Annotated in this window: 59 protein-coding genes and 1 riboswitch (1 of these 60 running past the window's edge); of the genes, 49 read left to right on the forward strand and 10 right to left on the reverse strand. The window is 51.4% G+C overall.

All coding sequences use genetic code 11. From position 1 onward, the window contains the following. Nucleotides 1–141: 141 nt before the first annotated feature. Entirely contained in the window at nt 142–1143 is a 1002-nt protein-coding gene (locus tag NFR55_RS00995; RefSeq protein ID WP_251545279.1) for a sodium:calcium antiporter, read from the reverse strand. 108 nt (nt 1144–1251) lie between these two features. Here NFR55_RS00995 and NFR55_RS01000 point away from each other — a divergent pair, with 108 nt between their 5' ends. The 11 genes from NFR55_RS01000 to NFR55_RS01050 are packed head-to-tail and all read left to right on the forward strand — an operon-like array spanning nt 1252 to nt 11395. Next, complete coding sequence (locus NFR55_RS01000; RefSeq protein ID WP_251545281.1) at nt 1252–2112, forward strand: DegV family protein; 861 nt, start codon at nt 1252–1254, stop codon at nt 2110–2112. After that, nucleotides 2096–3316, forward strand: coding sequence for an FAD:protein FMN transferase (locus NFR55_RS01005; RefSeq protein WP_251545290.1), 1221 nt, complete (start codon nt 2096–2098; stop codon nt 3314–3316). The genes NFR55_RS01000 and NFR55_RS01005 overlap by 17 nt, the downstream gene beginning before the upstream one ends. After that, nucleotides 3313–3702, forward strand: a complete 390-nt coding sequence (locus NFR55_RS01010) for a NusG domain II-containing protein (protein ID WP_251545292.1) — start codon at nt 3313–3315, stop codon at nt 3700–3702. The genes NFR55_RS01005 and NFR55_RS01010 overlap by 4 nt, the downstream gene beginning before the upstream one ends. Nucleotides 3703–3746: 44 nt before the next feature. Continuing rightward, the gene (locus NFR55_RS01015; protein ID WP_251545294.1) at nt 3747–4226 is read left to right on the forward strand and encodes a Gx transporter family protein; all 480 of its coding nucleotides are present in this window, start codon (nt 3747–3749) and stop codon (nt 4224–4226) included. Between the two features lie 2 nt (nt 4227–4228). Continuing rightward, complete coding sequence (locus NFR55_RS01020) at nt 4229–5428, forward strand: aminotransferase-like domain-containing protein (protein WP_251545296.1); 1200 nt, start codon at nt 4229–4231, stop codon at nt 5426–5428. 5 nt (nt 5429–5433) lie between these two features. Next, nucleotides 5434–6651 (forward strand): tyrosine--tRNA ligase, encoded by a 1218-nt coding sequence (tyrS, locus tag NFR55_RS01025; RefSeq protein WP_251545298.1) that lies wholly within the window; start codon nt 5434–5436, stop codon nt 6649–6651. Continuing rightward, nucleotides 6648–7259, forward strand: a complete 612-nt coding sequence (locus NFR55_RS01030) for an IMPACT family protein (protein WP_251545300.1) — start codon at nt 6648–6650, stop codon at nt 7257–7259. Before tyrS ends, NFR55_RS01030 begins: the two co-directional genes overlap by 4 nt. Nucleotides 7260–7275: 16 nt before the next feature. Further along, nucleotides 7276–8337: a branched-chain amino acid aminotransferase gene (locus NFR55_RS01035; RefSeq protein ID WP_476748522.1), complete on the forward strand. Its 1062-nt coding sequence runs from the start codon at nt 7276–7278 to the stop codon at nt 8335–8337. A gap of 8 nt (nt 8338–8345) precedes the next feature. Further along, nucleotides 8346–9047, forward strand: coding sequence for a ComF family protein (locus NFR55_RS01040; RefSeq protein ID WP_251545302.1), 702 nt, complete (start codon nt 8346–8348; stop codon nt 9045–9047). A gap of 15 nt (nt 9048–9062) precedes the next feature. Further along, entirely contained in the window at nt 9063–10325 is a 1263-nt protein-coding gene (locus NFR55_RS01045; RefSeq protein ID WP_251545304.1) for an O-acetylhomoserine aminocarboxypropyltransferase/cysteine synthase family protein, read from the forward strand. Further along, entirely contained in the window at nt 10325–11395 is a 1071-nt protein-coding gene (locus tag NFR55_RS01050) for a PucR family transcriptional regulator (RefSeq protein ID WP_251545306.1), read from the forward strand. The genes NFR55_RS01045 and NFR55_RS01050 overlap by 1 nt, the downstream gene beginning before the upstream one ends. Here NFR55_RS01050 and NFR55_RS01055 read toward each other — a convergent pair. Next, nucleotides 11388–11624, reverse strand: a complete 237-nt coding sequence (locus tag NFR55_RS01055; protein WP_251545308.1) for a hypothetical protein — start codon at nt 11622–11624, stop codon at nt 11388–11390. The genes NFR55_RS01050 and NFR55_RS01055 overlap by 8 nt on opposite strands. 74 nt (nt 11625–11698) lie before the next feature. On the opposite strand from NFR55_RS01055, the gene NFR55_RS01060 reads away from it, so the two are divergent. Beyond that, entirely contained in the window at nt 11699–11950 is a 252-nt protein-coding gene (locus NFR55_RS01060) for a hypothetical protein (protein WP_251545310.1), read from the forward strand. A gap of 13 nt (nt 11951–11963) precedes the next feature. Here NFR55_RS01060 and NFR55_RS01065 read toward each other — a convergent pair whose 3' ends face one another. Further along, nucleotides 11964–13115, reverse strand: coding sequence for an aminotransferase class V-fold PLP-dependent enzyme (locus tag NFR55_RS01065; RefSeq protein ID WP_251545312.1), 1152 nt, complete (start codon nt 13113–13115; stop codon nt 11964–11966). Nucleotides 13116–13255: 140 nt separating this feature from the next. Here NFR55_RS01065 and NFR55_RS01070 point away from each other — a divergent pair, with 140 nt between their 5' ends. Next, nucleotides 13256–13498 carry a putative Se/S carrier protein gene (locus NFR55_RS01070; RefSeq protein WP_251545314.1) on the forward strand — a complete coding sequence of 81 codons (243 nt, stop codon included), beginning with the start codon at nt 13256–13258 and terminating at the stop codon, nt 13496–13498. Between the two features lie 36 nt (nt 13499–13534). Here NFR55_RS01070 and NFR55_RS01075 read toward each other — a convergent pair whose 3' ends face one another. Genes NFR55_RS01075 through NFR55_RS01095 form a run of 5 tightly spaced genes read right to left on the reverse strand, consistent with a single transcriptional unit; the run spans nt 13535 to nt 18158 of the window. Next, the gene (locus NFR55_RS01075; protein ID WP_251545321.1) at nt 13535–14491 is read right to left on the reverse strand and encodes a sugar phosphate isomerase/epimerase family protein; all 957 of its coding nucleotides are present in this window, start codon (nt 14489–14491) and stop codon (nt 13535–13537) included. A 17-nt stretch (nt 14492–14508) separates the two neighbouring features. Beyond that, entirely contained in the window at nt 14509–15591 is a 1083-nt protein-coding gene (locus NFR55_RS01080; protein WP_251545323.1) for a Gfo/Idh/MocA family protein, read from the reverse strand. A gap of 42 nt (nt 15592–15633) precedes the next feature. Next, nucleotides 15634–16344: a ThuA domain-containing protein gene (locus tag NFR55_RS01085; RefSeq protein ID WP_251545325.1), complete on the reverse strand. Its 711-nt coding sequence runs from the start codon at nt 16342–16344 to the stop codon at nt 15634–15636. 24 nt (nt 16345–16368) lie between these two features. Then, on the reverse strand, nt 16369–17436 hold the full coding sequence (locus NFR55_RS01090) for a Gfo/Idh/MocA family protein (protein ID WP_251545328.1): 1068 nt from the start codon (nt 17434–17436) through the stop codon (nt 16369–16371). Beyond that, complete coding sequence (locus NFR55_RS01095) at nt 17433–18158, reverse strand: sugar phosphate isomerase/epimerase family protein (protein ID WP_251545330.1); 726 nt, start codon at nt 18156–18158, stop codon at nt 17433–17435. Before NFR55_RS01095 ends, NFR55_RS01090 begins: the two co-directional genes overlap by 4 nt. Nucleotides 18159–18305: 147 nt before the next feature. Here NFR55_RS01095 and NFR55_RS01100 point away from each other — a divergent pair, with 147 nt between their 5' ends. From NFR55_RS01100 to ymfI, 15 genes are all read left to right on the forward strand, one after another. Beyond that, on the forward strand, nt 18306–19127 hold the full coding sequence (locus tag NFR55_RS01100; protein ID WP_251545332.1) for an AraC family transcriptional regulator: 822 nt from the start codon (nt 18306–18308) through the stop codon (nt 19125–19127). A 15-nt stretch (nt 19128–19142) separates the two neighbouring features. Further along, nucleotides 19143–19799, forward strand: a complete 657-nt coding sequence (gene nth / locus NFR55_RS01105; protein ID WP_251545334.1) for an endonuclease III — start codon at nt 19143–19145, stop codon at nt 19797–19799. Nucleotides 19800–19827: 28 nt separating this feature from the next. Beyond that, nucleotides 19828–20655, forward strand: a complete 828-nt coding sequence (locus tag NFR55_RS01110) for a sulfide/dihydroorotate dehydrogenase-like FAD/NAD-binding protein (protein WP_251545336.1) — start codon at nt 19828–19830, stop codon at nt 20653–20655. Nucleotide 20656: 1 nt separating this feature from the next. Then, complete coding sequence (gene gltA / locus NFR55_RS01115; RefSeq protein WP_251545338.1) at nt 20657–22036, forward strand: NADPH-dependent glutamate synthase; 1380 nt, start codon at nt 20657–20659, stop codon at nt 22034–22036. Further along, complete coding sequence (obgE, locus tag NFR55_RS01120; RefSeq protein WP_251545340.1) at nt 22036–23295, forward strand: GTPase ObgE; 1260 nt, start codon at nt 22036–22038, stop codon at nt 23293–23295. The genes gltA and obgE overlap by 1 nt, the downstream gene beginning before the upstream one ends. Before the next feature lie 15 nt (nt 23296–23310). Then, a complete protein-coding gene (nadD, locus tag NFR55_RS01125) occupies nt 23311–24930 on the forward strand; it encodes a nicotinate (nicotinamide) nucleotide adenylyltransferase (RefSeq protein WP_251545342.1) in 1620 nt (539 codons plus the stop codon). 43 nt (nt 24931–24973) lie between these two features. Then, nucleotides 24974–25095: riboswitch (FMN riboswitch) on the forward strand. Between the two features lie 52 nt (nt 25096–25147). Next, nucleotides 25148–25771: an ECF transporter S component gene (locus NFR55_RS01130; protein ID WP_251545351.1), complete on the forward strand. Its 624-nt coding sequence runs from the start codon at nt 25148–25150 to the stop codon at nt 25769–25771. Nucleotides 25772–26064: 293 nt separating this feature from the next. Next, nucleotides 26065–27612: a coiled-coil domain-containing protein gene (locus NFR55_RS01135; RefSeq protein ID WP_251545353.1), complete on the forward strand. Its 1548-nt coding sequence runs from the start codon at nt 26065–26067 to the stop codon at nt 27610–27612. A gap of 9 nt (nt 27613–27621) precedes the next feature. Continuing rightward, the gene (gene tsaE, locus NFR55_RS01140) at nt 27622–28041 is read left to right on the forward strand and encodes a tRNA (adenosine(37)-N6)-threonylcarbamoyltransferase complex ATPase subunit type 1 TsaE (RefSeq protein WP_251545360.1); all 420 of its coding nucleotides are present in this window, start codon (nt 27622–27624) and stop codon (nt 28039–28041) included. Beyond that, entirely contained in the window at nt 28031–28321 is a 291-nt protein-coding gene (locus tag NFR55_RS01145; RefSeq protein WP_338052307.1) for a YhbY family RNA-binding protein, read from the forward strand. Before tsaE ends, NFR55_RS01145 begins: the two co-directional genes overlap by 11 nt. Then, nucleotides 28318–28998, forward strand: coding sequence for a tRNA (adenosine(37)-N6)-threonylcarbamoyltransferase complex dimerization subunit type 1 TsaB (gene tsaB / locus NFR55_RS01150; protein WP_251545365.1), 681 nt, complete (start codon nt 28318–28320; stop codon nt 28996–28998). The genes NFR55_RS01145 and tsaB overlap by 4 nt, the downstream gene beginning before the upstream one ends. Then, nucleotides 28964–29395, forward strand: coding sequence for a ribosomal protein S18-alanine N-acetyltransferase (gene rimI / locus NFR55_RS01155; RefSeq protein WP_251545366.1), 432 nt, complete (start codon nt 28964–28966; stop codon nt 29393–29395). The genes tsaB and rimI overlap by 35 nt, the downstream gene beginning before the upstream one ends. Before the next feature lie 28 nt (nt 29396–29423). After that, on the forward strand, nt 29424–30134 hold the full coding sequence (locus tag NFR55_RS01160; protein WP_251545368.1) for an alpha/beta fold hydrolase: 711 nt from the start codon (nt 29424–29426) through the stop codon (nt 30132–30134). 13 nt (nt 30135–30147) lie between these two features. Continuing rightward, nucleotides 30148–31737, forward strand: coding sequence for a Mur ligase family protein (locus NFR55_RS01165; protein WP_251545371.1), 1590 nt, complete (start codon nt 30148–30150; stop codon nt 31735–31737). A 31-nt stretch (nt 31738–31768) separates the two neighbouring features. After that, the gene (ymfI, locus tag NFR55_RS01170; protein ID WP_251545373.1) at nt 31769–32527 is read left to right on the forward strand and encodes an elongation factor P 5-aminopentanone reductase; all 759 of its coding nucleotides are present in this window, start codon (nt 31769–31771) and stop codon (nt 32525–32527) included. Between the two features lie 113 nt (nt 32528–32640). Here ymfI and NFR55_RS01175 read toward each other — a convergent pair whose 3' ends face one another. Continuing rightward, the gene (locus tag NFR55_RS01175) at nt 32641–36072 is read right to left on the reverse strand and encodes a prolipoprotein diacylglyceryl transferase (protein WP_251545374.1); all 3432 of its coding nucleotides are present in this window, start codon (nt 36070–36072) and stop codon (nt 32641–32643) included. Nucleotides 36073–36281: 209 nt separating this feature from the next. Between NFR55_RS01175 and NFR55_RS01180 the strand changes: the two genes are divergently transcribed. The 11 genes from NFR55_RS01180 (at nt 36282) to NFR55_RS01230 (ending at nt 45225) form a co-directional block, all read left to right on the forward strand. Next, nucleotides 36282–36653, forward strand: a complete 372-nt coding sequence (locus NFR55_RS01180; RefSeq protein ID WP_251545376.1) for a TSUP family transporter — start codon at nt 36282–36284, stop codon at nt 36651–36653. Next, complete coding sequence (locus tag NFR55_RS01185) at nt 36654–37082, forward strand: sulfite exporter TauE/SafE family protein (protein ID WP_251545378.1); 429 nt, start codon at nt 36654–36656, stop codon at nt 37080–37082. Between the two features lie 48 nt (nt 37083–37130). Continuing rightward, the gene (gene rsxC, locus NFR55_RS01190; protein ID WP_251545380.1) at nt 37131–38429 is read left to right on the forward strand and encodes an electron transport complex subunit RsxC; all 1299 of its coding nucleotides are present in this window, start codon (nt 37131–37133) and stop codon (nt 38427–38429) included. Further along, nucleotides 38426–39538 (forward strand): RnfABCDGE type electron transport complex subunit D, encoded by a 1113-nt coding sequence (locus NFR55_RS01195; protein ID WP_251545381.1) that lies wholly within the window; start codon nt 38426–38428, stop codon nt 39536–39538. Before rsxC ends, NFR55_RS01195 begins: the two co-directional genes overlap by 4 nt. Next, nucleotides 39535–40185 (forward strand): RnfABCDGE type electron transport complex subunit G, encoded by a 651-nt coding sequence (locus tag NFR55_RS01200; RefSeq protein ID WP_251545383.1) that lies wholly within the window; start codon nt 39535–39537, stop codon nt 40183–40185. Before NFR55_RS01195 ends, NFR55_RS01200 begins: the two co-directional genes overlap by 4 nt. 3 nt (nt 40186–40188) lie before the next feature. Next, nucleotides 40189–40791, forward strand: coding sequence for an electron transport complex subunit RsxE (rsxE, locus tag NFR55_RS01205; protein WP_251545385.1), 603 nt, complete (start codon nt 40189–40191; stop codon nt 40789–40791). Then, nucleotides 40788–41369, forward strand: coding sequence for an electron transport complex protein RnfA (locus NFR55_RS01210; RefSeq protein WP_251545387.1), 582 nt, complete (start codon nt 40788–40790; stop codon nt 41367–41369). The genes rsxE and NFR55_RS01210 overlap by 4 nt, the downstream gene beginning before the upstream one ends. A gap of 17 nt (nt 41370–41386) precedes the next feature. Continuing rightward, complete coding sequence (locus NFR55_RS01215; RefSeq protein WP_251545389.1) at nt 41387–42226, forward strand: RnfABCDGE type electron transport complex subunit B; 840 nt, start codon at nt 41387–41389, stop codon at nt 42224–42226. A 43-nt stretch (nt 42227–42269) separates the two neighbouring features. Then, nucleotides 42270–43595 carry an MATE family efflux transporter gene (locus NFR55_RS01220; RefSeq protein WP_251545391.1) on the forward strand — a complete coding sequence of 442 codons (1326 nt, stop codon included), beginning with the start codon at nt 42270–42272 and terminating at the stop codon, nt 43593–43595. A 216-nt stretch (nt 43596–43811) separates the two neighbouring features. Next, a complete protein-coding gene (locus tag NFR55_RS01225; RefSeq protein ID WP_251545393.1) occupies nt 43812–44579 on the forward strand; it encodes a polysaccharide deacetylase family protein in 768 nt (255 codons plus the stop codon). A 7-nt stretch (nt 44580–44586) separates the two neighbouring features. Beyond that, complete coding sequence (locus tag NFR55_RS01230) at nt 44587–45225, forward strand: single-stranded DNA-binding protein (RefSeq protein ID WP_251545395.1); 639 nt, start codon at nt 44587–44589, stop codon at nt 45223–45225. Here NFR55_RS01230 and NFR55_RS01235 read toward each other — a convergent pair. Further along, on the reverse strand, nt 45222–47795 hold the full coding sequence (locus NFR55_RS01235; protein ID WP_251545397.1) for an NHL repeat-containing protein: 2574 nt from the start codon (nt 47793–47795) through the stop codon (nt 45222–45224). The genes NFR55_RS01230 and NFR55_RS01235 overlap by 4 nt on opposite strands. A gap of 262 nt (nt 47796–48057) precedes the next feature. Between NFR55_RS01235 and NFR55_RS01240 the strand changes: the two genes are divergently transcribed. From NFR55_RS01240 to NFR55_RS01285, 10 genes are all read left to right on the forward strand, one after another. Continuing rightward, a complete protein-coding gene (locus tag NFR55_RS01240; RefSeq protein WP_251545399.1) occupies nt 48058–49572 on the forward strand; it encodes a Ppx/GppA phosphatase family protein in 1515 nt (504 codons plus the stop codon). A 7-nt stretch (nt 49573–49579) separates the two neighbouring features. Next, on the forward strand, nt 49580–50125 hold the full coding sequence (locus NFR55_RS01245) for a Maf family protein (protein ID WP_251545401.1): 546 nt from the start codon (nt 49580–49582) through the stop codon (nt 50123–50125). Beyond that, nucleotides 50126–51139 (forward strand): rod shape-determining protein, encoded by a 1014-nt coding sequence (locus tag NFR55_RS01250; RefSeq protein WP_251545403.1) that lies wholly within the window; start codon nt 50126–50128, stop codon nt 51137–51139. Between the two features lie 178 nt (nt 51140–51317). After that, nucleotides 51318–52706: a phosphoglucosamine mutase gene (gene glmM, locus NFR55_RS01255; RefSeq protein WP_251545405.1), complete on the forward strand. Its 1389-nt coding sequence runs from the start codon at nt 51318–51320 to the stop codon at nt 52704–52706. A gap of 102 nt (nt 52707–52808) precedes the next feature. Beyond that, the gene (minD, locus tag NFR55_RS01260; protein ID WP_251545407.1) at nt 52809–53600 is read left to right on the forward strand and encodes a septum site-determining protein MinD; all 792 of its coding nucleotides are present in this window, start codon (nt 52809–52811) and stop codon (nt 53598–53600) included. 17 nt (nt 53601–53617) lie between these two features. Continuing rightward, nucleotides 53618–53845, forward strand: coding sequence for a hypothetical protein (locus NFR55_RS01265; protein ID WP_251545409.1), 228 nt, complete (start codon nt 53618–53620; stop codon nt 53843–53845). A gap of 46 nt (nt 53846–53891) precedes the next feature. Next, the gene (locus NFR55_RS01270) at nt 53892–54152 is read left to right on the forward strand and encodes a hypothetical protein (RefSeq protein ID WP_251545411.1); all 261 of its coding nucleotides are present in this window, start codon (nt 53892–53894) and stop codon (nt 54150–54152) included. 10 nt (nt 54153–54162) lie between these two features. Then, nucleotides 54163–55017, forward strand: a complete 855-nt coding sequence (locus NFR55_RS01275; RefSeq protein ID WP_251545413.1) for a M50 family metallopeptidase — start codon at nt 54163–54165, stop codon at nt 55015–55017. 60 nt (nt 55018–55077) lie between these two features. After that, entirely contained in the window at nt 55078–56577 is a 1500-nt protein-coding gene (locus NFR55_RS01280; RefSeq protein ID WP_251545415.1) for a DUF4132 domain-containing protein, read from the forward strand. Beyond that, nucleotides 56574–57671, forward strand: partial view of a TIGR03960 family B12-binding radical SAM protein gene (locus NFR55_RS01285; RefSeq protein ID WP_251545417.1) — the 5' portion only. The gene runs 684 nt beyond the window's last position; 1098 of the gene's 1782 nt are visible here — the first part of the coding sequence; the start codon lies at nt 56574–56576; its stop codon lies beyond the right edge, outside the window. Before NFR55_RS01280 ends, NFR55_RS01285 begins: the two co-directional genes overlap by 4 nt.

Raw genomic sequence — 57671 nt, forward strand, 5'->3', positions numbered from 1 at the left:
TATCTTTTACCTCTTTAAATTTATCAATAGCAACCCGAATTTCGGTGTTCATAATTTCTCGCCTCACTTGTAAATTATTGTTTATCGCTCTATTATTATACAACAACCCAATAAAAAGGCAAAGTAAAATAGCGGCAATTTTTACAGGGCGGTGGAGAGTATCAAAAAGAGAAGATAGGCGGATACCATAATCGTGCCGCAAGATACGGAGGAAACGTGACCGAGCATCTTTTTTGCGGGTGCTCGATTCTTTATTAAAAGCATTATTGCGGCAAAGACCGAAGCCGCCGCGCCGAGTACGAGCAGCAGCATGGATTGAAAGCCCGCGGAGCCGCCGGTAAAATGCGGGTATATCGAGGTGTTGCCGGGGCGGAAGCTGAGCAGGTCGGCAAGAAAGAGTATGAAAAAGTTGAATATGTTGCTGCCGAGAATGTTGCCTACCGAGGCGTTGAAATTTCCTCTTTTGCACAGCGATACGGTGGACACGAGTTCGGGCAACGAGGTTGTGAGCCCTAAAAGCAACGCGCCCGCAAAAGTCTTGCCGAGGTCGAGCTTGTCCGCGATGTCGTCGGTAACGTAGGTGATGCAAATGCTTACCCCTATTAGGAGAAGCGCGGCTATTATAAAGCGCACCGTTAGCTGTTTTACCGAAAGCGAGATTTCCGCTTGCTCGCCCGACTCCTCGGTTTTGGGCGTTATAAGCAGGCAGATAACATATATCGCGAAGATAAAGGGCGAAACGATATTCACAAAACCTATGTGCGGCACGTTTTTAACGAATACGGCTACGGCAATAAGCGCGTATACCGAAATACAGCACAGCAAAGTTACAACGTGATGTTTGCCGACTTTGGCTTTATGAAAGCCGCGAAACATTATTGCGCAACATGCGCCGAGCGCCGCAAGGTTAAATAGATTACTGCCGAGTATATTGCCGGTTACGAGATTGTTTTCGCCTATAAACAGCACGGCGGAAAGCGAGGTGAACAGCTCGGGCAAAGAGGTTACCGCGGCGAGCAAAACGCCTCCGATAAACGCGCCGGACACTTTGGTTGATTTGTCGAGCAAATCGACGTATTCGGATAGCTTTACGGACAAAAACACGATAGCCGCCGCAAGCACAAAAAAGGCAATGTATGACATAACAATGATATTATACCACTTTTTTGTAAATATGCAAACGAAATAGCTTGATTATTGCTTCGGTTTATACTATAATTATTTGAAAGGACACTGAAAGGAGCGAGCGTTATGAGCAAGTTTTTTTGCGATACCAATTGCGAACTTTGGTATACGAGGTTTGACGATTTCGACGCCCAATGTATCAAAATGCCGTATACCGTAAACGGCGAAGAAAAATTTTACGATTTGGGGCGCGAAACCGACAATCGCAAGTTTTTCGACGCCATGCGTGCGGGCGCGAGCGTTAAAACGCAGGCACTCAACGAAAACGACTACTTGGAATATTTCGAACCCGTGCTTGCCGCGGGCGAAGATATTTTGTACGTACATTTTTCGAGCGCCATGTCGGGCACTTTTCAGAGCATGGAAAAGGCGATGGATACGCTCAAAGAAAAGTATCCCGAGCGCAAGATAACCGTAGTAGATACCAAAAACATAAGCATGGGCGCGGGAATGACGGTATATTATGCCGCCAAAATGCATGAGTCGGGAGCTTCGGACGAAGAGGTTGTGCAATTCGTGGAAAAATTCCGCGAGAAAGTGCGGGTGTATTTCACGGTAGACGATTTGGTTTACTTAAAGCGGGGCGGGAGATTGAGTGCGTTTAAGGCAATGATGGGCACAATACTCAAATTAAAGCCCATAATTTCCACCTCCGAAGAGGGGAAGCTCGTAAACATACTCAACGCCAAGGGGCGCAAAAAAGCGTTGCACACCCTTGTTGACTATCTTGAAAGCGACAGGGTGGACTTGAATTATCCTATATCCATAATGAACGCGGACACCGATGAGGACACCGCCGTTATAGTGGAGATGATAAAGGAAAAGTATCCGAACGCCGAAATTTGGGAACAGCTCGTCGGTCCCGTGGTGGGTTGTCATTGCGGACCCGACACGATAGGAATGATTTTCGTTGCCAAAGAAGATTAAAGCAGTATTTGCGTTTTCGGTTTGGCTTATCGCGCTCTTGCTGTGCGGGTGCAACGATTTTTACGATAAGCCGCAGCAGTTCGAGTATTACGATTACAGAGAAAAGGCGGTTTTCGGCGATATTACTTTTTCGGCGGCGGTGCGCGGCGGCGACGAACAAGCCGCGCTCGACCGAATGACAGAGCTTCTCGAAAGCATAGACGATGAAATGAGCCTTACTCGAGCGGACAGCGCGTTTTCGCGGTTCAACGCAATGGGCGCAAACGAAAGTTACACGCAAGGATACGAGAGCGAGCGGGTGGAAATATCCGCTTCGGCGTACGAACTTATAGAACTTTCGCGCGAATTTTACGCAAAAACCGACGGCGCGTTAAATATAGCCGTTCGACCGCTTACCGAACTGTGGGGCGTGGCGGCGGGCGACGACGGCGAATTGCAACTGCCTTCCTACGAGCAGATAAACGAGGTTAAAGAGTATTGCGACCCGGCGTATCTTAAAACCGAGATAAAAGACGGCAGATATTACGCATACAAAACTCATCCCGCTTTGCGCATAGATTTGGGCGCGGTGGCAAAGGGGTTCGCCGCCGACAGGTGCGTGGAAATAGCGAAAGCCAACGGCGTGGAAAGCGCGCTTATAAACATAAGCGGCAACATTTGCGTGATAGGCGATTGGTATCATCCCGACGGCAAAGTATACGAGCGTTGGGCGCTCGGCGTCACCTCTCCGCGCCCGCGCGGCGGCAAGGGCGGCGATATGTGCGCGATTAGCGTTACCGGCGGCAAAACTATAGTTACGAGCGGCGATTACGTGCGCTATCGCAAAGCGGAAAATTCAAAAGGCACGCTTTATATTCCGCACATAATAAACGGCGTAACGGGCATGCCGCTCGGCGTGGAGCAAGACGGACTCGGCGGTTACGTAAACACGAAAAATCACATAATATCCGCAACGGTGATATGCGATAACTCGGCTGAGGCGGACGCCTACGCTACGGCTGTATGCTTAACGGACGGGAGAAAAGCCGCGGAGTTTTTACAGAGCGAAAACGCGCTCGGCATACTCGTATCGGAGGACGGAATTATGACCCTTTCCGGAGTGACCGAGAGCGACGAAAGCGGCGAAGCGTATTTTATATACAAGAGCGGCGACGACGCTTACGACGCCTACAAACGATATGAAATAGAGGAATACCGCTATTGAACGTAGACAGAGCACAAATTATACGTTCGCGCAAAACGCCGTTTGCGGCGGGCGATATAATAATATTCGCCGCCGCGGTAATTCTCACCGTTGTGCTCGTGCTTACCGTTGTGCGAAAGCCCGGGAGCGGAGTGGAGATTGCTTGCGAAGATTTCCGCATAGTGCTTCCGCTCGATAAAGACTGCGAGCGGCGTATAGCCGACCATCTGACCGTAACGGTAAGCGGCGGCAAGTGCAGGGTATCGGAGTCGGACTGCCGCAACCGCACTTGCGTTAAAACGGGCGAAATAGGGCGCGTGGGCGAAAGCATAGTTTGCGCACAGTACGGAGTTGTTATCACGGTGATAGGAGAGAGCCGAGTGGCGGGCTCGGTAGGGCAAAGTTAAAGGAGATAATCACAACGAACGCAAGACGAATAACAAGAATAGCTTTGTTTACAGTTGCCGCGCTCGCGCTCGCGCTTGCGGAGTCTTTGTTGCCGCCGCTTTTGCCATTTGCGCCCGGCGCGAAAATGGGACTTTGCAACGTTGTCACTCTCGTAGCTTTGGTGTTGCTCGGATATGCCGACGCCTATCTCATACTCGCTTTGAGGTGTTTGCTCGCAAGCGTTTTCGGCGGAAACCTCGCCGCGCTTATGTACAGCGTTCCCGCGGGTTTTGCGAGCCTTACCGTGCAAGTTATCTTGTATCGTTTCGCGATAAAATTCGTGAGTATTGCGGGCATTAGTTTTTTTGGAGCGGTCACTCACAACGCGGTGCAGGTGGGCGTGGCGAGCTTAATAGTTCAAACAAATCTTACGGCGATGTTGCCGCTCATGCTTGCGGCGAGCATAATAGCGGGTCTTGCGGTGGGAGTCGCGGCGTTTTTCGCAATAAAGTACATACCGCAAAAATTCTTTGTTAAGGAGTGAATATGAATTCGGAATTTGCGAACAGAATGGCAAATCTAAACGGCACGGCAACGCGCGAGATTTTCAAGCTGTTGTCGCGCCCCGAAATTATTTCTTTCGCGGGCGGTTTGCCCGCAACCGAAGCGTTGCCCGTAAAAGACGTGCGCTCTATAGCCGCCGACGTTCTCGGTAGAGCGGACAGTTACAAAATTTTGCAATACGGAACTACCGAGGGCTATGCGCCGCTTACGGAGCGGAGCAAAGAATACGTTGCCGAGTTCGGAGTGAAAGCGCAAGACAATTCGCAAATGCTCGTTATAAGCGGCGGACAACAGGGCATAGACCTGATGTGCAAGAGCTTTTTGAACGCGGGCGACTGCGTGCTCGTGGAAGACCCGACTTATCTTGCCGCGCTCCAAATATTCAATTCCTACGAAGCGGCAGCGGTGGGCGTAAAGGCAAATTCCGACGGTCTCGACATAACCGACCTCGAACAAAAGATTAAAAAGCACAAGCCCAAATTCATATATCTCGTGCCCACGTTCTCCAATCCTACGGGCAAGACTTACACGGCGCAAAATCGCCGCGAAATAGCGCGGGTCACCGCAAAATACGGCGTGCCCGTCCTCGAAGACGACCCTTACGCGCGGCTGCGTTTTTCGGGCGAAAAGGTGAACGCGCTCAAGTCGTTTGACTTAGACGACAACGTGGTGTATATAACCTCGTTCAGCAAAATACTTTCGCCGGGATTGAGAGTGGGTATTGCCGTAGGCAATCGCGATATAATACGAAAAATGGCGATATGCAAGCAGGGCACGGACTTGCACACGAGCTTGCTCGCGCAGGCGATTGTAGCCGAATATTTGGCGAGAGGATTGCTCGAGCCGGCGGTGAAAGCGAGTTTGCCGCTGTATAAAGAGCGAAAAGACGCTATGATGCGTGGCATAGAACGGTACATGCCGCAGGAATTCAATCACACGTCACCCGACGGCGGGCTGTTTGTGTGGGGCGAATTCGAGGGGTGCGATATAAACGCCGCGGAGCTGTTGGCGGAAGCGGTTAAACGCAACGTGGCGTATATTCAGGGAAGCGTGTTTTATGCCGACGGCGGCGGCAAGAATACTATAAGGCTGAACTATTCCAACGCAAGCGCGGAAAAAATCGACGAGGGCATGAACGCGCTCGGAAACTTTTTCAAAGAGATAATATCCAAGGAGAAATAAAGATTATGGCTGAAAAGAATGTGCTCGACACTCTTTACGAGCGCGGGTTTATAGGGCAAACGGTATACGAAGAAGATATGCGCAAATTGCTCGGCAGTGAAAGCGTTCCCTTTTACGTGGGGTTCGACCCGACTGCGGACAGCTTGCACATAGGGCATTATATTCCCGTAATGGCTATGGCGCACATGCAGAGGGCGGGGCACAAACCCATCGCGCTCATAGGCGGCGGCACGGCCATGATAGGCGACCCTTCGGGCAGAACGGATATGCGCAGTATGATGACAAAGGAAACGATAGCGCATAACGTGGAGTGTTTCCGCCGTCAGCTTTCGCACTTTATCACCTTCGAGGGCGATAACGCTGCCGTAATGGTGAACAACGCCGACTGGTTGCTTTCGCTCAACTATATAGATTTCTTGCGCGAGATAGGTCCGTTTTTATCGGTAAATAAAATGATAACATGCGATTGCTTTAAGCAACGTATGGAAAAGGGGCTAAGCTTTCTCGAATTTAACTACATGCCCATGCAGGCGTACGATTTCCTCACGCTGTACAGAAAGTACGGTTGCAAGTTGGAAATAGGTGGTAACGACCAGTGGAGCAATATACTCGCGGGCGCGGACCTCATACGCCGTTTCGAGCGAACCGACGCTTACGCAATGACCTTTAAGCTGTTGCTCACGAGCGACGGAAAGAAGATGGGCAAGACCGCGAAAGGCGCGTTGTGGCTGGACGGCAACAAAACCGCGCCTTACGAGTTCTATCAGTATTTCCGCAACGTGGAAGACGTGAAAACCGCGGAGTGCATGAAACTGCTCACCTTTATGGAACTTGACGAAATAGAGGAACTTACCAAGCATTGCGACGAGCGCATGAACGAGGCGAAAAAACGTCTTGCCTACGAGGTTACCAAACTTATACACGGCGAAGAAGCCGCGGAGCAGGCGCAAAAGCAAGCCGCGGCGGCGTTCGGCGGGTCGGCGCAGGATATGCCGCAGGTTACCGTTTCCGCGCCGCAAAACGCGCTTATAGCCGATATAATGACTCTTGCGGGAGTCGCGCTTTCCAAATCGGAAGCCCGCCGACTTATAGACGGCGGCGGCGTGAAGATAAACGACTCCAAAGTGCTCGGCTCGGCGGACGCGCTCGACAAATACACTGCGGAGAAAGAGTTCGTGTTGCATAAAGGCAAAAAAGTTCATTTGCGCGTAACCCTTAAATGAATTCGTTCGTTACGGTAAAGGGCGGAGAATACGAGTTCGAAATATCGAAATCGCGCTTTATTGCTTTTTGCGGAAGGGTGCGCACCGACGCCGAAGCAAACGGGATACTTGCCGAATTGCGCAAAAAATACAAGGACTGCACCCATATATGTTACGCATACGTCTCGGGTGAAAGCGCGAGGAGCAGCGACGACGGCGAGCCTGCGGGCACTGCGGGCGCACCAATTGCCGAGTGCATACGCACGGCGGGACTGAGCGAAACCATGGTTTCGGTAGTGCGCTATTTCGGCGGAGTAAAGCTGGGCGCGGGCGGACTCGTTCGCGCGTATACCAAAGCGGCGAGCGAGTCCATAGCGAGAGCGAAACGCGTCGAGGCGGCGGACTGCGAACTCGTAAGGGCGGAATTCGATTATTCGGTTTGGAAAAAAATCGAAAAAAGGGTAGTTCAATCGCTTTATAAAATAACGGCTTTGGAGTATAATAGAACGGTAGACGTAACTTACGCCGCAATAAGCGCGAGCGATTTGGAAGAGGAACTCTGTTCTCTCACTCAAGGAAAGTGCGCGTTTAAGCGGCTCGGCAACTGCCGAGTGGAACGGGATTTATAAACGGAGATACATAGAAATGGAACTCAAGATAATCGAAGCAAAGAACAAAAAAGCGAAGCCTGCGGGCGCGCTCGGGTTCGGCAAATATTTTACCGACCACATGTTTGTTATGGAATACGGCGACGGAGAATGGCGCAACGCGCGAATACAGCCGTACGAGCCTTTTTCGCTCGACCCGAGCACGGCGGTGTTTCATTACGCTCAGGCTATATTCGAGGGAACTAAGGCATACAAGAACAAAGAGGGAGAAATACGGCTTTTCCGTCCGCGCGAAAACTTTCTGCGTTTGAACAATTCGGCGGACAGGGTATGTATTCCGCCGGTAGACGTAGACTTTGTGCTCGACGCGCTTAGTAAGCTCGTGCTAATGGAAAAGGATTGGATACCTTCCGACGAAGGCACCGCGCTGTATATCCGCCCGAGCATAATAGCAACCGACTCCGCGCTCGGAGTTCACGCGGCGCACAATTATATCTTTTTCATAATCTTGAGTCCGGTAGGGGCGTATTACGCGCACGGCCTCGAGCCCGTGGGCTTATATGTGGAACAGGAATACGTTCGCGCCTCAAAGGGCGGCACGGGTCATCACAAAGTTGCGGGCAACTATGCGGCGAGTCTTAAAGCGGGCGAAAAAGCGATACAAATGGGATACGACCAAGTAATGTGGCTCGACTCCAAAGAGCACAAGTACGTTGAAGAAGTGGGGTCGATGAACATATTTTTCGTACTCGGCGGCAAAGTGGTTACGCCCATGCTCGGCGGCAGTATTTTGCCTGGTATAACTCGCAAGAGCGTTATAGAACTGCTTAAAAGCGAGGGCATGGAGGTGGAAGAACGCCTTGTGCCCATAAAAGAGGTTATAGACGGCATAAAGGACGGAACTTGCACGGAGATATTCGGCACGGGCACGGCGGCGGTTATATCGCCGGTGGGCAAAGTGGGATACGAGGGCAAAGACTATATCGTGGGCGGCGGAAAGATGGGCGAAATATCCCGCTTTACCTACGACCGCGTGACTGGCATACAAACGGGCAAAATCGAAGATAAATTCGGTTGGGTAACTCGCATAGACCGTTAGCGCAAAGTATGGGCAGCTTAACGGAGCTTATAAAAGAGATAATATATCCGAGCGGCATAAAGTGCATAGTTTGCGGTTGCGAGCTTGATAAAACCGTTCGTAACTGCGTGTGCGATAAGTGCAAGTTGCCTCTTATCACCGAATACTGCACGGTGTGCGGCAGAGCCGTTCCGCCGCAAAACGCCGTTTGCGACAACTGCAAACAAAGAGAGTATCCTTTTTCGGCGGCGCGTTCGAGTTTTGAGTATAACGGCGGCGCGGCGAAACTCGTTCACAGGCTCAAATATCGCGACGCGAGATATCTCGCCCCGTATATGGCGGAATACATGGCGGATACCTACTATTCCGCGAATTGGAAGCCGGATATAATAACAAGCGTGCCCGTTCACAAGAGCCGCAGGCGCACCCGCGGCTACAATCAATCCGAACTGCTTGCTTGCGAACTCGCTAAGCGCATAGGCATAGAGAGCGAGGTTTTGCTCGCAAAGACCGTGAAAACCAAAGACTTGGTAGGACAGTCGCGAGCCGAGCGGGAAGAAACGGTAAAAGACAGTTTTGCGCTGTCCGAAAAGGCGGACGTGAAAGCAAAGAGCGTTTTGCTTATAGACGACGTGTTTACTACCGGCTCTACGGCGGCGGAGTGCTCGCGCGTACTGATTAAAAACGGAGCGGCGGAAGTGTTCGTGCTTACGTTCGCGTCTGTAAAATAAAAAGGGAGGCTGTATATGGAACAGGAAACCAAATGCGTACAAAGCGGCTACACGCCGGGCAACGGAGAACCGAGGGTGTTGCCTATCTCTATGTCCACCACGTTTAAGTACGATTCCACCGAGGACGTGGGCGACTTGTTCGACCTTAAGAAAGAAGGCTTTTTTTATACGCGGCTTTCGAATCCCACCGTTGCCGCGGTGGAGGCGAAGATAAACGACCTCGAGGGCGGCGTGGGCGCAATGATGACGAGTTCGGGGCAGGCGGCAACGTTAATCGCCATAACCAACCTCGCGCAGGCGGGCGACCACATAATATCGGCGAGCGAGGTATACGGCGGCACGGTAAATCTGCTTGCCGTGACTCTCAAAAAATTCGGTATAGAAACCACGTTTGCGGATATAAATAACGAACGGGAGCTTTCTGCGGCTATTAAAGACAACACCAAACTTATATTTGCCGAAACAATCGCCAATCCCGCCGTGACCGTTACCGATATTGAAAAGGCGGCTCGCGTTGCGCACGAGCACAAAATACCGCTCATAATAGATAATACGTTCGCAACGCCGGTTATTTGCCGTCCGTTCGATTTCGGAGCGGATATAGTGGTGTATTCCACCTCTAAGTATCTCGACGGGCACGCAGTTGCGCTCGGCGGCATGATAGTGGACGGCGGGCGTTTCAACTATGCGGCGAGCGGCAAATTCCCGGGACTTACCGAGCCGGACGAGAGCTATCACGGCATAAGCTACACCCAAACTTTCGGCTCTGCGGCTTACATAACAAAAGCGAGAGTGCAACTCATGCGCGACCTCGGTTCCGCGCCCAGTCCCATGAACGCGTTTTTGTTAAATCTCGGGCTTGAAACTCTGCATTTGCGCATGCCCGCGCACAGCGAAAACGCGCTCGAGGTTGCGCGGCTGCTCAAGAGCAGTAAAGCGGTAAAATCGGTGCGCTATCCCGCGCTGTACGGCGATAAGAGTTACGACCTTTGCCGCAAGTACTGCAAAGGGAAAGGAAGCGGAGTGATTTCGTTCGAGCTCGAGTCGCGCGAAAAAGCCGTGAAATTCATGGACGGATTGCGCCTTGCGGCCGTGGTGGTTCACGTGGCCGACGCTCGCACCTGCGTGTTGCATCCCGCTTCGAGCACTCACCGCCAACTTACGAACGAGCAACTCGCGGCGGCGGGAATAACCGAGGGCACAATTCGCCTTTCGGTGGGAATAGAGTCTAAAGTGGATATTATGAAAGACATAGAACGCGGGCTTAGTAATTTGTGATGACTCAATTGTTTTTTGAAACCTTAAAAAAGATAAAAGACGCCACGGGATTGGACACGGCGGTTTTTGCGCCCGACGGAACGGTTGCGTTTCGCTCGTCGGGCGGTTTAACCGTGGATACGGAGCGCGTAAAAGAAACCGCGCGGGTTGTTCAGTATCCCGACTGCGGCATAACCGTTGTGCCGCTTGCGAGCGGGCATAAAGCGGTGCTGTTCGGTTGCGGCGAGGAGTATCGAAACTACGCCGAATTTATAAAGGCGTTGTGCGGCGGCGCGGCGGAGCCCGTAAGAGAGCTTACGCACGCCGAAAAACTCAAGATGTATTTGCTCGGGGAACTCGGAGAAAAGGAAGCCGAGGAGCTTGCCCGCAAGTATTCGGGGCCGTTCGACGGCTACGTGCTCACGCTCGTTACCGACCTAAAGAGCAAACTCGACGAACTGAGAAACTTTTTGGAAACCATGCGAGAGTCGGGCGATATAATAGTTCCGTTCGACGACAGGAGCGTTGCTTTTATAAAGCGTTGCGGCGAGGAAGACGAATACCAGTCCGCAACCGATTTCGCGTTTACGCTGTACGACAACATAAAAGAAGAGCTTAGAGTGGATTTTGTGATAAACGTGGGCGGCACGGCTCATTCTTTTTCGGAGCTGGGGTTGTATTTCGGGCATTGCGCGCTTGCTTACGAATTCGGCAAAATGCTTTCGCCGAACGGCAAAATATACTCATACAAAGAATACATCATGATGAAATTGTTGAGCGAAGTTCCTCGGGAGTCGCTCGCGCGTTATCTCGACACCATGCTTGACCGCGACAGTACCGATATACTCGACGACTCCGAACTTATGAACACCGCCGAAGAGTTTTTGAAAAACTCGCTGAACATATCGGAAACGAGCAGGAGCATGTATATGCACCGCAACACTTTAATTTACAGGCTCGACAAAATAGAGAAAGCCACGGGACTCAATCTGCGCCATTTCAACGACGCCGTGGCTTTTAGGTTGCTTACCATACTTAACAAGCTCGTTAAAAACAAGCAGGGAACGGATAAGCGTAAAGACGTCAATTAGTTTGCGCCGTTATGAAATATTTGGCGAGTTTGCCGAAAATTTCCGCCGAAGCTATATCGGATACGGGAGCAAGTCCTTGCGGGGCTTGCTTTTTTTGTTCCATAGCCATGTTCATCACGGTGCCTATATCCGGCTTTTCGCCGTGCGCGAATTTCATGAGCGTGTTCATTTTATCGCCGCCCACGCCCGATTTGCTCATAAGCAGCGGCAATATAGAACTTAAATCCATTAAACGTACCTCCTCGCTATCACTATTATGTATATGACGGCATATCTATAATAGTAACGGAGGAGCGAAAAATTATGAAACAATTACGCGGATACGAAGCTAAAGGCAAAAGCAGTCGGGCGGATATGCTGTACGGCGAGGCGATGCGCAAGTACGGCAATCTCGGCGAAGACGCGCTCATAAGCAAACTCATGGAAATGGTGCAGGAGCAAAAACGCAACGGCACGTTCGACGAAGTGCAGCTGCTCGGCTTTGTGAACACTGTTTCGCCGCATCTCAACTCGCAGCAAAGAGCAAAACTCGAAAGTCTGCTCGGCATGCTTTAACGCGCAAAAATTCTTACATACGGTTGTTTTTTTCGGTTTCGGCAAGCTCGCGCACCGCACGCAGGAAAAAGTCGGCTTCGCCGAAGGTGTTGTCGCTCGATACCGAGGCGCGAATTATTCCGCTGTCTAAAGTTTTCAAGTGGCGGTGAACGAGGGGAGCGCAGTGAAGCCCGCCGCGCACGGCTATATCGTAGTGCGAGCTTAAAATATTGCTTGCTTCCATAGAGCCAATGCCGTCTATGTTAAAACTTATCAGTCCGTTATACGTATCGGGCGCGGTAAACACCGTTACGCCGCGAGTTTTCTTTATGCCGTCGAGTATGTACGCGCTGAGTTCCCGCAGTTTGCGCCGCTTTTCGGCGCGTGTTTTTTGGTTGTGCACTATCGCCGCGCTGAGAGCGGCTATTGCGGGAGTGGGGAGAGTGCCGCTCTCGAGAGCTTCGGGCAGTTCGAGAGGCTGAAACACGTTTTCGGACTGCGTTCCCGTGCCGCCGTATAAAGTGGGGCGGATATCCGTGCCCGCGCCGAGCGCGAGTATTCCCACGCCCTGAATGGCGCACAAGCCTTTGTGCGGAGCTACGGCAAGATAGTCTATGTGTTGCTCGCGCATATCTATATCGCCGTATCCCACGCTTTGCGCACCGTCTACAAGGAATTTAATTCCGCGACTGCGGCAAAATTTGCCTATTTCGTCTATGTTGTTAATCGCGCCCGTTACGTTGCTTATATGATTTACGGCAACCAAGTAGGTGCGGCTCGTCACGGCGCGTTCTATTTCCTTTGCGGTTATTACGCCGCGTTCGTTTGGCTCCGCTATGCTGACCGTAATGCGCCCCGCACGCTGAAGCTCGAACAGCGGTCGTAAAACGCTGTTGTGCTCGAGCGCGGTGGTAACCACGTTGCCGCCGCTTATAACCGTGCCGAGTATAGCCATGTTGAGCGCCTGCGTGCAACCCGACGTAAAAATTATCCGTTCGGGTTCGCCCACGCCGAGCATATCCGCCGCCTTTTTGCGGGTGGAATATACGAGCATGCCCGCGCTTACCGACAGGCTGTGTCCGCTTCTGCCCGGGTTTGCGCTCAAATGCCGTATGGCGTTTACCACCGCGTTCACAACGCAATCGGGCTTAACGCCGCTTGTTGCCGAGTTGTCGAAATAAATCATGTTTTTACCGCCTTTTCGAGTGCGCTGCGACAAACCTTTTTTGCGCACTTTTTGCGAAATTATAATATAATGTAGTATATTATACTTAAGTAGGCTACGCAATATCACTGATTTTGTCGTACAAAAGGAGAACGAAAAACATGTATTTGTTTGCTTTTCGCAGTCGCACGCGCTCTATGAGGCTGTACGACCTGTTGCGCTCGGGCGGAGTGGAGTGCGAGATAATAAACACCCCGCGCGAAGTGTCGGCGTCGTGCGGGCTTAGCGTGCGCGTGCCCGATACCGATATAGACCGCGCAATGGGAATATACGAGTATTACCGCTTAGACGCCTTGATAGGCGTGTTTTATACCGACGGCAACGGCTATAAGAGATACAGATAGAAAAAAGCCTTGCCCTTTTGGGGCAAGGCTTTTTTTCTAAATCCACCAAGCGGCGGCTGTGTTCGCTTCCTTTATTATAATGCCTTTGAGATATTCCACTGCTTTTATGAGTCCTTCTTGGGGCGGCATAAGACTGTCTTCGTGCTCTATTGATATAGGTCCGTCGTAGCCTACGGCGGCGAGCGCGCTTATTATCTTTTTCCAGTCGCCGTTGCCGTAACCCACGGTGCGGAACACCCAACTGCGGCGCAAAACGTCGGCGTAAGACTTTGTGTCGAGCACGCCGTTCACTTTCGCGTTGGCGGAGTCTATCGCCGTGTCTTTGGCGTGGAAGAAATGTATTGCGTCTTTCAGTTCTTTGATTGCGCCTACTATGTCGACTCCCTGCCAAATGAGGTGCGAGGGGTCGAGATTTGCGCCCACCGATTTGCCTACGGCTTCGCGAAGTCTTAGCATGCTTTCAACGCCGTACACCATAAAGCCGGGGTGCATTTCCAAACATATCTTAACGCCTTCGCTCTCTGCTATGCGTGCAATATTTTTCCAGTAGGGGATTAGTACCTCGTTCCATTGCCATTCGAGGAGGTCGGAGAAATCGTTGGGCCACGGGCAGGTAATCCAGTTGGGGCATGACGAGGTTTTATCGCCGGGGCAACCCGAGAAAGTCACCACTTTGTCCGTGCCGAGCTTTTTAGCCGTGCGTATTGCCGCGGTGAGCTCGTCGGTGGCTTTCTTTGCGATTTCTTTATCGGGGTTAACGCCGTTGCCGTGCACCGACAGGGCGGAAACGGTCATTTCGTTTTTATCGAACGCCGCCTTAACGCTCTCGAGCGCGGCTTTGTCTTTGCTTATTACGTTTATATCGGCATGCGCCGTGCCGGGGAAGCCGCCGCAACCGAGTTCCATTTGCTCAACTCCCAAACCGTGCAAAAACGCAAGCGCGTCGCCAAGGTTCATATCTGCGAGAACGGGACTGAAAACTCCGAGTTTCATTGCTGTGTTACCTTCGTTTAGTCGAAATAGTACGGCTTGCCCGTTTTGGCCGACGTGTATATGCCTTCGAGTATGCGGGTTACAACCGCCGCTTGCTCGGGCAGAACGTAAAGTTTGCCTTTGCCGAGTACTGCGTTTACAAACGTGCGAGCTTCTGCGTCGCCCGACGATTGAGCTTTGCCGTCGAAGAACGCAACGCCGCCCGCAGAGAAATCGGGGGTTTCAATGTATTGAGCGTTGTTTTTCACGCCGTTGAGTTCGAGCTTTTCTCCGCGCTTAATGGTTGCGCCCGCCTTTGTGCCGCAAAGAGTTACGGCGGCTTCGCGCACGTCGGTTATGTTGAGAGCCCAGCTTGAGTCCACTTTTACCGTTGCGCCGTTTTTCATCACCACGAAACCGAACGCAGAGTCTTCCACCGTGAATTTCTCGGGGTCCCATTCGCCGAAAGCGTTTGCCGTTTCTTTGTCGTTGTTGAGCTTATGATAAACGCTTCCGCAAGCGTATAAAGGCTCGTAGTTGTTCATCATGAACAGCGCGAGGTCGAGCGCGTGAGTGCCAATGTCTATGAGCGGACCGCCGCCCTGTTTTTCCTCGTCGAGGAATACGCCCCAGGTGGGCACCGCTCTGCGGCGTATCGCGTGCGCGGTTGCTACGTATATCTCGCCGAGATTGCCTTTGTCGCACTCCTTTTTGAGATAAACGGCGTCGCTGCGGTAACGGTTTTGATAGCCTATGGTGAGCAGTTTTCCCGACTTGTCGCGAGCCTCTATCATTTTCTGCGCTTCGGCGTAGTTCATCGCCATGGGCTTTTCGCACATTACGTGTTTGCCCGCGTTGAGAGCGGCTACGCTTATCTCGCAGTGAGAGCAGTTCGGGGTGCAAACGAATACCGCGTCAAGTTCGCGTTTTATAAGCTCGCGATAATCTTCGGTTACGAACGCCTTGCCGTCGGCGTATTCTTTGTTGGCTTTGTCGGCTCGGTCTTTTATTATATCGCAAAATGCCGCAAATTCAACTTCCTCGATTTGTTTGAGGGCGGGTAGATGTTTGCCGTTGGCTATGCCGCCGCAACCTACAATTCCTACTTTCAACTTTTTCATTTCTTTTTACTCCTTGATTATTTGTATTTTATAAAATTTTCGTTATTTTTCGTCGGCTTCGAGCATGGGGCAGTCGAGCGGGGTTTTTCTTATATCGGGGTTGTATGCCCACCGCACGGCGTTGCGTAAAATTTTCTTTACGTTTTCGTCGCGGTAGGTGGGGTGCGTTTCGTGTCCGGGTTGGAAATAGAACACTTTTCCCAGTCCGCGCCTGTAGGTTACGCCGCTGCGGAACACGTTGCCGCCCTTGAACCAACCTATAAATACGGTTTCGTCGGGCTCGGGAATATCGAAAGGCTCGCTGTACGTTTCTTCGTGCTCGAGCACCGTGCAAACCGGCACGCCGTTTGCTATGGGGTGGGCGGGCGACACCGTCCAAAGGCGTTCGCGTTCCGCCGCTTCGCGCCACCCGAGAGTGCACGTGGTGCCCATAAGAGCAATGAACGGCTTAGACATATGCGCCGAATGAAGAAAAATAATTCCCATGCCGCGAAGAACTCGGCTCTTTATCTTCTCAACGAGTTCGTCGCTTACGTCGCCGTGATGACAGTGCCCCCACCATATTAGCACGTCGGTTTTCTCGAGCAACTCGTCGGATAATCCTTGATGAGGCATTTCCATGGTTACGGCCGTTACGCTTACGTCTTTGCCCTCTACGGCTTGCTTTATGGCTTCGTGCATTGTTTTAGGGTAGGCAGCTTTGACTGCGCCGTTGTCCTGCCCCTTAAATTCGTTCCAAACGGTTACGTTCATGTTTGTTGCTCCTTTTTATTTTTTTTATAAATTTTTAAGTTCGTCTTTTATAACTTTGTTTTCTTTGCTCGAAATTGCGCACAGCTCCATTATTCGCAGTATTTTGCGCACGCTTTCGTTGCTTACTATCGGCTTTTCTTTTCCGCGAACGGCGGCAACGAAATTCTTGTAAAACGCGTCGCCGTCCACGCTCGGGGCGGGAATATCCGATTCGGAAACGCTGTCGTGCGGGCGGTAAGCCATGGTTTTGGTGAATCCGTTGCCCGCCTTAATTCCCACTATTTCCACCTCTTTGCCGTATACGGGCAAAATAATCTTTCCGTTTAAGTCCCAATCGTTTATTACGGCAGTGCCGTCTCTGCCGTATATTATCCAGCGCGGCATGGGCGTGAAAGTGTTGGTGTCTACGCGCACGTTTACGGTAAGGTCGTTTTCGAACCCTATCTGCGCGTCGAATCCGTCGTCTACGTCAAACCCGAGCGCGTGCGAGTATTTGCAATACAGCGAAAGCGGCTTTTCCTTTATAAAGTCAAATATTTGGTCGAGCAGGTGAACGCCCCAGTCGAGCATCATGCCGCCGCCCTGTTCGGGGAGTTTGCGCCAGCCGCCGGGTATGCCGTTCGCCCCGCAAACGTGCGAGTCTATGCGGTAAATTTTACCGAGCTTTCCGCCGTTTATTATGTTTTGCACGGCAATGTAGTCGGCGTCCCACCTGCGGTTTTGGTGAACTTCCAACACAACTTTGTTTTTTATGGCTGCCGCCGTCATTTCGTCCAATTCCTCGCACGAGAGCGCGACGGGCTTTTCGCAAATTACGTGCTTGCCCGCGTTTGCGGCGGCAACGGCGTAAGGGCGGTGCCAATCGTTGGGCGTGGCTATAAGCACGGCTTCGGTTTGCGGGTCGGCAAACAACGCTTCGGCGGAGGGGTAGGCGGTCATGCCGTCTTTTGCAGCCGCTTGCATGCGCTTTTCGTCGGTGTCGAACGCGCCTACGAATTTCACAAGCCCGAGTTTGGACAGGCGCGAGAAATGATATCCCGCCATGCCGCCGTAGCCGAGTATGCTCATTTTAAGCGGTTTGGAGCTGTTCATTTTACCGCCTCCCGCATATAGTCTATTGACTTTTTAAGATAAATTATATCGTCGCAACAAGGTTTCTCGTATTCGAGCACCGCCCATTCGCATCCTTTCGATTTCATGTAGCGCAACACTTCGCCCGCGCCGGTAGCTCCGCTTCCCACTATGGGAGCGGGAGCGTCCGCGTTCTCGCCGAATTCCTTAATGTGTATAAGCGCGATATTGTCGCGGTTTGCGCGTACAAAGTCGAGCGGCTCTATTCCCGCGGCTTTCAGCCAAAATATATCGGGTTGCAATTTCAACCCGCGTATCTCGCGGGGAAGGGCTTCGAAAACGCCCGCTTTTTCAAACTCGAAATTGTGATTGTGGTATGCCAAAACCATGCCGAGCGCGTTTGCGTTTTCAAGCGCGTTGCCGAACAGTTCTTTGCGTTTTTCGTTGTCGAAAAACTTTTCTTTATCCATCCACGGTATAACCGCGATTTTCAAGCCGAACGCGTCGCGGAGTCTTGCGAGTTTGTCCTTATCCGCAACGGTATTGTAATCTATGTGCATGGAATAGGCTTTCAAGCCGTTTTCGCGCATTATGCGGGCAACCTCTTCGTAACCTACGCCGTAGTCGTCGCATATCGGTTCTATGCAGTCCGCACCGCACTCCGCAATGTTTTCGAGAGCCTTTTTCACGCCCTCGGTTTTTATGTATTCGCGCAACGAATACATTTGTACGCCGATTTTCATGTAAACATCCTCCGCCCTTGGGAATTATTTTTATAGCTAAATTATACATCAAAATCTTTGCGCGTTCAATGCCATTACAGCGTATTTTATTGCCAAAAGTTGCGCTCAATTCTTGCGCTCGCCCCAAATTTGTGGTATACTTTGGGTATGAACGGATTTTACGAGTCGGTGCGCGATATCGAACATCGCGATATAGAAGTTTTCGAGTCGCAGGGAACAAAACCGCATTTCCACGCGCAGGTGGAAATACTTTGCATTACCCATGGAAACGTGGAAGCTACGATAAACGGCGAAACCTACGAATTGAAAGAGGGCGATATTTGCGTGTCGGGAAGTTACGACGTGCACGCCTATACGGTAGAGAACGAAAACATAGCGATGTGCGTGATATTTCCGCTCGATTTTCTCCAACGCTATCTTGCGGCGGTTAAAAACCGTTGCGTTACTCGGCATATTTTGCGCGACGAAAAAACATACCGAGACGTTTGCGGACTGATTAAACTTTATTCGGAGCAAAAGTCGCGCAGCGGTCTTTTCAAGGCCGGCTGGGCGGATACCGTGCTCGGACTGCTTATAGACAAACTCGAGCTTGCGCCCATAGCGGCGGACGGCAGGGTGGACACGGTGCGCGAAATACTATCGTATATATCCGAGCATTTCGAAGAAGAGCTTACTTTGAAGGGATTGAGCAAAAAATTCGGCTACAGTTCGCATCATTTTTCCCGAGTGTTTAACGCGTTTACGAACATTAGTCTTAAAAAATACGTTAATTCGCTCAGGCTTGAGGCGGCGGCAAGCAGGTTGCGTGCGGGCGAGAGCGTTACCGACGCGGCGTTTGATTCGGGGTTCGGCAGTATGCGCTCGTTTTACAGGGATTTCACCGAGTATTACGGAGAAACTCCGCAAAGGTATGTGCGAAGTAACGAGGCGGGCAATGAAAAATCGCGTGACAAACGGCGCGGGTTATGATATAATCATAACAATATGGATAACAGCGTAACCATACATACCAAAGAAGAACGCGCGCGAGGAATTTTGAGCGCGCTTGCGGCGGAATATCCCGCCGCGCAGTGCGAACTCGAATACGATAATCCCTTTCACTTATTGGTGGCGGTGATACTTTCGGCGCAGTGCACCGATAAGCGCGTAAACGAAGTTACCAAAGAGCTGTTTCGCGTTTACGATACGCCAGAGGATTTTGCGAACGCCGATATCGAAAATTTGCAACGTCTTATATTCAGTTGCGGATTTTACCGCAACAAATCGGCGAGCATAATTTCGGCTTCGCGCGATATAGTCGGCAGGTTCGGCGGGCGAGTACCCGATAATTTCGACGATTTGCTGTCGCTTAAGGGCGTGGGGCGTAAAACCGCAAACGTGGTGATGAGCGTGGCGTTCGGCGGTAATAACATAGCGGTTGACACGCACGTGTTCAGGGTGAGTCACCGGCTCGGTTTCAGCGGCGGCAAAACTCCGCTCGACGTGGAAAAAGACCTTATGACCGCGCTTGCGCCCGAAGATTGGTCGCTTGCGCACCATTTACTTATATTTCACGGAAGATATTGTTGTAAGTCTCAGCGACCGCAGTGCGGAGAGTGCAAAGTTGCGGCTTTTTGCACGAACTCCGCCGCCAAGCTGTGAATATAAAAGAGCAAAAGGGAGGGCGAACATGAACAAAATACTCAAAAAGACTCGGCTTGCCGAAAACGTAACCGAATACGTTATTTCCGCGCCCGACGCGGCTCGGCACGCGCATCCGGGGCAATTCGTAATTTTAAGAGTGGACGAAGAGGGCGAACGCGTTCCGTTCACCATTTGCGACTACGACTCTCAAGCGGGCACGATAACCATACTCGTGCAGGAGGTGGGCTACAGCACGCTAAAGCTCGCTCGAGTGCCCGAGGGCGGATACATAGCGGATTTCGTAGGTCCGCTCGGCAACCCCACCGATTTGTCGGAATTTCAAAACGTATTGCTTGTGGGCGGCGGCATAGGCACGGCGGTGATATATCCGCAGGCTAAGGCGTTGAAAGCCAAAGGCCGACCGTCCGACGTGATAATAGGCGCGCGCAACGCCTCGCTGCTTATGTATGAAAAAGAATTTGCGAGCGCGGCGAAAGAACTTCGCTTTATAACCGACGACGGCTCGAGCGGCGTGAAAGGATTTGTGACCGACGAGCTAAAGCGCATGGCGGCGGAAAAGAAATACGATTGCGTGTTTGCGGTAGGACCTCTGCCCATGATGCGGGCGGTGTGTGCGCTCACAAAAGAGTTGGGCATAAAAACGGTTGTGAGCATGAACTCCATTATGGTGGACGGCACGGGCATGTGCGGCTGTTGCAGGCTCACCGTGGGAGGCGTAACCAAATACGCATGCGTTGACGGACCGGAGTTCGACGGGCATCTTATAGATTGGGACGAGGCGATAAATCGCGGCAAGACTTATCGCGAACAGGAAGCGGCGCACAAATGCCGACTTACGGGTGAGGTGAAGTAATATGGCTTTTGAGAAAAAACCGAGAAACAAAATGCCCGAGCAAGAGGCGGCGGTACGTGCGCGCAATTTTAACGAGGTTGCGCTAGGTTACTCCGCGGAAACGGCTAAAGCGGAAGCCGCACGGTGCTTGCACTGCAAAAACTCTCCTTGCATGCAAGGCTGTCCCGTGTCGGTAAACATTCCCGAATTTTTGAGAGCTGCGGCGGCGGGCGATTTCGATAAGGCGGGCGAGATAATAGGAAAAACGAGCAGTTTGCCTGCCATATGCGGCAGAGTGTGCCCGCAGGAAAACCAGTGCGAAAAGATGTGTTTGCGAGCAAAGGTAGACTCGCCCGTGGCGATAGGAAACACCGAGAGGTTTATAGGCGACTACATGCTTGCGCACCGCAAAGAGCGCGAGAAAGCTCCGAGAACGGGCAAGCGCGTGGCGGTGATAGGAAGCGGGCCTGCGGGTCTTACGTGCGCGGCGGAACTTAGCAATCACGGCGTAGAGGTTACGGTGTTCGAGGCGTTTCATAAAGCGGGCGGAGTGCTCGTATACGGTATTCCCGAATTCAGACTCCCCAAATCGTTGGTTCAAGCCGAAATAGACAAACTTTGCGGCGGCGGCGTGGAAATAAAACTCAACACCGTTGCGGGGCGCACCGTGCCCATAGAGGAGCTTGCCGAAAAGTATGACGCCGTGTTTATAGGAAGCGGCGCGGGACTGCCCATGTTTATGAATATTCCGGGCGAAAACCTCAACGGCGTGTATTCGGCAAACGAATACCTAACCCGCATAAATCTTATGAAAGCGTATCTTCCCGACAGCGCAACGCCGGTGCAACTCGGCAAGCGCGTAGCGGTGATAGGCGCGGGCAACGTGGCGATGGACGCCGCCCGCACCGCGCTGAGAATGGGCGCGGAAAGCGTAAAAATAATTTACCGCAGAGGCAGGGAAGAAATGCCCGCTCGCGCCGAGGAAATTCATCACGCCGAGCAGGAGGGAATAGAGTTTTGTTTGCTTTCCAATCCCGTTTCCTTCCAAGGCGAAAACGGCTGGGTTAAGAGCACGCGTTGCGTGAAAATGGCTCTCGGCGAGCCCGACGCGAGCGGTCGTCGCAGACCCGAACCGGTTGCGGGAAGCGAATTCGATATAGAAACCGATATGGTGATAGTGTCGCTCGGAACCCGTCCGAACCCGTTAATCAAAAACAGTTTCGCCGCATTGCAAACCTCGCCTAAGGGAACAATAGTGGTAGACGAAGAAACGATGCGCACCAACATAGACAATATTTACGCGGGCGGCGACGCGGTGACGGGCGCGGCAACGGTAATACTCGCAATGGGCGCGGGGAGAAAGGCGAGCAAGGCTATACTCGAGAGGCTCGATATAAAATAATGTTTGTAGACAGGATAAGAATATATATACGCGCCGGCAACGGCGGCTCGGGTTGCACGAGCTTTTATACCGAAAAATACGTAAGCAACGGCGGACCCGACGGCGGCGACGGCGGCAACGGCGGCGACGTTGTGTTCGAAGCCGACGCGCGAATGACCTCGCTTTTGGACTTTAAGTACGAGTCGCATTTCCGCGCACCCGACGGCGAACGCGGAAGCGGCAGATACTGCAACGGAAAGTCGGGCAAAGAACTTGTGATAAAAGTTCCGCGCGGCACGGTTATTACCGACTCGGAAACGGGCGGCACTATTGCCGACCTGTTTTCGGACGGCGAGCGCATAACCGTGCTGAAAGGCGGCAGGGGCGGCAAGGGAAACGCTCGCTTTAAGTCCAGCCGCAGACAAGCTCCGCACTTTTCGCAACTCGGCGAGCAGACCGAAGAAAAATGCGTTGTGCTCGAGCTTAAAACCATAGCCGACGTGGGGCTCGTGGGATATCCCAACGTGGGCAAAAGCACGCTTTTGTCGGTGGTGTCGGCGGCAAAGCCCAAGATAGCAAACTATCATTTCACCACGCTTTCGCCAAACCTCGGTTCGGTGCGCTATTACGACCACGGATTTGTGGTAGCCGATATTCCCGGGCTTATAGAGGGCGCGAGCCGCGGCGCGGGACTGGGTACCGACTTTTTGCGCCACGTGGAGCGCACTCGGCTGATAGTTCACGTAATAGATATTTCGGGCAGCGAGGGGCGCAATCCCGTTGAGGACTACAAAAACATCAACCGCGAGCTTAAGGACTTTTCGCCCGAACTTATAAAGCGTCCGCAAATAGTGGCTCTGAACAAAGCCGAGCTTTTGCCCGACGACCGAGCCGTAACCGAATTCAAGCGCAAAGTGAAAGTGCCCTGCTTTCCGATAAGCGCGATAACCAAGCAGGGGCTTGACGGGCTGATTAAGTGCGTGTGGGAAACTTTGTGCGAACTGCCGCCCGTTGCTCCGCTCGAGTTCGAGCCGTATGTGTACCCCGAGCGCGACACGCGCGGATTTACAATCGAACGCGACGACGACGGAGCGTACGAGGTGTGCGGCGGCATGATAGAGGAACTCGCGCGGGGAGTCGTGCTCGACAGTTACGACAGTTTCAATTATTTCCAAAAACGATTGCGCGACGACGGCGTAATAAAAGCGCTCAAAAAAGCGGGTGCGGGCGAGGGTGACACCGTTCGCATACTCGACGTCGAATTCGAATTCGTAGAATAACCCGAGAGGATAAGTATGACAAACAAAGTACAGAAAGTTGCTGTTTTGGGCGGGAGTTTCGACCCCGTAACCAACGCGCATATAAGCGTTATAAAGAACTTGAGCAAAAAGTTTTCGCGCGTGGTGGTGCTTCCGTGCCGCATATCGCCGTTTAAGCAAGACGGTTGCACGGCGAGCGGCGAAGAGCGCGTGGCGATGCTGAGAAAGGTGACCGCCGAGCTCGAGAACGTGAAAGTTTCGAAGTGGGAAATAAAACGCGAAACGGTGAGTTACACCGCCGACGCAATTCGCCACTATCGCGAAAAATACGAAAACGCCGAAATTCATTTCGTGATAGGTTCGGACTGTCTTGCGGGTTTGCCCGATTGGAAAGACGCCGACTATCTCGCCGCAAACGCGGTGTTCACCCTCGTGCGCAGACCCGGTTACTCGGTTTCCAAAAAGGTTATGGAAAACCTGCGCGAATTGGGCTTTAACATTAAGTCGGCGGGCTTTAAGGGCGAAGAAGGCTCGTCGAGTTTGGTTCGCGCCGCCGTTGCGTTCGGCAAAGAGGAAGATTTTGTTCCTAAGGAAATTGCCGAATATATAAAAGAGCGTTCGCTCTATACCGAATACGTTCCGTTCGTTAAGGCGTTTTCGGTGTTCGGCATGAAGACCGAGCGCATAGAGCACACTTTCCGCGCCGTAAAAGAGGGCATAAGACTGTGCAAGATATACGGCGAGGACGTGCACGAGGTTATTACGGCGCTGATACTGCACGATATAGGCAAGTACGCCGACCTCGAAACTTTGGAAAAGCACAAGGTGCGTTGCGAGCGTTACGGCGAAATATCGGTTACCGCGCCGCAGGTGTTGCACGCCCACGTGTCGGCGGCTATAGCCCGCGACTATTTCAAACTCAACGACCGCATTGTGAGCGCGATACGCAAGCACACCACGGGCGACGAGGAGATGAGCATGCTCGACAAGATTGTGTATCTTGCCGACGCGGCGGAAGAGGGGCGGGACTACGCGGGAGCGAAATCGCTTCGTTCGCTCGCCTCGCGCGATATAGACAAAGCCATGCTGCGCGCGCTCCGCGCAACCATACGCAAGGTTAAAGAGGAAAAGCGCATGCTTTGCGTAGACACCGCTTTGGCGTGCAAAAAGTTTGCCGAAAGGGTGAAAGCAAAAAAAGACGCGCTTGCCGCCGCGCCCGTATTTGCCGAGAAAAACGAACGACTCGCAAAAACCGAAATTAAGCCGCAAACAAACAGGCAATCGGACGAAAAATTCGCCGACCTAAAAAGCAAGGGCGGAAGAACGCTTGCCGAATTCATAGCCGAAAAACTTTCGGAAAAGAAGGGCAGAGATATAGTTATAATAGACGTGGCGCAAAAAACGGTGCTTGCCGACTGTTTTGTAATAGCGGGCGCGAACTCCACCACCGCGGTAAAAGCAATGGCGGACTACGTAGACGAGAAACTGAGCAAAGACCACGGAATAGAGCCTTTGCGCAGAGATATATCGCCCAAGTGGGCGGCTCTCGACTACGGCGACGTAATAGTGCACGTTCAGCACGCCGAGGCTCGCGAGTTCTACAGGCTGGAAAAGCTGTGGGACAACGGCGACAACGTTACCCGTTTTAACGACTGAAAAAACGCTTGACAAATATACGAAATAGGTAGTATTATTATATTGCAAACTTAGGGGCGGGGTGTAAATCCCCACCGGCGGTTACAGTCCGCGAGCGCGACAAGTCGCGCATGAACGGGTGAAATTCCCGTACCGACGGTATAGTCCGGATGAAATAAGTTGCATTGTTTTCGTGTGAAAGAAAACGCCCCGAAAAAAATATCGGAGGCGTTTTTTTATGCGCGAAAAATTCTTCACTACCAAAAACATTACCATGACGGCTGTATTCACGGCAATATCTTTCGTGCTTTACATGTTCGTGAAGTTTCCGTTGCCCTTTTTGTTTCCGGCGTTTTTGGACGTGCAGTTTTCCGAAATGCCCGCGTTGCTCGCAGGGTTTATGATGGGACCAGTTTGGGGCTGTTTGGTAATAATTCTCAAATGCCTTCTCAAAATGCCTTTTACCTCCACGGCTTGCGTGGGCGAGTTCGGAGATATGATTATGGGCGTTGCGTTGGTGCTCGCGTCCGCGCTCATTTACCGCAAGTTTCGCACCAAAAAGGGCGCTATAATCGCCCTTATTGCGGGTACGCTTGCCGAAACCGCAGTAGCCGTATTGGTTAACGGTTTGTTGCTCATTCCGTTTTATGCCAAAGCTTTCGGGTGGGACGCTATAGTGGGTATGCTTACGAGTCTGTTTCCGTCCGTAACCCGCGAGAGCATATATTTGTACTATCTGCCGCTGTCGGTAGTGCCTTTCAATTTGATGCGGCTGTCGGTTTGCTCGCTCATAACTTTTTTCGTATACAAGCACTTGCACAGGCTTATAGACAGGATGTTTGCGCCGCGCAGCTCGCAATGACGGATTTGGTTACAACGTCATTAGTAGGGGATTGCCGCGCTCGTTTCGCTCGCTCGCAATGACGGGTTTGGGTTACAACGTCATTAGTAGGGGATTGCCGCGCTCGTTTCACTCGCTCGCAATGACGGGTTGGGCTACAACGTCATTGCGAGGGCACTTGTGCCCGTGGCAATCTCAGCCGAGAGAATAGCGAGAGTTGCGAATAGTGTTCGCTTATAATTGACATTTTGCGCGAAATGCTGTACAATTATATGATAGAATACCTATACTATATGTAGGCAGGTGACGCGCAAATGCAGAGCAGAGAACAAATACAAAAAGAAATCGAAACGGTAAAGACGCAGTTGAGTTTTGCCGATATTTCCGCAATTACCGCTCCCGAGTCGGAGAGAGAGAATTGGGAACAAAAGCGTTCCGATTTGAAAAACAAACTTGCCGAACTGCAAAAAAATCTCGAGGAGTGCGTTGTGTATGACGGTGAGAACGCCGCCGCAATTATAGACGACGCAACCGCCGACGCCATGCTCGAGCAAATACTCGCGGCGGGCGAGCCCGAACCCGAGCCCGTCATAACGCCCGATTTATCTGCCGAGAGCGCAGACGAGGTTGTGCATAACGCGCCCGATAATGTTATTTTCGACTTGTTTGGAAAAACCGAAGAAAAGGAAAACGCCGCCGACGAAACAAACGAAGCGTCGGTGCAGGCAATGATAGACGAAATACTTATGGCGGGCGAAAACAACGACTATACGGTTGCGGAGCACAAATCGCAACCCGAAGAAGAAAGTCCGGCAATAGCGGCAATGCCGAGCGACGGCGAAAAAGAAGAACAAGCCGCAGAGCTAACCTCAGTCGATAAAATAATCGCCGAGCCCGCGCCTGTTATGCAAGAGCCTGTTATGCAAGAGCCGCCCGTGTCGCCTTGGCAACCCGAAGACGACCGCTCGGAAGCCATGCTCAAAGAAATATTGGCGGCAACCGCAGAGCGCGAAAGAACGGCGGAGCGAAAGCCGGAGCCTGCGGCGAGCGAGCCTATAGCGATTACGGCTGACAGCCCGTTTGTTACCGCATCCCGTTTGCGCACAACCGAGCCGATTGCGTATGCGGATATAACCGAGCCGCTTTTTGCCGACGATTTTGCCGAAAGACTCGCTTCCGTTAAAGTAACGGGTGAGAACAACGCCGAACTTTTGCTTGTGATAGAAAAGCTCAAGTTGGAAATAGAAACCGCGTACCGCAGGGCGCAGGCAATGATAGCCGAGGCGGAGCGCGTAAAAGAGGAAGCCGCGCGAATAAAATTGAACGCCGAAACCGAGCGCGCAATGTACGCCGCGGAAACCGAATTGCAACGCGGTTTGAGAAATCAAGAAGAAGCATTGCGGAGCGCGGCGGAGCGAGCGGACAAAGAGCGTATCGCCGAAAAGATTGCTCGCAGAAAGGCGGAAATAACCGAAATACGCAACGGCTTGCAAGACGTGAAAGACTCCGAAAGCGCGTTTGCGTTGCGCGAAAAATTGTTTTCGGTTCAGCTTGTGCTCGACGACGACGAGCGCAACAGTCCCGAAATTTCATATTTACTCACCAAGTCGCTGGACGATATGACCCACGCGCTGGAGATATCCGACCTTAAGCGCAGAATTGCCGCAATGGTGGCGTCGTCCAAAAAGCAGTCGGCGCAAGCGGCGGCGGCAAAGAAGAAAGCCGCGGTGAAAAAGGCGGAAGCAAAGAAAGCGGCGGCAAAGAAAGCCGCGGCGGCTAAAAAGAAAAAGGCCGCGCTTGCGGCGCGTAGGCGGCATCACGGCTTGCATGCCGCGCCGCGCAGAACTCCCCCGCGCAGATAGGACTGCTCTATGATATATACCACTAAAAGCGAAAGCGAAACGGCGGATTTGGGGCGCAAAATCGGCGAACAACTGAGCGGAGGCGAAATAATCACGCTTTCGGGCGACTTGGGAGCGGGCAAAACCGCGCTTACAAAAGGTATTGCGCTCGGGCTCGGCGTGTGCGAAACCGTTGTGAGTCCCACGTTTACGCTCATGAACGAATATTCGGGCAGACTTACTTTGTATCATTACGACGCTTACCGACTCGGCGGCGGCAGAGAGGCGTATGAAGCGGGCATAACCGAATATTTCGGAGAGAAAGAGGGCGTGTGCGTTATAGAGTGGTGGGAAAACATCGCCGACGCGCTTGCCGCGTATCCCAAAAAGCATATCGCCATAACGGTTAAAGACCAAAACACGAGGATAATCGAAATTGTTGACAAGTAAACAAAGGGCCGCGTTAAGAGGCGCGGCGTCTACGGCAGACACGCTGTTTCAGCTCGGTAAAGAGGGAATTACCGACTCTTTTTTGGATAGTTGCAATTCCGCGCTTAACGCCCGCGAACTTATAAAACTGTCGGTGCTCAAAACCGCGCCCGTATCCGCTCGCGAAGCGGGAGAAGAGGTTGCAAGCAAGCTCCGCGCGGAGTTTGTGGCGGCCATAGGAAATAAATTCATACTGTATCGGTTCAATAAAGACAAGACCGAGCACGTAAAACTCGTATGAGCGGCGCACGCAAAATTTTAGCGGTGAACACCGCGGGTCCTGCGGTTGAAGTCGCGCTTTCATGCGGGGGATATTTCCGCGACGAAAACGGCAGAAACGCCTCCGTTTCGCTCATGCCCGCAATAGACAAACTTTTGACAGATGCGGGAATGGCTTTGAGCGAGCTTGACGCAATCGCGTGCGTGATAGGACCCGGCTCGTTTACGGGCATACGAATTGGAGTGTCGGCGGCGCGGGCTATGTGCTACGCGCTCGGCAAGCCCGCCGTTGCCGTTAACTATTTGCAATCGCTCGCATATAATGAAAGAGCGGACGGGTTCGACAAAATTTTGTGCGTTTGCGACGGAAGCAACGGCACCGCGTATATTGCGGAGTTCGACTCCGAGCGCAAGCCTTTGCGTGAAACCGTTTGCGTTACCATGGGCGAGGCGGAAAAACTTGCCCGCGGTTACGGCGGCGCGGTTTGCGCTTGCGAGCGCACGGTAAAAATATGCGAAAACGTGATACCGCCCGCGCCCGACTGCCACGCGCTTTTGCGAGCGGCGGAAGCTATGTTTGCAAACGCCTGCGATTTCAAAGATTTGATACCGCTGTACGTGCGCGAGTCGCAAGCCGAAAAAGACCTTAAGGAGAGCGGCGCGAATGCCCGAATTCAGAGTAGCGACTCGCGGCGATAGCAAATTGATTGCCGAAATGGAGCGAAAGTACATAGAGTGCCCTTGGTCGGAAGAGGTTATATTAGGCACGTTTTCCGATGAATCGAGCGCAATATACATTTTGCAAAGCGGCGATACCGCGATAGGTTACGGCGGCATAAAAACGGTGCTCGATACCGCGGAGATATACAATATAGCGGTGGAGGAAGAGCACAGGCGCAAAGGCTACGGCGCGGCGATACTCGATAAACTTATCGAGCACGCGGTGAGCCGCGGCGCGGCGGAGATGTTTTTGGAGGTAAACGAAAACAACGCGCCCGCCATCGCGCTCTACACCTCGCGCGGGTTCGAAATATCCCGTATTCGCAAAAACTATTACAAAAGCGGCAACGCGTTGGTGCTCAGAAAACGGGTATAGCAACGCAAATAACATTGCGGAGTAAAACATGCGCTATAACGGCTTAGAAGTGTTTTACAAAGGAAGCGGCGGCGTGGAAAACGCGATAGTGTTGCTACACGGCTGGGGCGCGTCGAGCGGCGCAATGGACGGAATATATAATTATTTGTGCCGAAACGGCAAGAGCGTGTACGCGATAGATTTTCCCGGTTTCGGCAAGAGCGACGAGCCGCCCGAAGATTGGGGCGTGTACGACTACGCCGACTGCGCGCAGTTCGTTATAGAGAGTTTGGGACTCGTGAAACCCGTTGCTGTGGGGCACAGTTTCGGCGGGAGAGTCGCGCTTATACTCGCCGCGAGAAAAAAGGTTTCCAAAATAGTCCTTGCCGACTCCGCGGGCTTAAAGCCCAAAATATCGCTCAAAAAGCGGCTTGCCATAAGAAGATACAAGGCGGCGAAACGAAAAGGCAAGCAAACGGAAAACGCGGGGAGCGACGATTACCGTGCGCTTTCGCCATCTATGCGAAAAGTTTTCGTTCGGGTTGTCAATACTCATCTTAATAGCCTGTTGCCCCGAATAGACGTGCCCGCGCTCATATTTTGGGGCAAAGAGGACAAAGACACGCCGCCTTATATGGCTCGCAAACTCAACAAGGGCATAAAAGACAGCGGGCTTATAATGCTCGACGGCGCGGGGCATTTCGCCTATGCCGAAAGGCACGACGTATTCAACGCGGCGGTACGCGCATTTACCGAGTAAAACGGAGAAAAACATGATATACTTGGCTATTATTACGGCTTTCGCCTTGATAAGCGGAGCATTGCTCACCGTTATGAGCTTTAAGATAATGCAAATCTTACAGCTGTCCTCTTATCGCGTTAAGGGGGTTGCGCAGTGGTTTAAGTCTACAAAATTCGACTACATGGTGCGCTACTTTGCCGCCGCGTTCTTCGCCACGGTGTGCATGCTCGTATACGTGGGCTGTTTCGGAAAATTTATATATGCGGAATGGATAGGTATGGCGTTGTTCTTCTTGAACATGATGGCTTTTGCGATTATAGAGGGCAAACAGCGCAAAAAAACGCCGCTTAGGTTCACGCCGAGAATAATCCGACTCACCGCGCTTTCGTTCGTACTGTTTTCCGCGGCGGCGTTCGGGCTGTTGTTTGCGGGCAAATACATTATAGTTAAATACAGTCTTGTAGGGCTGTTGCCGCTAATCGTTCCGTTTATAGTGATTGCCGCGCACTTTGTGCTGTTGCCGTTCGAAACTCTCAATAACGCGCGTTACGTGCGCAAAGCCAAAAAGAAACTTGCCGCAATGCCTATGCTCATAAAGATAGGCATAACGGGCAGTTTCGGCAAGACTACCGCAAAAAATATCCTCGCCGCAATGCTCGAAAAGAAATATTCGGTGTTTGCCACTCCGTCGAGCTACAACACGCCTTTGGGCATAGCTCGGTCGGTTAACGGCGGACTGCAAAGCTCGCACGGCGTTTTTATAGCCGAAATGGGGGCAAGACACGCGGGGGATATTGCCGAACTTACCCGCCTCGTTGCGCCGAATATAGGCGTTTTAACGGCGGTGGGCAATCAGCACCTCGCCACGTTCGGCTCGGGGGAAAACGTAGCCGCGGCTAAATACGAGCTTATAGAAGGGCTCGGCGCAAACGGTTTGGCGGCTTTTTCGTGCGACAACGAGTATACTCTCGATATGTACGGGCGCACCGAGGGCAAAAAACTGCTCGCCGGCTCGGGCGAGTGCGATGAAGCGCAGGTTAAATATTCCGCCGTTTCGTTCGGTCCGTTCGGCACGGAATTTACTTTGCGGGCGGGAGACGAGAGCGTAAAAATCCGCACGTCGCTACTCGGACGGCATATACCTTCGCTCGTATCGCTGTGCGCGGCGGTGTCGCTCGAACTCGGCGTATCGCTCAAAGATATAGCCGTTGCGGTAGAAGACTTGCCGCAGGTGGAGCATAGATTGCAACTTATAAAGAACGGCGACGTTACCGTAATAGACGACGCCTACAACAGCAATACGCAGGGAGCGAAAAACGCGCTCGAGGTTCTGCGCGAGTTTGACGGCACGCGAATAATCATAACTCCGGGGCTTGTGGAGCTCGGCGAGGAAGAAGAAAACGCAAATTACGATTTGGGGCGTTCGGTTACCGGTTGCGCGGATTACGCCTATTTCGTGGGGGCACGCGCGCAAACGCTCAAAAACGGAGCGATAGACTCGGGCATGGACGAAAACAAGGTGTTCGTGTGCGGTTCGCTTGCCGAAGCCGTGGAAAAGTCGGGCGCGATAGGCGGAAAGAAAACCGTTTTGTTTGAAAACGATTTGCCCGACAATTTATAAACTTTTGCGGCGGTTGCATTGCGGAGGGCGTATGAAAAACGATAATAACAGTTGCGAAAAGCGGACGGCGTTCGTTACGGGCGGTTCGGGCGCGATAGGCGCGGAAATATGCCGCGCTCTCGCTCGCGACGGCTTTTGCGTGGCTGTGGGATACAATAAAGGCGAAACTCGCGCCCGTAGCCTTGCGGACGAGCTGTGCGCTATGGGCGGGCGTGCCGTTGCGGTAAAATGCGACGTGGCGGCATACGGCTCGATATGCGCGGCGAAAAGCGAACTCGATAAAATATTCGGATTTACCGATACCGTGGTGAATTGCGCGGGAAACGCCGCCTACAGGCAGTTTTGCGACGAAACGGAAACAACGGTGCGAGAAACCGTTGCAACCGACTTAACGGGCGCAATGCTCGTGTGCAAGGCGTTTTCTCCCGATATGGTGAGCAACCGTTTCGGTCGGATAATAAATATCTCGTCGGTGTGGGGAATACGCGGCGCGGCAATGGAAACGGTGTACTGCGCGGCAAAGGCGGGACTCATAGGTTTTACCAAATCGCTTGCTCTCGAACTCGCGCCCTCTTGCGTTACCGTAAACGCGGTAAGCCCCGGCTTTATAGACACTCCCATGAACGCACGCTTTTCGGAAGAGGAGCGCAGGGCGATACTCAACGATATCCCCGCGTGCAGGTTCGGTACTCCCGCCGACGTTGCGAGCGCGGTGCGCTATTTGGCCGCCCGCGACTCGTCTTACGTGACAGGTCAGAATATAGCGGTAGACGGCGGTTTTGCAACGTGATAACAAGCAAGCAGCTTATAATAATCAAATAACTTATAATGAAAATACTATAATAAAAAAATCCTCGCACAATTCCGCGCGGGGATTTTTCGTTTGTTTTTTTGCTTATTTGCTTAGTCGTCGAAACGGTCTATGAACGAGGTGTCTTGCTTTTGCTGAGCTTGTTCGGGTTTGGGCGTTTCGGCAGTTTGGGGAATTTCCTCGGTTTGAGCGTCGCTTTCCGAAGGTTGCTCGGCGGGCTGTTCGCCGTCGGCGGTTTCTTCGGCTTTCTGCTCTTCGCCGTTTTCGATTTCGGCTTCGGGCTCGGTTTGCTCGGCGGATTTTGCGGGAGCTTGCACTGCGTCGTCGTCAAACGCTTCGTAGTGTTCGTCGTCGTCCGCAACCGTGCTTACTTTCTCGCTCTCTTCGTCGGCGTTCTTGTTGTGCTCGCGGTTGAGAGTGGCGGTGCGGTCGTAAGAGGCGTACTTTTGCACAACGCCTTTCTTGCTTCTGCGCTTCTCTACGAGCTTGCGAACCATAAAGCCTATAATCGCAATGAGTATGGCAACCGCAAACAGGATAGAGGGGATAAGCCACCAGTCGAGCGTGTTTTCGGGATTGTCGGAGTCTGCGTTGTCGTCTTCGTCCGCTTCCACGGTGAGGTCGGCGAGCACGGCGAATTTGTTGCCGTCGTCTATATCGTTCTTGGCTTCGCCGTAAGCCGCTTCGGTAATATCGGTGTAAGTTATATCGTTGATATAAACTATGCCGCTACACTGCTTGTTGTAATCGCTTTCGCCGAGCGACAGTCTGAGCGACAGCGAGGTGTCGGCCGAATTGGGCTTAATGAAGAACGTGTAAGTTCTGAACGCTTCGTTATCGGTGTAGCCGTCGATTTCGAGCGCGGTGCTCTTTATATCCTTGAACCGAATTTCGTTAGGTCCGCCCGTGAGCGCGAGAGTTGCGCCTACGGCATTTTTACGCAATTGATTTTTGGGAATGTTTACTTTGAGCGAAACCTCCACTTTGTAATAGGTGTCGGCTTTCGCGTTGATTGCGCCGCCGTAGGTGAGGGAGGAGTACGCTTCCGTGCCGTTGCGGAGCATTAACACGTTGCGTTTGTCCGACGTAAAGTCTTTAGGCACGAGTTTGTTTTCTTGCGCGCCCACTTTGGCGGAGTCGAATATTCCGTACTGCACCGCGTCGGTGTCTACGCTCTTGCTTTCGGCGAGTTGCCAGTTAAACGGCTGTTTCACAAACGAGGAGTCGTATAAGTCGTAAGCGTACAAATCAACGCTCTTGTACGAGTAAGCCGCTTTGGTTATTTGAGTTTCGCCGAGCTTTTCTGCGTCGCATTCGGTTTTTTGTTCCGCGAATTTAGCCGCCGCCGTTTTTGTTACCGTTTCGCCGTCTTTATCGTCGGTGAACGCTGTGTAGGATACGCTCTTAACGAATACGTGACCTGCCGAAAGTTTTGTTTTGTTTTGGTTGCGGTCGTTTCCGCCCAACCATATTTCCACCGCAAGAGTGGATACGTCCGCATTGGCGGGTTCGACGAAGAACTTGTAAGTGCCGAATTTTTCGCTCTTAATTCCCTCAATGGTGGCGAGTACGCGCTTGTCGTCTTTGAGTACCAAACTTGCGCCGTAGTCGTCCGCGCCCATGTTTTGAGTGCCGAGGGTTACCGCGATTTCGCCGGGCGTGCTTGCCGACGCCGTAAACACGGAGGAGCGATAGCAGAACGCGGTGGGCGTTTTGCTGTAAAGCATGAGTACGTTGCCGTCGGTAAGAGGTCTTGTGGGATTGCCGAATTTGTCGTTGTAAGCATAGAAAGTATCTTCGTCGGTGGGAACGATACCGCTTACGGCGTCGTCGGTTTTAACTGTTTCGGAAGAGTATCCGTCGGAGCCTACCGAGTCGGTGGTGTGCTTTTCCCAACCTGCGGGAGCGATGGGGTAGGAGAACTCCTCGTAACCGTCTATGTTGTAGAACATGCCGTTGGTTATGCCTGTGTCGGGCAGTGTTACGAACGCATTTCCGTCCGCGCCGTTGTAGGTGTCGAAATCAACTGCCGTGCCGTTCGAGTTAAACGACGAGTAGCCGGCGGGCGAAATTTCTTCTACGGTTATGTTGTCGAAAATGGCAACGCCGCTGCTCTGATTGCCTTTAACGCCAAGCCAGCACTCGATATACGCGTCGTAGTCTTTTATAGCCGAACCTTTAACGTAGAAAGAGTATTGCTCGAAACCGCCGCGCGATTTGTTGTCGGCATTGCCGTTGCAACCCGTTATCGTCGCGAAAAGGTTGTTGCCTTCTCTCGGTTCGTCGTTTTCGTTGCGGATTGCCGAAAGCGCGAAAGTCGCGCCCGCGCCGCCTTCGATTTTTTGCGACTTAATCCACGCGGATATGCGGTAGTAGTGATAACGCTCGATTTTTATCGGCGTTTTGAACGCCATGCCTTTGGAAACCGTTTTGTAAGCGTCTTTGGTTTTGTCGTAAGAAGAAACAACGAGCACTTTGCTGTCGCCGTCGTTATTCTTGCCGAGCGAGGACGCGGGGTCGGATACCAGCCCGAACTTTTTGTCTTCGGTGAAGAGGTCGGAGCCGTCGTATATGTCGCTGAAAGTATTGCTCAGGTCGGTGTCTGCGCTAACTTGTTGCCAATTCGCCAAACCGTTGGTAAAGGCGAAATCGCTTTCGTAAGCCGCATAATCTTCGGAAGTGTGAGCCGAAAGGTCTATAACCTGCGTTTGCTCGGTTGCTCTCGCGCCGAGGAAAGAGGAGGGAGCGATTTCAAACGCCGTCACGTTGTCGAAAAGCGCGTAGCCTTTCGCTGGGCGGAATTTCTTTTCGTATTTGTCGCCTACCTGAAGACTGAGGGTGACGGTCTTGTCTTCGTAAGAGGAAGAGGCAACGTAGAAAGTGTAATCTTTCCAACCGAAATCATTCGAGGAGTCTATTTTGTCAAGACCCGAAACGGTGTTTATGTTTGTAAACGCAATATCTTCGCCGAGACCGTTAAGGCGTATCGCCGCGCCGCTGTCGCCTGCGAAATCTCCGGTGCGCACCCAAGCTTTAACCATATAAAATTTGTTTTTGGAGAAAGTGAGTTCGCTCGAGGTGTAGCCGTATGCCGAGCCTGCGCTCGTGCCGTCGTCGCGAATGTTAACCAAAAGCACGTTGCGGTTGGTGTTGTCGTTTGCGCCGCCCTTGCCGAAAGGGGAGTTTATAATATCGTCTTCGGGGAGCTTGTACTTGTCTTTATCGTTGGCGTAAGTGGAAAGGTCCAACACGCCGCTAATCGTTTTGCCGCCCGAAAGTCCGTCTACGCCGCCGCCCGTCCAATTGCTGGGGGTTTTGGGAATATCGCTCGAAGACGTGTCCTTGAACTGATTGTTCGAAGGGTGCATCGCCGTTTGCGTAAACGTTACGTTCTCTTCGGTATCGTCGGCGTAAGCGAAAAATCCCGAGCTCGATATGCCCGCGAACACGCTTACGATAAGAGCGAAAATTACGAGAAAACATAAAATCCGCGACGTTTTACGGTTTTGAGTCTTGTACATCATGAGTTACCTTTGAGTAGTATTTGATAATTTGGAGCGGATATGCAACGGAGCCGAATTTCTCCATAGCATATACATTATATAATTATATAATAAACGCGCTTTTTTTGCAAACGTTTTCGGGGGGGGGAATTTACTTTTTTTATCTTTTGTTACAAAATTTCACAATGTAAAAAGGATAAATGCGCCGCCTTAAGTAAAGAATTTAAGGTATGGTTTTGAAAAAAGGCGTAGAAAGAACGGTTAAGATAGGCGGCGGACTTTTGGTGGGGTTCGTAAACGGCTTTTTCGGCGGCGGAGGAGGCATGCTGTGCGTTCCTCTGCTCGAAAAAGCGCTCGGCGAGCCAACCAAAAAGGCGCACGCAACCGCGATACTCATAATATTGCCCATAAGCATTGCCAGCGCGATAACCTATATCGCAAGCGGGTATTTTTCGCTTTTCGGCACTCTCGCCACGGGCGGCGGCGTGGTTGCGGGCGGCATAATAGGCGCGTTACTGCTCAAAAAACTGCCGCCTTTTGCCGTGGGAATTACTTTCGCGGTGATGATGATAGGCGTAGGCGTAAGGTTGGCGTTGTTCTAAATGAAAGTTTTGCTGTATATTATAATAGGCGTAACGGGCGGCGTGATAGGCGGCATGGGAATGGGCGGAGGAACTTTGCTTATTCCGCTTCTCACTCTTGCCACCGGCACGGAACAGCACGTTGCGCAGGCTATCAATCTGATAGCGTTTATCCCCATGTCTGTAGTTGCGCTCATAATACACGCTCGCAACAAACTTTTGGACTGCAAATATCTGCTGTGGGTCGCGTTGCCTGCGGTTGCGGCGAGCGTGCCCGCCTCGCTGTTGATACGAAAGGTGGGCGGCGGAAAACTTTCGGCGTTCTTCGGGTGGTTTCTCGTGATTTTGGGAGTTTATCAACTCGTTACGCTTATAGTCGGCAAGATACGCGCCCGCAAAGCCGCTCGAGAAAAAGACAAAATAAGTCTTTACAAAAGCGTTTATAAATGATATACTTGTTTCCGTAAAAGTTTTGTTTGCAAAAGGAGTGGCACACAGTTGAATACTTTTCCGCACGGAATACATCCTCCGGCGAATAAAGAGCGTTCGGCGCAAGTCCCCGTATCGGAACTGCCCGCGCCGAATATCGTGCGAATATCACTGAGTCAGCACCTCGGTAAAGAAGCGTTGCCCGTTGTGGCGGCGGGCGATTACGTGAAAGCGGGGCAGAAGATTGGCGAAGCCGACGGCTTGATTTCCGCCGCTGTGTTTTCGTCGGTTTCGGGCAAGGTGCTCGCGGTGGAAAAACGCGCAACGGTAAACGGGCACGCAAATCACGTTTGCATTGAGAACGACGGAAAATACGAAGAAATCACTCTTCCTCCGCTCAAAGACCCCAAGCCCGAAGAGATAATAAGCCGCATAGCCGAATGCGGCATAGTGGGAATGGGCGGCGCGGGATTTCCCGTTGCCGTAAAACTCAATCCGCGCGAAAAGATAGATTCGTTTATAATTAACGCCGCGGAGTGCGAGCCGTACTTAACCTGCGATTACAGAATTATGCTCGAATATCCGCGCGAGTTTTTGCTCGGAGCGCAGTATATGGCGCGTTCGCTGGGGCTTTCGAGGTTTTACATAGGCATAGAAGATAACAAGAGCGACGCGGTGGAAATACTCGAAAACGCGGCAAAAGAGGCAAAAATCGACGTTTCGATAATATTATGCCACACAAAGTACCCGCAGGGAGCGGAGAAACAGCTCATTTATGCCGTAACTAAGCGAAAGGTGCGCGTGGGAAAGTTGCCGTCGAGCGTGGGCGTGATAGTAGACAACGTGCACACAGCTTTTTCGGTGTATGCGGCTGTGGAAAAAGGCGTGCCGAGCTATAAACGCGTGCTCACCGTTTCGGGCGGCGGAGTGAAACATCCCGCCAACTTTTGGGTGCGTACGGGTACGGATATAGGCGAGGTGTTGAACGCTTGCGGCGGAATAGACGAAAACGCCGTAAAACTTATAGTTGGCGGTCCCATGATGGGATTTGCTCAAAGCGACGAAAACGCCACCGTAACCAAAACCACGAGCGGCATACTGCTTCTCACCGCAGAAGAGGCGGCGGGCGAGGAAGCGAGTTCTTGCATAAACTGCGCGTCATGCGTTAAGGCGTGCCCCATGCGGCTCATGCCCGTGTATATAGACGGGTGCATACTTTCGGGCGACGTTGCGGGCGCGGAGAAATACGGGGCGATGAACTGTATAGAATGCGGTTCGTGCGCATACGTTTGCCCCGCGCACCGTCCGCTTGTTCAGTCCATAAGACTTGCCAAAAAGAAAATAAGAGAAAAGGGGAGCGTAAAATGAAAAACCTTGCAGTGTCGGTTTCCCCGCATATAGCGCAAAAGAGCAAGACCACTCGCAGTATAATGCTCGACGTTATCATAGCGCTTACGCCCGCGCTCGTAATGGCGGTTGTGTATTTCGGATATCACGTTGTGATTAACGCCGCGGTGTGTATGGGCAGTTGTTTCGCGTTCGAGCTACTGTATACTTTGGCGATTAAAAAAGATTTTTCGCGCAAGGCGGTGAAAGAGTCTTCGTGTTGGGACTGCTCTTGCCTCGTTACGGGGCTTATACTCGCGTTGAACCTGCCGCGCGTTATAGTGGTTAAGAGTTGGGACCTCAACGTATACGGTACTATGCCTGACGTGGGCGGTATAAATAGAGCGGATTACGTGCTTTTCGGCGGCGATACGGTGATTTTGTGCATTATAGCGAGCCTTGTTGCCATTGCGCTCGTTAAGATGCTTTTCGGCGGAATAGGCAAAAATTTCGCAAATCCCGCGGCTACCGCGCGCGTGTTTTTGTTCCTCGCGTTCTCCTCGAGCTTCGTTGCCACAAATACGACCGGCTTGGGCAGTCTGCTTTCCGCGTCGAGCGGAGCAACATGGCTTTCCGGCGATAAGCTCACAAACGGCGAAAATTTGTTTTTGAATTTGCTTACCGGCAACCGCGGAGCGGCGGCTGTGGGCGAAACTTGCATGATTGCGCTTTTACTCGGATATTTGTACTTAAGCATTAAAAAGATTATCGATTTTCGCATTCCGCTCATTATTATAGGAAGCGCGGCGGTAATGGCTCTTTTGTTCGACGGCGTTGCGAACGGGCTTACGGGCGGGCGACTGTTCGAAAACATGCTTGCCCACGTAATGAGCGGCGGGCTTGTGTTCGGCGCGGTGTTTATGGCAACCGACTACTCCACGAGTCCCAACACTTTTTGGGGAAGCGCGTTGTTTGCGTTCGGCATTGCTTTGTTTACTATGCTTATACGCTGTTTCGGCGGGTATCCCGAAGGCATGAGTTTTGCCATACTCGTTATGAACGTAACCGTGCCGCTCATAGATAAGTTTATCGTGCCGCGTCCGTTCGGGTACTCCAAACCGGCAAAGGCGAAAGGAGGAGAAAAGGCATGATTAACCGCAAGTCGAACACTGTAAAAAACACTCTCAAGTGCGTTTTGGTGCTCGGAATTATAGCAGTGGTGTGCGTGGCTCTTTTGGCTGTGGCAAATAAGTTTTTGCAGGTGGAAATAATGCTCGACAGGGCTACGAGCGATATGATAAATTCCATAGCACCCACGGGCTTAGACGACGAAAAGGCGTTTAACGAGCGATATATCGAAATGGTCGATTTGAGCAAAGGCGAATACGCGATAAAGAGCATAGACGATTTCAATGAAAAAGGCTCCAACAAAAAGGTTCGCGCATTGTATAAGAGCAAAAACTCGAGCGGCAAAATCACTTACGTTGTGGAGTCGGAAGGCAAAGGCTACGTTGACGCGATTGTGTTGCTCATTGCTTACGACTCTCAAAAGAATATCACGGGTATGGCGGTCAAGTCGCAAATGGAGAGCTTTTGGGACCATATTTCGGATATAAACACGGTATACGGTGCGTTTATAGGCACGTCCGCGAGCGCGACTCATACGAGTTCGCAAATTGCGGCGTCTACGGGCGTTACGGTAAAGAAAACGCTTGCGGGCATTACCGACGGCGTGAACGTCGCAAATGAATTCGTGCTCGCTCTCGGCGATTTGCCCGACGCGGAAGGGAGGGCTTAAAATATGGATATTAAGAAAGTTAAAGAAACCGCGCTCGGCGGACTGCTCAACAATCCCGTTTTCGTACTCGTGCTCGGAATGTGCCCCACAATCGGCATGTCTACAAACGTGACAAACGCGCTCGGATTGGGGCTTGCCACGGCGTTCGTGCTCGTGTTTTCCAACGTGTTCGTGTCGCTTTTGAGAAAGGTAATACCCGATAAAGTGCGATTGCCGTCGTATATAATAATCATAGCTACTTTCGTTACGCTCGTGCAGTTGTTTCTCGTAAAGTTTTTGCCGTCGCTCAACGCGTCTATAGGCAGATTTATACCGCTTATCGTGGTTAACTGCATAATTTTGGGCAGGGCGGAAGCGTTCGCGAGCAAAAACGGCGCAGGGTATGCCGCGCTCGACGGACTTAGCATGGGGCTCGGTTTTACCTGTTCGCTCGTGTTGCTCGGAGCGGTGCGCATGGCTCTCATTGCCGCGGGTTTCGGAATATTCGAAACCGCCGCGGGCGGATTTATAACGCTGGGGCTTATGATGGCGTTGTTTAATTACGTGCTCGGACTGTATCGCAATCACGCCAAAGCAAAATTGCTTAAAGGAGGAAGCTCGCTGTGAGTTGGGCGAACATAATAACGATAATAATATCGGCAATACTTACCGACAACATTGTGCTGAGTAAAACGCTCGGCATATGCCCGCTTTTGGGCACGAGCAAAAAAACGGACTCGGCGGTGGGCATGGGACTTGCCGTTACGTTCGTTATCACTGTTTCCGGCCTTGTGTGCTACGGGCTGTTTCAATTGCTTTTGGCTTGGGATATAGTCTATTTGCAAACCATAGTGTTCATACTCGTTATAGCTTCGCTCGTGCAGTTGCTCGATATAGTGCTAAAGCGTTTCAGTCCCACTTTATATAACTCTTTGGGTATTTATCTCGCGCTCATAACCACCAACTGCGCCGTGCTCGGTTCCGCAAACATGGTGGTCGACCAAGGCTATAACCTAATCGAAACTTTCGTGTTCGGATTTTTTACGGGTATCGGCTTTACTATGGTGCTTATTCTTATGTCGGGCATTCGCGAAAAGCTGGAGCGTGCGCGTATTCCCAAACCGTTTGCGGGTTTTCCCATAGCTCTCGTAATCGCAGGCATTTTGGCTATGGCGTTTTCGGGATTTACGGGTTTTCAATTTTGAAAAAGGGGTAGAGTAATATGACGTTTTTTATGACTTTCGTCTTGCCCGTGCTCGCGGTGGGCGTGCTTGCCGCGGTATTTGCGTTTTGTTTGAGCTTTCTCGGCGAAAAACTCGCCGTAGACCGCGACGCTCGCATAGACGAGATAGAGCGCAATCTTGCGGGCGCGAATTGCGGCGGGTGCGGATATCCCGGTTGCGCGGCGTTTGCCGAAGCTCTCTTTAAGGGCGAAGCCAAGCCGTCGCAGTGCAATCCCACAAGCGCGGTGAACAAAGCCAACATAGCTCGCATACTCGGTATGAGCGAGGAAAAGAGCAAAGAAACGGTTGCGGTTGTGCATTGCATAGGCGGAAACAAGTGCCGCAACAAATGCGCCTATCAAGGATACGGCGATTGCGAGTCGGCACAGCTCATAGCGGGCGGAAACAAGGCTTGCGAGGTGGGGTGCATGGGGCTCGGAAGCTGCGCCGAAAGTTGCAAGTACGACGCCGTTTCGGTGGATAAAGACTTGGGATTTGCCGTTGTGGATACCAAAAAGTGCACGAGTTGCGGCGCGTGCGTTGCGGTGTGTCCCAAAAAAATCATAGGCAGAATTCCCAAAGACGCCAAAGTGTACGTTGCGTGTTCCAACACTCACCGCGGCAAAGAGGTCAGCTCGGTGTGCGAACGCGGCTGTATAGGTTGCGGACTGTGCGCGAGAAACTGCCCTACGGGCGCGATAGCTCTCGACAACAATCTCGCCGCCATAGATTACGACAAGTGCATAGGGTGCGGAAAATGCAAGGAAGTGTGCCCGAGAAAGTGTATTTTGCCCTTCTCGTATGCGGACAACGCCGCTTTAAGACTCAAAGAAAAGTAGAATTTAGCGGTAAAGAGGAATATTTCAATCTATGATAAAGGATATGACAACCGGAAAGCCGGCAAAAGTATTGTTGGCTTTTTCGCTACCCATGCTGCTCAGCACTGCTTTTCAGCAAATGTACAACATAGCCGACAGCGTGATAGCGGGCAAATTCGTGGGAACGTCCGCGCTTGCGGCAATCGGCGCTTCGTTTCCCGTGACTATGCTGTTTTTGGCTGTGGCTCTCGGCGCGAGCGTGGGAAGTTCGGTAATAATATCGCAATATTTCGGCATTAAAAAGTTAGACAAAATGAAAACGGCGGTGTGGACGAGCATTATAAGCATAATGGCGGTTGCCGCGCTTTTGACTGTTACGGGACTTATAATTTGCCGACCGGTTATAAAACTGTTGCAAACGCCGTCAGACGTGCTCGACGACGCAAACGCGTATTTGTATATCTACATAGCGGGCTTGCCGTTCTTGTTTTTGTATAACGCCGCAACAGCCATATTTACGGGCTTGGGCGACAGCAAAACGCCGCTGTATTTTCTCATATTTTCGTCGGTGTTCAACGTTGCGCTCGATATAGCGTTTGTAACCGCGGTAAAATGGGGAGTGCGAGGCGTGGCGTGGGCTACGTTTATAGCGCAGGGGCTTAGCGGCGTGCTTGCCATGGCAACTTTACTCGCCCGCATTGCCAAGATTAAAACCGAAAACCCGTACAAAAAATTCGATTTCGCCATACTCAAAAAGATAGCTTCGGTGGCGGGTCCGAGCATATTGCAACAGTCGTTCATTTCGGTGGGGCAACTGTGCGTGCAAGGGCTTATAAATTCTTTCGGCACAGAGGTTCTTGCGGGATACAGCGCGGCTATAAAAGTTAATATTTTCTGCGTGGCGATATTCAACACCATGTCTAACGCGCTCAGTTCTTACACTGCGCAGAATACGGGCGCGGGCGATTTCGAGCGGGTAAAGCAGGGATATAAGTCGGCTATGCTCATTATAGCCGCGGTTGCCGCCGTGTTCATAATGTTGCTCGTGTTTTTGGGCGATAAGCTGGTTGCCATGTTTACCGACGGCAAAGACGACGCGGTTGTGATAGCGGAGGGCAGAAAGTTTTTATGGTTCGTTGCGGCGGGCTATCCCGTAGTTGCGTATAAAGTGGTAACCGACGGGCTGTTGCGCGGCTCGGGATACATGCTCGCGTTCATGATATCCACCTTTACCGACCTTATAGTGCGGGTGGGCGTGTCGTTTATCTTTGCGGGCGGTTTGGGCTTTGCCTCGGTGTGCGTTTCGTTCCCGGTAGGCTGGGTGCTCGGCGCGGTTGCGAGCTTGATTTTTTACCTTTCGGGCAGGTGGAAGAGCAAATCAAAAGTGTAGCGGCGGTTATATTGAGCCGCGAAAGTCGTCTTTTCGGTCTTTCGGTTGGTATCGAAAGACTTTTTTGTTCTAACGCGTTATATCGAGGCATACAATAAGGCATACCGAGGTTTTGCGGACTGCGTTTCGAAATCGGGAAAAATAGCCGCAATTCGACATTTTTTGCCGTATTATACGGTACAAAAGGTAGTATCATAAAGGAGTCGTGAGCACGGGATGAGGTTTTTGGTTGTAAAGAAGTCGGGCATTATAAAAACCGCCGTTATAGCGGTTTTGGTTGCGCTGTTGATTTCCGCCGTGAGTATAACGGGAGCGGCGGCGGTCTACGGAGGCAAAACTACGCGCAAGTTGCCCATTTATTCGGTGGAAACCGAAGAGAAAAAAGTGGCGATATCGTTCGACGCGAGCTGGGGCGCGGACAAAACGCAGAGCATTTTGGATACGCTTACCCGTTACGACGTTTGCGCCAACTACTTTGTGGTGAGCTTTTGGGCGGAGAAATATCCGGAGCAGCTCAAGGCTCTCGCAGACAGCGGCAGGGTGGAGATAGGCACTCACAGCAACACTCATCCGCACATGCCCAAACTTTCGCGCAACCAAATAGAGCTCGAACTCAGTTCGTCGGTGAAAATAATAGAAAACGTCACGGGCAAGAAAGTAGAGTTGTTCCGTCCGCCTTTCGGCGACTACAGCGACACCGTGCTCGAAGAGGCGGAGAAACTGGGACTATACACCATACAGTGGGACGTGGACAGTTTGGACTGGAAAGACCTTTCCGCTCAGGCAATGGCGGAACGCGTTTTGAGCGGAGTGAAAAACGGAAGCATAGTGCTCATGCATAACGACGGCAAAAATACGGTATCGGCTTTGCCGCTCATTATAGAAGGATTGAAAAACAAAGGCTACTCGTTTACCACGATAGGCGACCTTATCTACAGAGAAGGCTATGAAATCGACCACACGGGACGCCAAATAAGGAGATGAATTACTTATGAATGCAGAAATCACGTATCTGAAAAACAACAAAGTTTATCTTTGCGGTACGGTACACAGCGAACCCAAGTACAGTCACGAGCTGTACGGAGAAGGATTTTACGAGTTTGTTCTTAAAGTGCCGCGGCTTAGCAACCAGTGCGATTACATACCCGTTACCGTGTCGGAACGGCTTATGAGCGGCGTGAACATAGAAAACGGCGCGACTCTCGCTCTGAACGGTCAGTTCCGCAGTTACAACAAAATGGAAAATCTGAAAAGCAAGCTCATGCTTACGGTGTTTGTACGCGACTTTACCGAGCCGCAGGAGGGGCAAAACCCCAACACGGTGGAGCTTAGCGGCTATATATGCAAAGAGCCGGTATATCGCACAACGCCGTTCAACCGAGAAATTTGCGACTTACTGCTTGCCGTAAACAGGGCGTACAACAAGTCGGACTATATTCCCTGCATAGCCTGGGGGCGTAACGCTCGTTTCGTGCGCGATATCGAGGTAGGGCAAAAGATATGCGTGTTCGGCAGAATACAAAGCCGAGAATACACCAAAAAACTGTCCGAAACGGAGTCGGAGGTGCGCACGGCTTACGAGTTGAGCGTTGGCAGAATTGTGTGCGGAGAGCAGGAAGAAGAAAACTAAATTTTGGTTTCGCCGCCTAATCTGCGGTTGCGTTTAACGTATAGGAAACGCGCAACGAGTATGCCGCCGAGTATTACGGTAAGTATGATTATTATTACCGCAACCACGGCTACCATGTTGAGTCCGTCGTATTCGAGGTTGGCGGTGTACACGTAAAACTGCACCGTGCCCAAGCCATCGTGATAGTATTTAATAAGAGTGAATTTTTCGGAAGAGTCGAACGTGCCCACGACCTCAACCTCCGTGCCTACGGCAAGAGGGGGGAACGACGCGTCGTCAACTTCCTTTATGTTCCCGTCATCATCCATATCGAACAGGGTGGCGGGAATATTTTTGCCCTTTTCGAGCGAGATTATTTTGGCGTTTACGCGGGGGTACACGTTGCGGTCGTTGGGGATTTCGCCGCGAAGCCTTATATATTTGCCTATAACGTACCCCTCGTAGGTTTTGCCGTCCGTTCCGTCATACGCCACGCGATACCAAACCGTGCCGCGGTTGTCGGTGTAGCCGTAAGTTTCGTTGCCGTTGTTGTCCGAATACACGAAATCGAGCAGTTTGTAGCGGGTGTCTTTTTCGTGCTCGTCCACAACGGGCGAGTTGTAGGTGGGGTATTTGTACACCTTAACGCCTATAAACGAATAGCACACCTCGGTTTTGGCGGGCTTGTAGGCGAGTTTTTCCTTTACGAACGATTTGTGAACGTATCCCGTTACGGCGGGAACTCCGTCGCCCGAACCGTCGGCGAGATTGTCTGCTATAACGAGGTTGAAATTTGCGGTCGAGTCGTACGCTGGCATTATAACGCGCATATCGTTGCCGAGTTTGTCTGGCAAAGCGTTTATTTCGGCGGCTTGCGGATAAATTTCCGCGCTCGCAACGGTGAATATTATTTCTTTGGATTTGCGGTTTGCGTTGTATTCGGTGCGCGAACCGTCTATTTCGGGCGGATTATCGTTCATTTCGAAACCGTCGTTTACTTTCAAAACGTCGCTTTTTATGCACTTAATCGCGTGCGCTCCCGTGTCCGATACGAGCAAATCCCCGTAAGAAAGAGAAATATCTTGAGTAAAGCGCACAGTGTTCATCTCTATGGCGGTTGCGTAAACGAATTTTGCGGACGTGCTCGCCGAAAGGACGGGGGAGGAAGAACCGCGCTCGAATTTTTTTACGTCGCCGCTCGGAGTAAGCACGTAAAAACTCCCGTTATGGTCGGTGCAAAAATCGGTTATTCCGTCGGCGCACGTAAAGATTTGCGCGTCGTTGCCGAGTTTGCGTACGGTCGTGCCGTCGGATACGTACACGGTGTTGTCTTTTTGCGATACCGCAATGGATTTTACGTTCGCGCTTCCTATCGGCTCGAAGGGCAAATCGTCGGCTTTGTATACCTGTCCCGTTTGGGCGAGGGCGTAAAGGTTGTTGTCGGAATCTATTACGAGCGCGGTAAACTCTATATCTCCGAGGTTTTCGGCGGCGTACGCTCTCTTTAGAGTAAGACTCTCTCCGTCGAACACGCTTATCTTGTTGCGGCTGTGCGCAACGAATATGTTGCCCGAGTATCCTATGGCAACCGCTTTGGGGAGAGATATGCCGTCGGTTATAATTTCCGTTCCGTCGTTTCGTATCAGTTGCACGCGGTTGTTCAGTTCGTCGGCAACGGCTACTGTGTTTTTGCGGGTGGTGAAGCCTGCGTTTTGGCTGAAAAATCCTTTTTCGTCGTGCGCCGAAGCGAGAATTTCCTTTCTTGCCGAAAGCGACGAGTCGGATTCGAAAACGCTTTTGAGTTCGCTTATGCCGTAGATTTTGTTGCCCGACGACGAAATTGCCGCTACGTCGGTGCAGGGCAGGAAGGCAGTTTCCACAAGTTCGTTGTTGCCTGTGAGTTCGTACGCCGTAATTCCTTTGCGGGTAAGGCAGAATATGCCCGACGATTTGGCGCACATTTGAAGAACGTTGTTAGAGGAGGTAAAGCATATGTTCGGCTCGGTAAGATTGCTGTCCGATACCGAATAGCGAACTATATCGCTCAAATAACGATTGAGGCGGTTGTACTTGCTTACGTATACTCCGTCCGAACCCGCGGCGATTTTGAAGAGCTTTTCGCCGTATGCCGCCGCTTCGGTTTGTGCGATAATTTCGGAGTCGAGCGAGAACTTATAAATTTTGCCGCTCGTAAGTCCGTCTATGGCGTATACGTAATCGCCGTACACGTCAAAATCGGTAATCCCTTCGAATTTTGTCTCGCCTATGCTCAATACGTTGTCCGATAAGAGTATGAGCGTACTGCCGTGTTTGGCTATTTTGTCGGCATATTCGCCGTCGAACGATTGCCGTTCGGGTTGTTTGCCGAGGTTGTCGGTGTCGAAAGAGTAGAGCGAGTTGCCGTCGGCTACGGTGAGAGAATTGCCCGTTGCAAACAGGGCGGAGGGATAGTCGAAATAGGTGTAAGCGCAGTTTGTTTTGTGCTTAATCACGGTAACTTCGGGCGGTTCGGTTTGGTCGGCGCGTGCGTTAAAAGCGGAAAACGCCGAAGAGAAAAGAACGGAAAACGCCGCTAAGATTACCGCAGCCATAACCGCGGCAAATTGTATACGATTATTTTTTCTTCGTGCGAAATACATAACGAATATATTATAACACTTTTCGACAAAAAAGCAAATAAATTGTCGATAATGCGGCTTTATTGGGGTTAAAAATTGCTATATTGTAAAATATGTACGAAAAAATGTTTGCAATTTTAGGCAATTTATTTTTCGAAAGGGTCTATACAAGGTGAAATTTTTGTGATATACTTTATAAGGATTATATATCAGCTTCAAGGTGAGGGCATATACAGTGGAAAGAATAGCAGTTATAGACTTAGGCAGTAACTCTGCCCGTCTTGTTATCGCCAATATTTTACCGAACGGTCATTTCGTGGTTTTCGACGAATTGAAAGAATCCGTCAGGCTCGGTCAGGACATGGAGCGTGACGGATTTTTGAAGCCCGCTCGCGTGGCTCAAGCGGTGAAAACGCTTAAGATGTTCAGAAAGCTGTGCGACAGTTACAATGTGGACAAGGTATACGCCATAGCCACGAACGCGGTGCGCAGGGCTAAAAACCAAAAAAGCTTTCTCGAGGAGATAAACTCGGTTTGCGGTTTCAAGTTCAAGGTGCTCACCGAGGAAGAGGAAGCGTTGCACATCTACCACGGAGTTATAAATTCGCTCGACGTGCCCAAAGCGGTTATAGTGGATATAAGCGGAAGCAGTACTCAGCTTATTCATTACAATCGCAGAAACGTGCTTAACCGCGAAAATCTTCCGTTCGGCACGATAACTTTGAGCGACCTGTTCAACGACCCCAATCTTACGCCGCAGCAACAGTCCAAGATGATAGAAACTTACGTGCACGACCAGTTTTCGCAGATTGCCTGGCTTAAGGAAATCGACCCCGACGTGCAGTTTGTGGGCGTGGGCGGTTCGTTCCGCAATCTTGCAAAAATATGCAAGCGCATGAAGCGTTATCCGCTCGATATGGTACATAACTACAATATAAGTTCGGACGATTTCAATTCCATATACGATATGGTGAAAGTGCTCGACGCGGACAAGCGCACCAAAATAAAGGGGCTAAGCGTGGAACGAGCCGATATTTTCAGTTCCGCGCTTGCGTGCATAAAAGGATTTTTCGATTTTACCGGCTTTAAGAACCTCGTTGTATCGGGTTCGGGTATACGCGAAGGAATAATTTTCAATCATGCCGTGCCCACAACGGTGGAGAAGCCCATTTCGGACGTGCTCGGTCATTCGGTTTACACCATGATGCACTATTTCGACGTGAATATTCCGCACGCGGAGCACGTTTGCAATTTGTCCATTCAGCTTTACAAGCAGTTGCGCGTGTTGCACAAACTGCCCCGTCAGTACGTTAAAGTGCTTAGAGTTGCGGCTTTATTGCACGACGCGGGCATGCGCATTAAATTCTACGACCACCCCAAACACTCTTTTTATTTCATTCTTAACAGCAATTTGTACGGCATAACGCACCGCGACCTCGTGCTTGCGGCGTTCGTGGCTTACTGCCACCGCATGGATGAATTCCCCGCGGGAGAGTGGAACAAGTTCAAGGAGTTGCTCCGCGAGGAAGATTTGGTTGCGGTAATGAAGCTCGGAGTGATATTGCGCATAGCCGAGAGTTTGGACAGACCCATGTCAGGCGCGGTTAAAACGCTTAACTGCGACGTGCTCGGCGACAGCGTGATAATGAAAACCGAGGTTGAGGGCGACTGCTCGCTCGAGATAAAAGACGCGCTCACGGCGGGCGCGGAGTTCGCGAGAGCTTACAAGAAAAATCTTGAAATTTTATAATGTGGTCTTGGCTTCGGCGTCGCCCAGACGCGCGGAGCTCATAAAACAGATACCGTGGCTTCGCGCCGCGGTTTTTCCCTCGAACGCGGATGAACCGCCTTATACGGGCGGCGGCGTTTCGGATTATGCTTGCGGACTCGCCAAAGCCAAAGCCGAAAACGTGTTCGGCAAAACGGGCGGCATAGTTATAGGAGCGGACACCGTTGTGTGCGCGGGCGGCGAAATACTCGGAAAGCCCAAAGACAAATCGGACGCTCAAAGAATGTTTCGTTTGCTTTGCGGAAACTCTCACGAGGTGATAACCGGCATATGCGTTACAAACGGAGTTAAAACCGTAACCGCATACTGCAAAACGCTCGTTACGTTCGGAGAGTATAACGAGGCCGTTGTTTGCAAATACATAAATTCGGGTGCGCCCATGGATAAGGCGGGCGCCTACGGATTGCAAGACGAGGCGATAGCCTCGCTTATAGAGCGGGTGGACGGCGACGCCGACAACGTTGTGGGGTTGCCCGTGGGTACACTTGAAAAAACGCTTAAGGAGTTTCTCTGAATGGCTGTGATGGAAATAGCTGTGGAAATAGGGACGGGGCACACGTCTATATACGTGCCGGGCAACGGCATAGTGTTGCGCGAGCCTACCGTGATTGCTTTTATAGGCGAGCCGAGCAACAAGCGCGTATACGCGGTTGGAACTCAGGCCGAAAAGATGCTCGGAAAAACGCCCGAGCGCACGAGCATAGTAGAACCGGTAACCGACGGCGTTATAACCGACGCGGAAGCGTGCGGACTGCTTCTCAAAGAATTCATAAAAAAGATACTGCCGCCCAATTACATTTTCTTTCCGAGAATAAAGGCGATACTCGGCGTTCCCACGGGTTTGAACCTTGAAGAGCGCACCGAATACGAAGACGTGTGCGCCATGGCGGGAATAAGCGAAGTAACTATGATAGACAACATCATTCTCTCGGGCATAGGGCTGGATTTGCCGGTAGGGTCGGCGGGTTGCGGAGTGGTGGTTAATATAGGCGCGGGTACAACGGAAATAGCCGCGCTAAGCCTTTCGGGCGTGGTTTCGGGGTGCGGCATAACCATAGGCGGTAAGATGATGGACAAAGCCGTTATGGACTTTATAGCCGGCAAATACGACCTCAAAGTGGGCATAGGCACGGCTCGCAAAATCAAAAACGAAATAGGCAGTTTGTATGAAAACGACACCTCCGAACTGCTTGTTTCGGGCAGAAACGTGAAAACCAAAAACACGGGCAGCGCGTACGTTACGGCGGCGGATATTTGCGGCGTACTAAAGCCGTACTATCTGCGCATTGCCGACGCGGTTGAAAGCATAATAAACACCTGCCCGCCCGAGATAGTGGGCGAGATTAACAACAAAGGCATATATGTGGTGGGCGGCGGTAGCAAAGTGCTCGGGCTTGAAAAAGTATTCTCCGAGCGGCTCGCCATAAACGTATACACGGTGGAAGAGCCCGCTTACTGCGCGATACTCGGCGCGGGCAAATTGCTCGGCGATAAAGAGCTACTGCGCGAAATTTTGATACAAAAGTAGTGAAAAATGCAATTATGTCACGCATAATACCGCATAAAACTCGATTTTGTCCGTTTTGCGGTATTTTTTTGTGGATAAAATCGACCGTGTTGCATAAAAACATTATGTGCGTATGATTGACAATCGCACCGCCGAATGGTAGAATAAATCGTTAAATCTAATTTTCCAAGGAGAAAACATGGGCAAATATTTCGGAACGGACGGATTTCGCGGAGAAGCGAACGTTACTCTCACAGCCGACCACGCTTATAAGACGGGCAGATTTTTGGGTTGGTATTACGGCGAACTCAAGCGCAGAAACGGAGACGACAGCGCACCGCGGATAGTTATAGGAAAGGATACCCGAAAGTCGAGCTACATGTTCGAGTATACGCTCATAGCGGGGCTTACGGCGTCGGGCGCGGACGCCTATATGTTGCACGTTACCACTACGCCGTCGGTGGCTTACGTGGCGCGTGTGGACGAATTCGACTGCGGCATAATGATATCCGCGAGTCATAATTTATATTACGACAACGGCATAAAACTGCTCAATTCGCGCGGCGAAAAAATGGAAGACGACGTGATTGAGCTTGTGGAAAATTATATAGACGGCAAGCTCGAGGTTTTCGGCAAGAAGATAAAAGAACTGCCTTACGGCACGCGCGACAAAGTGGGCAAAACCGTTGACTACGCCTCTGGCAGAAACCGTTATATAGGCTATCTCATATCGCTCGGAATGTATTCGTTCCGCGGGGTAAAGGTGGGACTCGATTGCGCGAACGGCAGTGCGTGGAATATCGCCAAATCGGTATTCGAGGCGTTGGGCGCAACCACCTACGTTATCAATGCAAATCCCGACGGACTCAACATAAACAAGGACGCGGGCTCTACCCACATCGAAAAGCTCGCCGAGTTCGTAAAGGAAAGGGGGCTTGACGTTGGCTTTGCTTACGACGGCGACGCGGACAGGTGCTTGTGCGTGGATGAAAAGGGCAACGTAATCACGGGCGACCACATTTTGTATATCTACGCAATGTACATGAAACAGCGCGGCAAGTTGCTCGGCAACACCGTTGTTACTACGGTTATGTCTAATTTGGGTCTATATAAGGCTTTCGAGCGAGAAGGCATAGATTATATCAAAACTCCCGTGGGCGATAAATACGTATACGAGAGCATGGCGGCGGGCGGTCACCGTTTGGGCGGCGAGAACTCGGGGCACGTTATATTCTCCAAATACGCCACCACGGGCGACGGCATACTTACGAGTCTGAAAATGATGGAAGTTATGCTTGCGAAAAAGCTCCCGCTTTCCAAACTTGCCGAACCGCTTGTGATTTATCCGCAAGTGCTCAAGAACGTGGCGGTAAAAGACAAACAAACGGCTCTGTCGGACGCCGACGTTGCGGCGGCTGTGAAAAAAGCCGAGCAAAAGCTGGGCAATAGCGGCAGAATTCTCGTTCGCCCGTCGGGTACCGAACCCGTGGTGCGGGTAATGGTGGAGGCCGAGAGCATGGAAATGTGCAACGAGTGCGTGGACGGCGTTGTTAATACCATGAAAAGCAAAGGGTTGACGCTCGCCTGAAAATCCCACATTTCGACAATAAGAGTTAAAATCGAAAAAAATGCGTGTACTATAATGTTTGTACACGCATTTTTTACGGTTGGACGTGAAGGAGATACGAATATGGCGAGAGTAATAGTTGTAACGTCGGGCAAAGGCGGTGTGGGTAAAACCACTGTTACCGCCGGCGTGGGGCGCGCTCTTGCGAAAAGGGGCAAGCGCGTGGTGCTCATGGACGCCGACTTGGGTCTTAACAATCTCGACGTTGTAATGGATATAGAGAACAGGGTTGTGTATGATATTCTCGACGTTGTGGAGAACCGTTGCCGCCCGCGGCAGGCTCTTGTGGAGGACGTTGCCGTATCGGGATTGTTCGTGTTGCCGGGCGCGAGCTACGACGACGGAGCGAGAATAGGCGGGCAGAATTTACGCGCAATCATCAATTCGCTTTCACCCTCTTTCGATTACATATTTATAGACTGTCCTGCGGGAATAGAGGCGGGATTTCACCGAGCAGTAGCCGCCGCCGACGAAGCTCTCGTTGTTACCACGCCGCACATTTCCGCACTGCGCGACGCCGACAAGGTTGCGGCGATAGTTAAAAGTTACAAGATTAAAGCAAGCCTTGTGTTGAACCGCGCTCGGGGCGATATGGTGATAGGGCAAGAGCAACTCGACTATGCGGACATATCCGACTTGTTGCAAATACCCGCTTTGGGGGTGTTGCCCGAAGATGACGCCATAAATACGTATAACTGTTTTTTAACCGACGAAAAGGAAAAATCGGAGGGCGACGTGGCTGTAAACATGCTTGCCGACAATCTTTTGAGCGGAAACGTGAAAATTTTCGACGTTACCAAAAAGTACCGCGGTTTCTTCGGAAGCATAAAGCGGTCGCTTAAAAAGATAGTTTAGTGCGGAAAAACAATACTATGTCACGCATAAATAACATGAAAACCCGCCTCGGAGATATGTTTTTGAAAGACAGGGGCAATGTAGACGAAAGGACCGCCGAACTTATAAAGAGCGAGGTGCGCCAAACGCTCGAGCGGTTTTTCATACTGTCCGAATTTTGTGCCGAGTTGAAGCCGTGCGATACGGGCGAGGTGGAACTCAATGTAAAGTCGGTGGGGCTTAGGCTGAGAAATACGCAGGAATGATTTCTATTCCGCGTTGCTTCGTCATATATATAAGCGAGGTGAACGTATGGACAAATACAGCGGAATGAATAAGGTGCAAAGCCGAGTTGCGGCGAACGACCAAATCGTGAACAAAAAGAAGCCGCAAGGCGGCGGTTTTCTTAAAACGCTTTTCGTGCAAACGCTGATATGTTTGGCTATCGGCGCGGCGTTGTTCGTGGGTAAGTTCGTGGATATAAAATATCACGCCGCCGCGGCGGAGAAGGTGAAAGACGCGGTGTGTTTCGATGCGTTCGGGTATATAGCCGAACTGTTTGAAAAGGATTAGCCGATAAGCCGTGACGAAAATCAAAATTTCGCCGCTTGTTTTTGTCTTTGCCGCGGTGATGGTATTTTTGGGTTACGGATTTACGCTAATCGGCTATTTCGTAGCTGTGGTGATGCACGAGATGGCGCACGCGGAAGTGGCGCGTAAACGCGGCTACGTTCTCGGCAAAATCAAGATAATGCCGTACGGGGCTTCGCTCACGGGCGAATTCGAGGGGATGAATTGCCGCGACGAATTTCTCATAGCTATTGCCGGACCCTTATCCAACGTTTTTATTGCCGTGCTCTTTACCGCGGTGTGGTGGCTTGCGCCCGCCGCCTATTTTTTTACCGAAGATTTCGTTTTTTCGAACATATTTACGGCGTTAACGAATTTGTTGCCCATATTCCCGTTGGACGGCGGGCGTGCTCTTTTGGCTATTATGTCACGCAAACTACCGCGGCAAAAGGCTTATAAGGTTATTAGATACTTCGGGTACGTTGTTTGCGCGGGATTTTGTGCGCTTTTTGTTTGCTCGGTTTTCTATTCGGTAAATTTTTCGTTTGCGCTCATGGCGTTTTTCGTGCTTACGGGAACTTTGTTTCCCGATAAAAACAGCAAATATCAAAGGTTGTACAGTATGGCTTACAGGAGCGAAAAATTGAAACACGGGCTAACGGTGCGCGAAATAATGGTATCGGACGAGCTTACGCTCGACGCGCTTTCCAAAATGCTCAACGGCAGTTATTATTGCAAATTCGATATAGTTAATTCGGCTTTGGAACACGTGGCTTATCTGTCCGAAACCAAACTCGAAAACTGTTTGACCGGATTTGGGCGGGATACCAAAGTGCGCGAGTTGCCTTCGTGGGTATTTTCTGCATAAAATAGCTTGAAAACTTTTTGCGTGTGTGTTATAATTAAAAGCATACAAGGAGTGGTATACATGACTCACGCGCAAATAATATCGTTGCTCGGAGAAGCGGACTCGTCGGCGGATACGGCGGGGCGCGCTTTTTTCGCGCCGCAAACCTCCTCGGAGGACCGCAAGCGCGTACTCGAATTCATGCTCGGAGAAAAACGCTACGGGCAGATAGTAAGTCTTATGTATTGCGCCTGTCTTAACGGGCGCGTGGATATGAAAAAGACGAGTGCGGATTACGTTGCCGCAACGGGCGGCAACTCCACCATAAACACAAGGTATTTCAGTTTGTTTGTGCAAACCGCACTCGATTGCGGTATAAGCGAGGCTAAGTTTATACCCATGATTTTCCTTGCCGCAACCTCGGATAGAAAGAGCAGGTTGTACGTTTGGAAATCGTCTTCGGAATGGTATTTGTCAAAACTCGCGGTTTCCGACTACGGCAGAGCATGGGAATATCTCGGAAAGAACGATACCGATTTTAAGCTGTTTTCCATACTGATAGCCGCCGACAGGGAACGGGCGGTGCGCGACCTTACCGAACTTGCCATGTTCGGCAAAGGGGTCAACAAGGTTGCCGCTCGCAAAATACTCCGCGGATACAAATCGGAAGTTACGGCTTACGTGCGCCCGCTTTATTCGTCGCTTAAAAACGACGGCAAAGTTGCCGCGGTGCGCCTGCTGCTCACTCTCAAAAACGACCCCGACGTGAGCGCGTTTTTGAGCGAGCTCGCCCAAACCGAAAAGTCGAAATCTGTGCTCAAGTTACTCGGCGACAGGACTTTGCAAACGAAAGATATAGGCGAAAATCCCGATAAACGGCGGGTGGAAGCCTTTTTTTACGAAGCCATGGTGCTCGGCACGCCTTTTTCGCCCGAGCAATTCAAAGAAAAACTCATTTTGTCGCCCTTTCACGAGGTTGCGGACAAGCTGTTTTTCGGCGTTTATCGCGGCGGCAATTTAACCGATATCGCGGTGGTTGACTCGGGGAAGATATTCGATATAGAAAACAAGCCCATCGAGTTGCCCGCGGACTGCGAGGTGAGAGTGCTGCATCCCGCCGAACTCAATTACAAGACCGAATTTATAAAGAGGTTAAACATAGTACAGCCGTTTGAGCAGGTAAAGCGAAAAGTTTACGTTGCGTCCGAGGCGGATAAAAGCAATAACGCTTGTTTCGGTATAGCGGGCATGATGACGGAATTCGGCGAATTCAAGAACGCAATGCGCAAAATCGGCTTTCGCGCTCTCAACCGCGACAGCGAGAGTTTTACTTCTCAGGTGGGAATTTGCCGCAACGGCATACTTTGCGTGGTAAACATAGCGCCCTTCGATTTTTCTTCCGCGCCTGCGGATTTTGCGGTTAGGGTGCAGAGCGTAAAATTTTACCGAGAAAGAGACGTTGTGCGTTTGGGCGGCAAGCAGTTTGTCGACGGCGTTGCACCGCTTTCGCTTGCGAGAATGGACGCGAGGACTTTCAGCGAATTCATGTATTCGGCATACGAACTCATGGGGTGCAAATGAAACCCGAAATAAAAGATTTATTGCTTAAAGTGGATAAGCCCGCGCGTTATTGCGGCGGGGAATTCAACACGCCGATTATAAAAGAAAACGCCGACGTGAAATTTTTGATGTGTTTTCCCGACGTTTACGAAGTGGCGCACAGTAATCTCGGCATTAAAATACTGTATTTTATGCTCAACGAACGCCCCGACGTTGCTTGCGAAAGCTGTTATATGCCATGGGTGGATATGGCGCGGGAACTTAAAGAGCGCAACATGCCGCTTTTCAGTCAGGAAACGCAAACTCCCGTAAGCGAGTTCGACGCGGTGGGATTTAGCTTGCAGTACGAAATGTCTTACACCAACGTACTTGCAATGCTCGAGCTCGGCGGCGTGCCTATTTTGCGCACCGAGCGAAGCGAGGACTCGCCCATAGTTATAGCGGGCGGACCTTGCGTTATAAATCCAATGCCGCTTACCGATTTTATAGACGTATTCAGTATAGGCGACGGGGAAGAGGCGATAAGCCGACTTGCCGACGTGCTTGCCGAAAAGAAGAAAAATGGAATGAGCCGCGCTCGAACTCTCGAGAAAATTGCCGAGATAGACGGAATGTTTGTGCCCGGCGTAAGTCGCGGCAAGGTGCGTCGCGCGGTTATAGACAGTCTCGAAACGGCGTTCTTTCCCACAAAAGTGCAGATACCCAATATAGAAGCGGTGTTTCAACGCGCGGTTTTGGAAATTTTTCGCGGTTGCACGCGCGGATGCCGCTTTTGTCAGGCGGGCATGATTTATCGCCCCGTGCGCGAGCGCACTCCGCAAACGCTCAAACGCTATACCGAGGAGCTTATAGACAATAACGGTTTCGACGAAATAACGCTTTCCAGTCTTTCCACCTGCGATTATCCGTGTTTGCGCGAACTGCTCGCCGAAATTAAGCCGATTTGCGACGAGCGGAGAGTTAATATTTCGTTGCCGTCTACGCGTGTGGACAGCTTCGAAGCGGAGTTTGTGGCGTCGGGGCGATTGAGTTCCATGACCTTTGCGCCCGAAGCGGGAACGCAACGACTGCGCGACGTGATAAACAAGAACGTAACCGAAGACGATATTCTCTCG

It is taken from the genome of Pumilibacter intestinalis (assembly GCF_943193005.1).
GTDB lineage: Bacteria > Bacillota > Clostridia > Christensenellales > Pumilibacteraceae > Pumilibacter > Pumilibacter intestinalis.

Coding starts and splice junctions, on each gene's coding strand:
- nth (WP_251545334.1), top strand. CDS start 19,143: ATGGATAACAGCGTAACCATACATACCAAAGAAGAACGCGCGCGAGGA.
- glmM (WP_251545405.1), top strand. CDS start 51,318: ATGGGCAAATATTTCGGAACGGACGGATTTCGCGGAGAAGCGAACGTT.
- NFR55_RS01045 (WP_251545304.1), top strand. CDS start 9,063: ATGGAACAGGAAACCAAATGCGTACAAAGCGGCTACACGCCGGGCAAC.
- minD (WP_251545407.1), top strand. CDS start 52,809: ATGGCGAGAGTAATAGTTGTAACGTCGGGCAAAGGCGGTGTGGGTAAA.
- NFR55_RS01085 (WP_251545325.1), bottom strand. CDS start 16,344: ATGAACGTAACCGTTTGGAACGAATTTAAGGGGCAGGACAACGGCGCA.
- NFR55_RS01080 (WP_251545323.1), bottom strand. CDS start 15,591: ATGAAAAAGTTGAAAGTAGGAATTGTAGGTTGCGGCGGCATAGCCAAC.
- NFR55_RS01215 (WP_251545389.1), top strand. CDS start 41,387: ATGACGTTTTTTATGACTTTCGTCTTGCCCGTGCTCGCGGTGGGCGTG.
- NFR55_RS01220 (WP_251545391.1), top strand. CDS start 42,270: ATGACAACCGGAAAGCCGGCAAAAGTATTGTTGGCTTTTTCGCTACCC.
- NFR55_RS01060 (WP_251545310.1), top strand. CDS start 11,699: ATGAAACAATTACGCGGATACGAAGCTAAAGGCAAAAGCAGTCGGGCG.
- nadD (WP_251545342.1), top strand. CDS start 23,311: ATGACAAACAAAGTACAGAAAGTTGCTGTTTTGGGCGGGAGTTTCGAC.
- gltA (WP_251545338.1), top strand. CDS start 20,657: ATGGCTTTTGAGAAAAAACCGAGAAACAAAATGCCCGAGCAAGAGGCG.
- tsaB (WP_251545365.1), top strand. CDS start 28,318: ATGAGCGGCGCACGCAAAATTTTAGCGGTGAACACCGCGGGTCCTGCG.
- NFR55_RS01225 (WP_251545393.1), top strand. CDS start 43,812: ATGAGGTTTTTGGTTGTAAAGAAGTCGGGCATTATAAAAACCGCCGTT.
- NFR55_RS00995 (WP_251545279.1), bottom strand. CDS start 1,143: ATGTCATACATTGCCTTTTTTGTGCTTGCGGCGGCTATCGTGTTTTTG.
- NFR55_RS01050 (WP_251545306.1), top strand. CDS start 10,325: ATGACTCAATTGTTTTTTGAAACCTTAAAAAAGATAAAAGACGCCACG.
- NFR55_RS01175 (WP_251545374.1), bottom strand. CDS start 36,072: ATGATGTACAAGACTCAAAACCGTAAAACGTCGCGGATTTTATGTTTT.
- NFR55_RS01200 (WP_251545383.1), top strand. CDS start 39,535: ATGATTAACCGCAAGTCGAACACTGTAAAAAACACTCTCAAGTGCGTT.
- NFR55_RS01000 (WP_251545281.1), top strand. CDS start 1,252: ATGAGCAAGTTTTTTTGCGATACCAATTGCGAACTTTGGTATACGAGG.
- NFR55_RS01095 (WP_251545330.1), bottom strand. CDS start 18,158: ATGAAAATCGGCGTACAAATGTATTCGTTGCGCGAATACATAAAAACC.
- rsxE (WP_251545385.1), top strand. CDS start 40,189: ATGGATATTAAGAAAGTTAAAGAAACCGCGCTCGGCGGACTGCTCAAC.
- NFR55_RS01280 (WP_251545415.1), top strand. CDS start 55,078: ATGACTCACGCGCAAATAATATCGTTGCTCGGAGAAGCGGACTCGTCG.
- NFR55_RS01030 (WP_251545300.1), top strand. CDS start 6,648: ATGAATTCGTTCGTTACGGTAAAGGGCGGAGAATACGAGTTCGAAATA.
- NFR55_RS01040 (WP_251545302.1), top strand. CDS start 8,346: ATGGGCAGCTTAACGGAGCTTATAAAAGAGATAATATATCCGAGCGGC.
- ymfI (WP_251545373.1), top strand. CDS start 31,769: ATGAAAAACGATAATAACAGTTGCGAAAAGCGGACGGCGTTCGTTACG.
- NFR55_RS01130 (WP_251545351.1), top strand. CDS start 25,148: ATGCGCGAAAAATTCTTCACTACCAAAAACATTACCATGACGGCTGTA.
- NFR55_RS01265 (WP_251545409.1), top strand. CDS start 53,618: ATGTCACGCATAAATAACATGAAAACCCGCCTCGGAGATATGTTTTTG.
- NFR55_RS01165 (WP_251545371.1), top strand. CDS start 30,148: ATGATATACTTGGCTATTATTACGGCTTTCGCCTTGATAAGCGGAGCA.
- NFR55_RS01235 (WP_251545397.1), bottom strand. CDS start 47,795: ATGGCTGCGGTAATCTTAGCGGCGTTTTCCGTTCTTTTCTCTTCGGCG.
- rimI (WP_251545366.1), top strand. CDS start 28,964: ATGCCCGAATTCAGAGTAGCGACTCGCGGCGATAGCAAATTGATTGCC.
- tsaE (WP_251545360.1), top strand. CDS start 27,622: ATGATATATACCACTAAAAGCGAAAGCGAAACGGCGGATTTGGGGCGC.
- NFR55_RS01250 (WP_251545403.1), top strand. CDS start 50,126: ATGGCTGTGATGGAAATAGCTGTGGAAATAGGGACGGGGCACACGTCT.
- obgE (WP_251545340.1), top strand. CDS start 22,036: ATGTTTGTAGACAGGATAAGAATATATATACGCGCCGGCAACGGCGGC.
- NFR55_RS01160 (WP_251545368.1), top strand. CDS start 29,424: ATGCGCTATAACGGCTTAGAAGTGTTTTACAAAGGAAGCGGCGGCGTG.
- NFR55_RS01100 (WP_251545332.1), top strand. CDS start 18,306: ATGAACGGATTTTACGAGTCGGTGCGCGATATCGAACATCGCGATATA.
- NFR55_RS01230 (WP_251545395.1), top strand. CDS start 44,587: ATGAATGCAGAAATCACGTATCTGAAAAACAACAAAGTTTATCTTTGC.
- NFR55_RS01185 (WP_251545378.1), top strand. CDS start 36,654: ATGAAAGTTTTGCTGTATATTATAATAGGCGTAACGGGCGGCGTGATA.
- NFR55_RS01055 (WP_251545308.1), bottom strand. CDS start 11,624: ATGGATTTAAGTTCTATATTGCCGCTGCTTATGAGCAAATCGGGCGTG.
- NFR55_RS01135 (WP_251545353.1), top strand. CDS start 26,065: ATGCAGAGCAGAGAACAAATACAAAAAGAAATCGAAACGGTAAAGACG.
- NFR55_RS01270 (WP_251545411.1), top strand. CDS start 53,892: ATGGACAAATACAGCGGAATGAATAAGGTGCAAAGCCGAGTTGCGGCG.
- NFR55_RS01195 (WP_251545381.1), top strand. CDS start 38,426: ATGAAAAACCTTGCAGTGTCGGTTTCCCCGCATATAGCGCAAAAGAGC.
- NFR55_RS01070 (WP_251545314.1), top strand. CDS start 13,256: ATGTATTTGTTTGCTTTTCGCAGTCGCACGCGCTCTATGAGGCTGTAC.
- NFR55_RS01110 (WP_251545336.1), top strand. CDS start 19,828: ATGAACAAAATACTCAAAAAGACTCGGCTTGCCGAAAACGTAACCGAA.
- NFR55_RS01090 (WP_251545328.1), bottom strand. CDS start 17,436: ATGAACAGCTCCAAACCGCTTAAAATGAGCATACTCGGCTACGGCGGC.
- NFR55_RS01180 (WP_251545376.1), top strand. CDS start 36,282: ATGGTTTTGAAAAAAGGCGTAGAAAGAACGGTTAAGATAGGCGGCGGA.
- tyrS (WP_251545298.1), top strand. CDS start 5,434: ATGGCTGAAAAGAATGTGCTCGACACTCTTTACGAGCGCGGGTTTATA.
- NFR55_RS01020 (WP_251545296.1), top strand. CDS start 4,229: ATGAATTCGGAATTTGCGAACAGAATGGCAAATCTAAACGGCACGGCA.
- NFR55_RS01035 (WP_476748522.1), top strand. CDS start 7,276: ATGGAACTCAAGATAATCGAAGCAAAGAACAAAAAAGCGAAGCCTGCG.
- NFR55_RS01075 (WP_251545321.1), bottom strand. CDS start 14,491: ATGAAACTCGGAGTTTTCAGTCCCGTTCTCGCAGATATGAACCTTGGC.
- NFR55_RS01065 (WP_251545312.1), bottom strand. CDS start 13,115: ATGATTTATTTCGACAACTCGGCAACAAGCGGCGTTAAGCCCGATTGC.